50 protein-coding genes and 4 tRNA genes (2 of these 54 running past the window's edge) are annotated in these 56,349 nt (G+C 71.1%); 23 read left to right on the plus strand and 31 right to left on the minus strand.

Annotation, left to right across the window (positions count from 1 at the left end; all coding sequences use genetic code 11):
* Both ACIBKY_RS13580 and ACIBKY_RS13585 read right to left on the minus strand, forming a co-directional pair.
* Window positions 1–901, minus strand: partial view of a hypothetical protein gene (locus ACIBKY_RS13580; RefSeq protein WP_397096965.1) — the 5' portion only. The gene continues 284 nt to the left of window position 1, outside the view; 901 of the gene's 1,185 nt are visible here — the first part of the coding sequence; the start codon lies at window positions 899–901; its stop codon lies off the left edge, out of view.
* Window positions 902–1,054: 153 nt separating this feature from the next.
* On the minus strand, window positions 1,055–3,631 hold the full coding sequence (locus tag ACIBKY_RS13585; RefSeq protein ID WP_397096966.1) for a phosphoenolpyruvate synthase: 2,577 nt from the start codon (window positions 3,629–3,631) through the stop codon (window positions 1,055–1,057).
* 93 nt (window positions 3,632–3,724) lie between these two features.
* Here ACIBKY_RS13585 and ACIBKY_RS13590 point away from each other — a divergent pair, with 93 nt between their 5' ends.
* From ACIBKY_RS13590 to ACIBKY_RS13610, 5 genes are all read left to right on the plus strand, one after another.
* Window positions 3,725–4,306 carry a TetR family transcriptional regulator gene (locus tag ACIBKY_RS13590; RefSeq protein ID WP_397096967.1) on the plus strand — a complete coding sequence of 194 codons (582 nt, stop codon included), beginning with the start codon at window positions 3,725–3,727 and terminating at the stop codon, window positions 4,304–4,306.
* Window positions 4,307–4,785: 479 nt separating this feature from the next.
* Complete coding sequence (locus ACIBKY_RS13595) at window positions 4,786–5,955, plus strand: cytochrome P450 (RefSeq protein ID WP_397096968.1); 1,170 nt, start codon at window positions 4,786–4,788, stop codon at window positions 5,953–5,955.
* A gap of 30 nt (window positions 5,956–5,985) precedes the next feature.
* Window positions 5,986–6,732 (plus strand): HAD family hydrolase, encoded by a 747-nt coding sequence (locus ACIBKY_RS13600; RefSeq protein ID WP_397096969.1) that lies wholly within the window; start codon window positions 5,986–5,988, stop codon window positions 6,730–6,732.
* A gap of 12 nt (window positions 6,733–6,744) precedes the next feature.
* Window positions 6,745–7,011: a DUF4031 domain-containing protein gene (locus tag ACIBKY_RS13605; protein WP_379622405.1), complete on the plus strand. Its 267-nt coding sequence runs from the start codon at window positions 6,745–6,747 to the stop codon at window positions 7,009–7,011.
* Between the two features lie 39 nt (window positions 7,012–7,050).
* Window positions 7,051–7,788, plus strand: a complete 738-nt coding sequence (locus tag ACIBKY_RS13610) for a maleylpyruvate isomerase family mycothiol-dependent enzyme (RefSeq protein WP_397096970.1) — start codon at window positions 7,051–7,053, stop codon at window positions 7,786–7,788.
* Here ACIBKY_RS13610 and ACIBKY_RS13615 read toward each other — a convergent pair.
* The gene (locus tag ACIBKY_RS13615; RefSeq protein ID WP_397096971.1) at window positions 7,785–8,381 is read right to left on the minus strand and encodes a metal-dependent phosphohydrolase; all 597 of its coding nucleotides are present in this window, start codon (window positions 8,379–8,381) and stop codon (window positions 7,785–7,787) included. The two genes, ACIBKY_RS13610 and ACIBKY_RS13615, sit on opposite strands and share 4 nt — an antisense overlap.
* Window positions 8,382–8,428: 47 nt before the next feature.
* Between ACIBKY_RS13615 and ACIBKY_RS13620 the strand changes: the two genes are divergently transcribed.
* Entirely contained in the window at window positions 8,429–9,613 is a 1,185-nt protein-coding gene (locus ACIBKY_RS13620) for an alpha-hydroxy acid oxidase (protein ID WP_397096972.1), read from the plus strand.
* Window positions 9,614–9,661: 48 nt separating this feature from the next.
* Here ACIBKY_RS13620 and ACIBKY_RS13625 read toward each other — a convergent pair whose 3' ends face one another.
* Window positions 9,662–9,904: a DUF6011 domain-containing protein gene (locus ACIBKY_RS13625; protein ID WP_397096973.1), complete on the minus strand. Its 243-nt coding sequence runs from the start codon at window positions 9,902–9,904 to the stop codon at window positions 9,662–9,664.
* A 58-nt stretch (window positions 9,905–9,962) separates the two neighbouring features.
* On the minus strand, window positions 9,963–10,379 hold the full coding sequence (locus tag ACIBKY_RS13630; protein ID WP_020547189.1) for an SsgA family sporulation/cell division regulator: 417 nt from the start codon (window positions 10,377–10,379) through the stop codon (window positions 9,963–9,965).
* Between the two features lie 430 nt (window positions 10,380–10,809).
* Here ACIBKY_RS13630 and ACIBKY_RS13635 point away from each other — a divergent pair.
* Window positions 10,810–10,884 (plus strand) — tRNA-Val (locus ACIBKY_RS13635).
* A gap of 93 nt (window positions 10,885–10,977) precedes the next feature.
* Here ACIBKY_RS13635 and ACIBKY_RS13640 read toward each other — a convergent pair.
* The 11 genes from ACIBKY_RS13640 to ACIBKY_RS13690 all read right to left on the minus strand — a co-directional run bounded on the left by ACIBKY_RS13640 (window position 10,978) and on the right by ACIBKY_RS13690 (window position 26,238).
* A complete protein-coding gene (locus ACIBKY_RS13640; RefSeq protein WP_397096974.1) occupies window positions 10,978–11,151 on the minus strand; it encodes a hypothetical protein in 174 nt (57 codons plus the stop codon).
* Window positions 11,152–11,406: 255 nt separating this feature from the next.
* Window positions 11,407–12,204, minus strand: coding sequence for a polyphosphate kinase 2 (ppk2, locus tag ACIBKY_RS13645; RefSeq protein ID WP_397096975.1), 798 nt, complete (start codon window positions 12,202–12,204; stop codon window positions 11,407–11,409).
* 185 nt (window positions 12,205–12,389) lie between these two features.
* Entirely contained in the window at window positions 12,390–14,498 is a 2,109-nt protein-coding gene (locus ACIBKY_RS13650; protein ID WP_397096976.1) for a hypothetical protein, read from the minus strand.
* Window positions 14,498–16,726, minus strand: a complete 2,229-nt coding sequence (locus tag ACIBKY_RS13655; RefSeq protein WP_397096977.1) for a GTPase-associated protein 1-related protein — start codon at window positions 16,724–16,726, stop codon at window positions 14,498–14,500. Before ACIBKY_RS13655 ends, ACIBKY_RS13650 begins: the two co-directional genes overlap by 1 nt.
* A 4-nt stretch (window positions 16,727–16,730) precedes the next feature.
* Complete coding sequence (locus ACIBKY_RS13660; RefSeq protein WP_397096978.1) at window positions 16,731–17,891, minus strand: hypothetical protein; 1,161 nt, start codon at window positions 17,889–17,891, stop codon at window positions 16,731–16,733.
* Between the two features lie 4 nt (window positions 17,892–17,895).
* Window positions 17,896–20,418, minus strand: coding sequence for a hypothetical protein (locus tag ACIBKY_RS13665; protein ID WP_397096979.1), 2,523 nt, complete (start codon window positions 20,416–20,418; stop codon window positions 17,896–17,898).
* A gap of 3 nt (window positions 20,419–20,421) precedes the next feature.
* On the minus strand, window positions 20,422–22,005 hold the full coding sequence (locus ACIBKY_RS13670) for an Hsp70 family protein (protein WP_397096980.1): 1,584 nt from the start codon (window positions 22,003–22,005) through the stop codon (window positions 20,422–20,424).
* Window positions 22,006–22,503, minus strand: a complete 498-nt coding sequence (gene grpE, locus ACIBKY_RS13675; protein WP_397096981.1) for a nucleotide exchange factor GrpE — start codon at window positions 22,501–22,503, stop codon at window positions 22,006–22,008.
* Window positions 22,504–22,512: 9 nt separating this feature from the next.
* Window positions 22,513–23,277 (minus strand): hypothetical protein, encoded by a 765-nt coding sequence (locus tag ACIBKY_RS13680; RefSeq protein ID WP_397096982.1) that lies wholly within the window; start codon window positions 23,275–23,277, stop codon window positions 22,513–22,515.
* A 130-nt stretch (window positions 23,278–23,407) separates the two neighbouring features.
* The gene (locus ACIBKY_RS13685) at window positions 23,408–25,306 is read right to left on the minus strand and encodes a hypothetical protein (protein ID WP_397096983.1); all 1,899 of its coding nucleotides are present in this window, start codon (window positions 25,304–25,306) and stop codon (window positions 23,408–23,410) included.
* A 245-nt stretch (window positions 25,307–25,551) separates the two neighbouring features.
* Window positions 25,552–26,238, minus strand: coding sequence for an SDR family NAD(P)-dependent oxidoreductase (locus tag ACIBKY_RS13690; RefSeq protein WP_397097672.1), 687 nt, complete (start codon window positions 26,236–26,238; stop codon window positions 25,552–25,554).
* Window positions 26,239–26,338: 100 nt separating this feature from the next.
* Here ACIBKY_RS13690 and ACIBKY_RS13695 point away from each other — a divergent pair, with 100 nt between their 5' ends.
* The 5 genes from ACIBKY_RS13695 to ACIBKY_RS13715 all read left to right on the plus strand — a co-directional run bounded on the left by ACIBKY_RS13695 (window position 26,339) and on the right by ACIBKY_RS13715 (window position 33,758).
* Entirely contained in the window at window positions 26,339–26,938 is a 600-nt protein-coding gene (locus tag ACIBKY_RS13695; RefSeq protein WP_397096984.1) for a TetR/AcrR family transcriptional regulator, read from the plus strand.
* A gap of 353 nt (window positions 26,939–27,291) precedes the next feature.
* Entirely contained in the window at window positions 27,292–30,606 is a 3,315-nt protein-coding gene (locus ACIBKY_RS13700) for a DNRLRE domain-containing protein (RefSeq protein ID WP_397096985.1), read from the plus strand.
* A 15-nt stretch (window positions 30,607–30,621) separates the two neighbouring features.
* On the plus strand, window positions 30,622–31,200 hold the full coding sequence (locus tag ACIBKY_RS13705; protein ID WP_397096986.1) for a hypothetical protein: 579 nt from the start codon (window positions 30,622–30,624) through the stop codon (window positions 31,198–31,200).
* 1,235 nt (window positions 31,201–32,435) lie between these two features.
* Complete coding sequence (locus tag ACIBKY_RS13710) at window positions 32,436–32,984, plus strand: hypothetical protein (RefSeq protein ID WP_397096987.1); 549 nt, start codon at window positions 32,436–32,438, stop codon at window positions 32,982–32,984.
* A gap of 567 nt (window positions 32,985–33,551) precedes the next feature.
* On the plus strand, window positions 33,552–33,758 hold the full coding sequence (locus tag ACIBKY_RS13715) for a hypothetical protein (protein WP_397096988.1): 207 nt from the start codon (window positions 33,552–33,554) through the stop codon (window positions 33,756–33,758).
* Between the two features lie 352 nt (window positions 33,759–34,110).
* Here the strand turns inward: ACIBKY_RS13715 and ACIBKY_RS13720 are convergent, their stop codons facing one another.
* Window positions 34,111–34,332, minus strand: coding sequence for a hypothetical protein (locus tag ACIBKY_RS13720; protein WP_397096989.1), 222 nt, complete (start codon window positions 34,330–34,332; stop codon window positions 34,111–34,113).
* A 351-nt stretch (window positions 34,333–34,683) separates the two neighbouring features.
* Window positions 34,684–35,412 (minus strand): SAM-dependent methyltransferase, encoded by a 729-nt coding sequence (locus ACIBKY_RS13725; protein WP_397096990.1) that lies wholly within the window; start codon window positions 35,410–35,412, stop codon window positions 34,684–34,686.
* Between the two features lie 435 nt (window positions 35,413–35,847).
* On the opposite strand from ACIBKY_RS13725, the gene ACIBKY_RS13730 reads away from it, so the two are divergent.
* Window positions 35,848–36,117: a hypothetical protein gene (locus ACIBKY_RS13730; RefSeq protein WP_397096991.1), complete on the plus strand. Its 270-nt coding sequence runs from the start codon at window positions 35,848–35,850 to the stop codon at window positions 36,115–36,117.
* Window positions 36,118–36,518: 401 nt separating this feature from the next.
* Here the strand turns inward: ACIBKY_RS13730 and ACIBKY_RS13735 are convergent, their stop codons facing one another.
* From ACIBKY_RS13735 to ACIBKY_RS13745, 3 genes are all read right to left on the minus strand, one after another.
* Window positions 36,519–37,013 carry a DUF4352 domain-containing protein gene (locus ACIBKY_RS13735; RefSeq protein WP_397096992.1) on the minus strand — a complete coding sequence of 165 codons (495 nt, stop codon included), beginning with the start codon at window positions 37,011–37,013 and terminating at the stop codon, window positions 36,519–36,521.
* 70 nt (window positions 37,014–37,083) lie between these two features.
* A complete protein-coding gene (locus ACIBKY_RS13740; protein WP_379617260.1) occupies window positions 37,084–37,269 on the minus strand; it encodes a hypothetical protein in 186 nt (61 codons plus the stop codon).
* A 23-nt stretch (window positions 37,270–37,292) separates the two neighbouring features.
* A complete protein-coding gene (locus ACIBKY_RS13745) occupies window positions 37,293–37,952 on the minus strand; it encodes a DUF305 domain-containing protein (protein WP_397096993.1) in 660 nt (219 codons plus the stop codon).
* A 39-nt stretch (window positions 37,953–37,991) separates the two neighbouring features.
* Between ACIBKY_RS13745 and ACIBKY_RS13750 the strand changes: the two genes are divergently transcribed.
* Window positions 37,992–39,392, plus strand: coding sequence for an LVIVD repeat-containing protein (locus tag ACIBKY_RS13750; protein WP_397096994.1), 1,401 nt, complete (start codon window positions 37,992–37,994; stop codon window positions 39,390–39,392).
* On the opposite strand, the gene ACIBKY_RS13755 is transcribed toward ACIBKY_RS13750, so the two are convergent.
* Genes ACIBKY_RS13755 through ACIBKY_RS13770 form a run of 4 tightly spaced genes read right to left on the minus strand, consistent with a single transcriptional unit; the run spans window position 39,389 to window position 43,955 of the window.
* The gene (locus ACIBKY_RS13755; protein WP_397096995.1) at window positions 39,389–41,188 is read right to left on the minus strand and encodes a protein kinase; all 1,800 of its coding nucleotides are present in this window, start codon (window positions 41,186–41,188) and stop codon (window positions 39,389–39,391) included. The two genes, ACIBKY_RS13750 and ACIBKY_RS13755, sit on opposite strands and share 4 nt — an antisense overlap.
* Window positions 41,189–41,227: 39 nt before the next feature.
* Window positions 41,228–42,058 carry an aminotransferase class IV gene (locus ACIBKY_RS13760; protein WP_397096996.1) on the minus strand — a complete coding sequence of 277 codons (831 nt, stop codon included), beginning with the start codon at window positions 42,056–42,058 and terminating at the stop codon, window positions 41,228–41,230.
* A complete protein-coding gene (locus ACIBKY_RS13765; protein ID WP_397096997.1) occupies window positions 42,055–43,059 on the minus strand; it encodes a chorismate-binding protein in 1,005 nt (334 codons plus the stop codon). The genes ACIBKY_RS13760 and ACIBKY_RS13765 overlap by 4 nt, the downstream gene beginning before the upstream one ends.
* The gene (locus tag ACIBKY_RS13770) at window positions 43,002–43,955 is read right to left on the minus strand and encodes a LysR family transcriptional regulator (RefSeq protein WP_397096998.1); all 954 of its coding nucleotides are present in this window, start codon (window positions 43,953–43,955) and stop codon (window positions 43,002–43,004) included. Before ACIBKY_RS13770 ends, ACIBKY_RS13765 begins: the two co-directional genes overlap by 58 nt.
* Window positions 43,956–44,013: 58 nt before the next feature.
* Here ACIBKY_RS13770 and ACIBKY_RS13775 point away from each other — a divergent pair, with 58 nt between their 5' ends.
* Window positions 44,014–45,171, plus strand: coding sequence for a Rid family hydrolase (locus ACIBKY_RS13775; RefSeq protein WP_397096999.1), 1,158 nt, complete (start codon window positions 44,014–44,016; stop codon window positions 45,169–45,171).
* Between the two features lie 138 nt (window positions 45,172–45,309).
* Here the strand turns inward: ACIBKY_RS13775 and hutH are convergent, their stop codons facing one another.
* Genes hutH through ACIBKY_RS13790 form a run of 3 tightly spaced genes read right to left on the minus strand, consistent with a single transcriptional unit; the run spans window position 45,310 to window position 48,391 of the window.
* Entirely contained in the window at window positions 45,310–46,860 is a 1,551-nt protein-coding gene (hutH, locus tag ACIBKY_RS13780) for a histidine ammonia-lyase (protein ID WP_397097000.1), read from the minus strand.
* A 16-nt stretch (window positions 46,861–46,876) separates the two neighbouring features.
* Entirely contained in the window at window positions 46,877–47,590 is a 714-nt protein-coding gene (locus ACIBKY_RS13785) for an ArsR/SmtB family transcription factor (protein ID WP_397097001.1), read from the minus strand.
* Between the two features lie 36 nt (window positions 47,591–47,626).
* Window positions 47,627–48,391 carry a class I SAM-dependent methyltransferase gene (locus ACIBKY_RS13790; RefSeq protein WP_397097002.1) on the minus strand — a complete coding sequence of 255 codons (765 nt, stop codon included), beginning with the start codon at window positions 48,389–48,391 and terminating at the stop codon, window positions 47,627–47,629.
* A 107-nt stretch (window positions 48,392–48,498) separates the two neighbouring features.
* Between ACIBKY_RS13790 and ACIBKY_RS13795 the strand changes: the two genes are divergently transcribed.
* From ACIBKY_RS13795 to ACIBKY_RS13810, 4 genes are all read left to right on the plus strand, one after another.
* Complete coding sequence (locus ACIBKY_RS13795) at window positions 48,499–49,026, plus strand: CGNR zinc finger domain-containing protein (protein WP_397097003.1); 528 nt, start codon at window positions 48,499–48,501, stop codon at window positions 49,024–49,026.
* Between the two features lie 59 nt (window positions 49,027–49,085).
* Window positions 49,086–49,157, plus strand: a tRNA-Gly gene (locus tag ACIBKY_RS13800).
* 15 nt (window positions 49,158–49,172) lie between these two features.
* Window positions 49,173–49,246, plus strand: a tRNA-Cys gene (locus ACIBKY_RS13805).
* A 12-nt stretch (window positions 49,247–49,258) separates the two neighbouring features.
* Window positions 49,259–49,333 (plus strand) — tRNA-Val (locus ACIBKY_RS13810).
* 180 nt (window positions 49,334–49,513) lie between these two features.
* On the opposite strand, the gene ACIBKY_RS13815 is transcribed toward ACIBKY_RS13810, so the two are convergent.
* The 3 genes from ACIBKY_RS13815 to ACIBKY_RS13825 all read right to left on the minus strand — a co-directional run bounded on the left by ACIBKY_RS13815 (window position 49,514) and on the right by ACIBKY_RS13825 (window position 51,572).
* Window positions 49,514–50,530, minus strand: coding sequence for a cation diffusion facilitator family transporter (locus ACIBKY_RS13815; RefSeq protein ID WP_397097004.1), 1,017 nt, complete (start codon window positions 50,528–50,530; stop codon window positions 49,514–49,516).
* 62 nt (window positions 50,531–50,592) lie between these two features.
* Complete coding sequence (locus ACIBKY_RS13820; protein WP_397097005.1) at window positions 50,593–51,078, minus strand: SRPBCC family protein; 486 nt, start codon at window positions 51,076–51,078, stop codon at window positions 50,593–50,595.
* A 59-nt stretch (window positions 51,079–51,137) separates the two neighbouring features.
* Window positions 51,138–51,572, minus strand: coding sequence for a MerR family transcriptional regulator (locus tag ACIBKY_RS13825; protein WP_397097006.1), 435 nt, complete (start codon window positions 51,570–51,572; stop codon window positions 51,138–51,140).
* A 28-nt stretch (window positions 51,573–51,600) separates the two neighbouring features.
* Here ACIBKY_RS13825 and ACIBKY_RS13830 point away from each other — a divergent pair, with 28 nt between their 5' ends.
* The 4 genes from ACIBKY_RS13830 to ACIBKY_RS13845 form a co-directional block, all read left to right on the plus strand.
* On the plus strand, window positions 51,601–52,536 hold the full coding sequence (locus tag ACIBKY_RS13830) for an NAD(P)/FAD-dependent oxidoreductase (protein WP_397097007.1): 936 nt from the start codon (window positions 51,601–51,603) through the stop codon (window positions 52,534–52,536).
* 5 nt (window positions 52,537–52,541) lie between these two features.
* Window positions 52,542–53,876, plus strand: coding sequence for an MFS transporter (locus ACIBKY_RS13835; RefSeq protein WP_397097008.1), 1,335 nt, complete (start codon window positions 52,542–52,544; stop codon window positions 53,874–53,876).
* A 261-nt stretch (window positions 53,877–54,137) separates the two neighbouring features.
* Window positions 54,138–55,022 carry a sulfotransferase family protein gene (locus tag ACIBKY_RS13840; RefSeq protein ID WP_397097009.1) on the plus strand — a complete coding sequence of 295 codons (885 nt, stop codon included), beginning with the start codon at window positions 54,138–54,140 and terminating at the stop codon, window positions 55,020–55,022.
* Between the two features lie 62 nt (window positions 55,023–55,084).
* Window positions 55,085–56,349, plus strand: partial view of an arylsulfatase gene (locus ACIBKY_RS13845; protein WP_397097010.1) — the 5' portion only. Its footprint extends 91 nt past the window's final position; only the first 1,265 of its 1,356 coding nucleotides appear in the window; the start codon lies at window positions 55,085–55,087; its stop codon lies off the right edge, out of view.

Raw genomic sequence — 56,349 nt, forward strand, 5'->3', positions numbered from 1 at the left:
CGTCGAACACGTCGTCGTCCTCGTCGTCATGCAGCTGGGTCAGCGCGGGCGGCAGCGCGCGGGCGGGTACCGGCTGGTGGTCGTGCTCCGGCTCCCACGGCACCCGCGGGTCGGCGTCGACGAGCTTGGAGGTGTTGTACAGGGCGGCGATCTGGGCCAGCAGCGCCTCCTGACGCTGCTGGTCGACGGCCAGGCCGGTGTGCTCGACGGCCTGGTCCATGGCCTTGTCGAGCTTGGCCAGCGCGGCGCGTACCTTCCGCTCGGAACCTCCGCCCTCGCGCAGCGCCTTGGCCCGTTTGGCGGCCAGCGCGACGCGGGTGAGGCGGCGGTGGGCGTCGACCTCGCTGGCGGTACGGTCGCTGACCTCGGCCAGGCCCATGCGGACGAGCAGCCGCTCGGGAGTGAGGCGCCAGTTGATGCGGCCGGTGCCGCGGATGCGGTGCCGTTCGATGGCCATGCCGCGCTCCCACAGCCAGGCCGCGACGAGCGGCGCGGCCAGGCGGAAGATCGCCTCGGGCAGGCTGCGCGCGTCCATGCTGGAAAGCACCGCGGTCAGGCAGGTCAGCGCCCATACGGCGATGCCGTCGATGCCCGCGGAGAAGTTCTCGCGCATGTTGCGCCTGGCCCGCACCGCCGAGGTGATGATCGCGACCTCGATGAAGGCGAACAGCAGAAACCGCAGCGGTCCGTCAAGCCCGAGTACGTCGCCGGAGAAGCGCCACATGCCCTGCGCCGACACGCCCGTGGCGATGCAGGCGGCCACGACCGTGAGGACGTCCTCGATCGGCCGTGGCGAGACGTAGCGGCTGAACAACCACGCTCCCGCCCGCCAGCCGATCTTGATGAGCATGAAGGCCAGCGCGAGCACGATCAGTCCCAGCACGGAGATGATCACGGTCACGACCGGCTTTTCCGCGACAAAAGCGGCGATTTCCTCAAATGGGGGCATCAGTCACTGTCCGTCAGGTTGGATGTCCGACTGTATACAGCGAGATCATCGCAGAATGTCGCCCTCTTGTACGCCAAACCGGTCTCGCCCCATCATTTTCTCCCGTCACAGGAGGTGCACGGTACCCAGGGTGCCGTCCACCCGGATCCGCGCCCCGTCCGGAATCGCCGTCGTCGCCCCATCCACCCCGACGACGGCCGGCAGCCCCAGCTCACGGGCCACGACCGCGCCGTGCGTCATCATCCCGCCCACCTCCAGCACCAGTCCCGTCACCGCCGCGAACAACGGCGTCCACCCCGGATCCGTGTACGGCGCGACCAGAATGTCCCCCGGCTCCAGCCGGGCGTCCCGCGGCCGCAGCACGACCCTGGCACGTCCCTCCGCGCTCCCCGCCGAGACCGCCTGCCCGGCCAGCACACCCTCCCGCCCCGGCGCCGCCCGCGCCACGGCGACGGCCTCGCCGTCGCCGGTCAGCACCCTGGGCGGGCGCAGAAGCACATCCGCCGCGTGCGCCTCCCGCCGCTCCTTCACCGGTACGGCGGGCCCGCCCGCGGCCAGCAGGTCACGCAGTTCCCCGAGCGTCAGGTAGTGCACGTCGTCCACGGCTTCCAGCACCCCGTTCGCCACCAGCCCGGCCGCCGCCTCGTCCACCGCCGTCCGGAACACGTCGAACAACCGCACGGTGAAGTACTTGTCGTGCTCCCGGAGCGCCAGCAACTCCCGGTAGACCCGCACCACCCGGGCCATCACCGCCGCCTTGGCCCACCCACCTCGGGTCGCCCGGAGGCGGGCGCGCAGCCGCCGCGCCGCCTGCGCGGCCTCCCGCTCGCCGTCGCGGAAGCGCCGCCGGTGCTCCCCCGGCCCGGTCGTCCCGACGTTGGCCAGGATCCCGGCGAACAACTGCTCCGGATCCTCCCGCCACCGCGTTCTGGTGAGGTCGATCTCGCCGGGGGCGCGCATGCCGTACCTGCGCAGGAAGTCCTCGAAGGCGCGCGTGAACTCGCCCTCCGGCCACACCAGCGGGTGCGGCGGGTCACGCAGGAACGCGAGCACGCCGGGGTGGTCGCGGGCCAGGTCGGCGAGGTCGCCGACGGCCAGGCCCATCTCGGTGGTGACGTTGCCGGGCAGCGACTTGGCCAGCGCGGGCAGTTCGGCGTCGTCGCCGAGCCAGCGCCTGCTCAGGGCGGCGGCGACGGCCCCGGCCAGCATTCCGGCGACGGGCTTGAGCAGCACCTCGGTGTACATGCGGATCGGCACGTGGCGCATCGTGCGCTGGATGCGGCGCACGCGTTCGGCTCCGGTGCCCGCGCCGATCTCCGCCCCGGCCAGGCGCAGCGTGCGCGCGATGAACGCCTCCGCCTCCACGCGGGCGGCGCCGGGGCGCAGCAGGCTCCTGACGATCTTGCCGAGAGTGCGGGCGGCGAAGCGGGCGACGGCCAGTTCGCCGCGGAGGCCGCTCCGGCGGTACTCCGGCCGCTCCGCCACCCGGGCCAGCGCGGCGGCGGCCTGCTCGTCCATGCCGGCGAGCGCGCGGATCAGCAGCGGCCGCCCGATGCGCGTGGCCAGGACCCGGGTGACGTCGATGTACAGGCGGCCGCCCGCGGGCACCAGGTAGGGGCTCTCCTGCCCGATCGCCGAGCCACCGAAGGGGAAGAACGTGCGCAGGACCGAGCGTCCGAGCGGTTTGATGGCGTCGGTCATCATCTGCTGGTGGCCGAAGGAGAAGTACGCCCTCGGCCCCCGCCCCTCGGGGACGGGGAACAGCGAGGTGATCGGCCGCGCCTGCACGATGTGGAAGCGGCCGCGCGCCCAGGTCCACTCGACGTCCTGGGGCGTGCCGAAGTGGCGCTGGACGCGCGCGCCCAGCTCGGCCAGCGCGCGGATCTGGTCGTCGGGCAGCGCCTGCCCGCGTTCGGTGCTTTCGACGGTACGCGTGCCGCCGCCGGGCAGCGATGCGATCGTCACCTTCTTGCCGCCGAGGACGCGGCCGGTGACGACGCCGTGCCGTACCCGGTAGAGGTCGGCGTCGACCAGCCCGGACACGATCGACTCGCCCAGCCCCCACGAGGCGTTGACCACGATGTCGCGGCGGTCGCCGGAGACCGGGTCGGCGGTGAACATCACGCCCGACACCTCGGGCTCGACCATGTGCTGCACGACGACGGCGAGGCGGACGCCGCGGTGCCCGAAGCCGCCGCGGGCGCGGTAGGCGATGGCGCGGTCGGTGTAGAGCGAGGCCCAGCAGCGGTGTACGGCGTCGAGGAGCTGGTCGCGGCCGACGACGTTGAGGAAGGTGTCCTGCTGTCCGGCGAAGGAGGCGCCGGCCAGGTCTTCGGCGGTCGCCGACGAGCGCACGGCGTAGGCGCGCCCGGCGCCCGCCTCGTTCCAGGCGGCCAGGAGCTGGGCCTCGACGTCCGGGGGCATGGGCAGGTCCATGAGGTGGCCGCGCACCCGGGCGCCGACGTGGGCCAGCGCCGTGAGATCGGTGTGGTCGAGCGCGTCCAGCTCGGCGTAGAGGGCGTCCATGCCGTCCCGGGCGAACACCTCGTAGGCGGCGGCGGTGAGGCAGAAGCCCCCGGGCACCGGCAGACCGGCGCGGGTCAGCTCGCCGAGATTGGCGCCCTTGCCGCCCACCCGCTCACGGTCCGGCTCCTCGAAGGTCGCGATGAAGGGGTACGGCATGCCGGCCTCATTTCTTCGTCGTTGATGAAGAATTTTGCCAGAGTTCACCCAGCTTCTTCAACAGCGATGGAGAAAAGTAGGATCACACTCACCATGAGCGAGTCGGGCGCCGGGCGGCGCGGCAGGTGGCGCAGCGGCGAACAGAGCCGCCGGCGCATCCTCGACGCGGCGCGGGCCCGCTTCATCTCGCACGGGTACGACACCGTCACCGTGCGGTCCATCGCCGCCGACGCCGGGGTGGATCCGGCGATGATCCACTACTTCTTCGGGAGCAAGGACAAGCTGTTCGCGGCAGCGCTGGAGGGGCCGGTGAGCCCGCGCGACCCGCTGGACGACCTGCTCGCTGAGGGCCTCGACGGCGCCGCGGCCCGCATCGTGCGCGGGTTCCTCGCCGCCTTCGACGACGCCGGCGGCATGGGCCCGCTGGCGCTCCTGCGCTCCGGCCAGTCACCCGAAATGGTGCGCGAGTACGTCGAACGCGAGTTCACCACCCGCCTGGCCGGCCACTTGCAGGGCCCCGACACCGCCCTGCGCGCCCAGCTCATCACCGCCCAGCTCCTGGGCCTGGCCCTGGCCCGCTACGGCCTCCGCCTCCCCGGCCCCGCCACCGCCTCCCCCGAAGACCTGGTCACCTGGTACGCCCCCCTCATCCAGCCCCTCCTCGACACCCCCTGACCCCGGCCCGAACCGGCCCAACCCGCCGCCCGAAGCCCACGCCCCTCCCGGCCAACCGTCACCGCCCGACGCCCGGCCAACCCGTGGGCCGAAGGCCGGACCCATGGGCAGGGGTCGGAGCCGGAGGTTAAGCCCGTGGGCCAAGCCAGGTCAGGCCCGACGCCGGGGGGTGGGAGCCGGGAGTCCTCCGGGGGTGGGGGTTGAGAGGTTGCTCACGGTGGTCGATCGGGTGGCCGGGTCGGGGCAAACCCCGGTCGTACCCCCATTTCGGGCCGCCGTTCCCCCCAGATGCCCCGGGCTTACGGCGCACCGGAGGCGCGGGGCGCGTCGCGTGCGTAACGTGGCGTGCGGATGCGCCCTGCCGTACCGAATCTGAGGGTTGTGGATGGGGGTGGACGAAGGCCCGTCAGCAGGTGGGACCATCTATAACGGGATTTATCCCGACAAAATGCGATGACGCCTCCGGCAGGATGGGTTTGATGTCTGAGTCAGAGTTTCCCCTCGTGCAGTTCATGCGCGAAGGCTTCGACCCCGTGGCCGAGCTGGCCCGGATCCGCACAGAACAGCCGGTGTTCCCGATGGAGATCCCCGGCGACCAGACCGTGTACCTGGTGACCCGCTACGACGACGTCCGCGCCGTGCTGAGCGACCACGAGCGGTTCAGCAACGACTTCGCCGGTGTCATCGGCCTGGGGTCCAACCAGGACGACCCGGGCGGCCTCGGCTTCCGCGACCCGCCCGAGCACACGCGGCTGCGCAGGTACTTGACGCCGGAGTTCACCATGCGCCGCCTGCGCAGGCTGGAGCCCCGGATCGAGGCCATGGTCGAGGAGCACCTGGACCGCATGGAGGCGGCGGGCAACTCCGCCGACCTGGTCGAGGCGTTCGCGCTGCCGATCCCGTCGCTGGTGGTGTGTGAGCTGCTCGGCGTGCCGTACGCGGACAGGTCGGACTTCCTCAAGCTGAGCACCGACCGCTTCGACTTCACGGCGGGACCCGAGGCGTCGCTGCAGGCGATCAACGACGCGATGACGTACCTGACCGACCTGGTCGCCCGCGAGCGGCTCAACCCCGGCGACGGCCTGCTCGGCCAGCTGCTGCGCGAGCACGGCGACGAGCTCGACGACCGCACGCTCGCCAGCATGGCCGACGGCCTGCTGACCGGCGGCCACGACACCAGCACCAGCATGCTCGCCCTCGGCTCGCTCTGGCTGATGAACAACCCGGAGGAAGCCGCCAGGGTCCGCGAGGACGACGGCTACATCAACCAGGTCGTCGAGGAACTGCTGCGCTACATGACGGTCGTGCAGGTGGCCTTCCCGCGCTTCGCCCGCGAGGACCTCGACCTGTTCGGCACGCCCATCACGAAGGGCCAGCTCGTGCTGTGCTCGCTGACCGCCGCCAACCGCGACCCCGCGCTCGGCGAGAGCATGGACACGGCCGTGCCCAGCAGGGAGAGCGCCGGTTCCCACCTGGCCTTCGGCCACGGCATCCACCGCTGCATCGGCGCGCCGCTGGCGCAGATGGAGATGCGCATCGCCTATCCGGCGCTGCTGCGCCGTTTCCCGAACCTGCGGGTGAACGGCGAGGTGCCCTTCAGGAAGCTCGCGATCGTGTACGGCGTGGAGAAGCTCCCCGTCGCCTGGTAGACGGCAGATCGGCGGCGTAACGTCACGTATGTGAACGGACACGCCATCGACCTGAGCGCCATCGGCGCCGTCGTGTTCGACAGCGACGGCGTCGTGACCGACACCGCGCGGGTGCACGCGGCCGCGTGGAAGCATGTCTTCGACGGATTCCTGCGCGGCCGCTCGGCGCCGTTCGACATCCGCGCCGACTACGTGCGCCATGTCGACGGACGGCCCCGCCTGGACGGGCTGCGCACCTTCCTGGCCTCGCGCGGCATCACCGTGCCCGCGGGCTCGCCCGACGACGAGCCGGGCACGCCGACCGTGCACGGCCTGGGACGGGCCAAGGATCTGGAGTTCCAGGCCCAGGTCGACAAGTACGGCGTGGCCGCCTTCCCCTCGGCCGTGGCGCTCCTGCACGAGCTGCGCCGCCGGGGCTGCCGCACCGCGGCGGTGACGTCCAGCACCCACGGCCGCAGGCTGATCACCGGGGCGGGCGTCGCCCACCTGTTCGACCTGGTCGTGGACGGCAACGACGCGGCCCTCATGAACCTGCCCGGCAAGCCCGACCCCGCGCTGTTCCTGGAGGCCTGCCGCCGCCTGGACCTGCCGGCCGCCCGCGCCGCCGTGGTGGAAGCCGCGCTGCCGGGCCTGGAAGCGGGCAGGAAGGGCGGTTTCGGGCTGGTCGTGGCCGTGGACCGCAACGGCCGCGCGGCGGAGATGCGCGAACTGGGCGCCGACCTGGTGGTGGGCGACCTCAGCGAGCTGGAGGTACGCGGGCGGGTGCCGGTTTCGTAGACAATGTGAGGGATGACCGTCCTCATTGATCCGCCGAACTGGCCGGGGCCGCGTGGCCTCATGTGGTCCCACCTGGTCAGCGACACCTCTTTGGAGGAGTTGCACGCGTTCGCGGGGCGCCTCGGGGTGCCGGTGCGCGCCTTCGACCGCGACCACTACGACGTCCCCGAGACCGTGCACGCCCAGGCGGTGTCGCTGGGCGCCGAGGCGGTCAGCAGCCGGGAACTGCTGCGGCGGCTGACCGAGGGCGGGCTGCGGCGCCGTAAACGATCGTCGTGACCTGACGCTATCCAGAACATTATTCGGTACGGTGGGCCCATGACGGACATCTTCGGCGACCTGGAAGCCGAGTACCGGCAGCTGGACACCGTCCTCGCCGCCCTCACCCCCGCGCAGTGGTCCCATCCCTCGGCCGCCGAGGGATGGACCGTCTCCGACGTCGTGCTCCACCTCGCCCAGACCGAGGAACTGGTCACCGCCTCCCTGGACGGCCACGACGGCCTGTTCGCCCGCGACCCGGCCGTCAGCGACGTGGACGGCATGGCCGCCGGCCTCGTGGCCGCCGAGCGCGACATCACCCCGGACGCGCTGCTGGCCCGCTGGCGCGCCGCGGCCTTCGCCACTCCGGCCACCCTGGCGGGACACCCGCCGCGGACCCGCCTGATGTGGGTGGCCGGCACCCTGTCGCCGAGCACCCTGGCCACCACCCGCCTGGCCGAGCACTGGGCGCACGCCCACGACGTCACCGCGCCGCTCGGCCTCGCCTACCCCGCCACCGCGCGGCTGCGCCACATCGCCTGGCTCGGCCACCGCACGCTGCCCTATGCCTTCACCCTGGCCGGCCTGGAACCCGAACCCGTCCACTGCGTCCTGACCGCCCCCGACGGCGACCAGTGGCACTACGGCGACCCCGGCTCACCGTCGGTCATCACCGGTCCAGCGGCCGAGTTCTGCATGGTGGGCGCCCGCCGCCTGGCCCCGGCCGACTCCACGCTCCAGGCCACGGGCCCGCACGCCGCCCTAGCCCTGGCCGTCCTGCGCAACTACGCCGCCTAGCCCCTGAGCGCGGCCAGTTCGGCGCTCATGTTGTGGCGGGCGCGGTCCTGCCACAACGCGCGGGCGCGTTCCGTCCGGTAAAGGTTGGGTACGGCCAGCAGCCGCGTCAGCACCGCGCTCCGCCCGGCCGCGAACAGCTCGTCCGGCACATGCGCGTACTCCCGGCGGATGTCGGCCGCGTACACCTCGTATCCGGGCCGGCCCAGGACCGCGAGGTCGGCGTCGCACAGGACCGCGCCGTTGGCGTCGCCGTCCCGCAGGGTGTCGTGGGCGGCGGTCAGGCGGACCAGCCTGGCCACCTCGGCCACCCGCTCCGCCGGTACGCCGCAGGCGGGCAGGCGGCGCTGGGCCAGCTGGGCGCTGCGTTCCTCGTCCCAGCCGGGCCGGCCGTCGTAGACCGCGTCGTGGAACCACGCGGCCAGCCGTACCGCCACGGGATCGCCGGCCAGGTCGGCGAGGTCGTCGACGGCGGCGAGCACCGCGCGCAGGTGCGTGAGCGTGTGGTAGCGGCGGTGCGGCTCCGACCAGCGGGCCACCAGCTCGGCGTGGAGCGCCTGGGCGGCGGGCGTGTCGGCGACGAGCTCCCCGATCATGTCGTCAACGCTATCGCGAGTGACGGCAAATTTCGTGTAATGGTCGGATGGGTGATGGACGGCGGTTTCCCCGGTGGCGCGATCTGCGGGCGGTGCTGCCGCCCCTCGGCAGGCGGGACCGGCTGCTGGCCGCGGCCGACGTCGCCGACATCCGGCTGCTGGCCAGGCGGCGGGCGCCCCGGCTCGTCTTCGACTACGTGGACGGCGCGGCGGAGGGCGAGGTCTCCATGGCGCGGGCGCGCGAGGCGTTCGCGCGGGTGGAGTTCCGGCCGCGGATCCTGCGCGACGTCGGCGAGGTGCCGCTGACGGCGCGGGTGCTGGGCAGGGAGATCAGCATGCCGCTCGTTCTCGGGCCGACCGGGTTCACGCGCATGATGCACCGCGACGGGGAGAAGGCGGTGGCGCGGGCCGCGGCCAGGGCGGGCGTGCCGTACACGCTGTCGACCATGGGGACCACGCCCGCGCCCGAGGTGACGCGCGCCGCGCCCGGCGGGTGGAACTGGTTCCAGCTCTACGTGGCGCGCGATCGCGGACGCAGCCGCGCCGCGCTCGACCTCGCCCGGGACGCGGGCATGGACGTGCTGGTCGTCACCGCGGACGTGCCGGTCGCGGGCGCGCGGCTGCGTGACGTACGGCACGGCCTCACCATGCCGCCGACGTTGCGCTGGCGCAGCGCGCTGCGGGTGGTGCGGCATCCGGCCTGGTGGTTCGACTTCCTGACCAGCGAACCCCTCACCTTCGCCACCATGGGCGGCAGCGATCTGGCCGGGATCACCAACCTCATGTTCGACCCGGGCGTGACCTTCGCCGACCTGGAGTGGATCCGCGGGGCGTGGGGCGGTCCGCTGGTGGTCAAGGGCGTGCAACGCGTGGACGACGCGCTCGCCCTGGCCGAGGCCGGGGTCGACGGGATCGCCGTCTCCAACCACGGCGGCCGCCAGCTCGACCGCGCCGCCACACCCCTGGAGCTCCTGCCCCGGGTGGCCGAGGCGGTGGGCGACCGGGCGGAGGTGTACCTGGACGGCGGCGTGCGCGGCGGGGCCGACGTCGCCGCCGCGCTCGCGCTGGGGGCGCGCGCGTGCTTCATCGGCCGCGCCTACCTCTACGGGCTGATGGCCGCGGGCGGGCCGGGGGTGGACCGGGTGCTGGACCTCTTCCGCGCCGAACTGACCCGCACGATCCAGTTGCTCGGCGGCTCTCTCGACCCTTCCGTGGTACGGCTCCGCCCCTGAACGCCCGGCCTACCTGGAGGCGTTTTCCGGCGTGGACCGGCGCGGCCGTCAGGAACGCGACTCGGTCTCCTGCCTCTGAGCCAGGAGGTCGAGCTGGCCCTCGCACATCCAGTGGGCCGCGGCGGCCCGGATCCGCACCGGTTTACGCCTGGCCAGGCCGAGGCGTTCGGCGCATTCCGGGCCGATCCTGGCCCAGCGCGACTCGGGGGCGCGCAGAACATGCCGGCACGCGCGGCAACGCACCACGTGCTCACGCGCGGCGGGTTCGCTGAGGACTTCGAAGAGGTTCACGGCACCTCTCATCCTGCCATGGGGGTCTGGTACGGCCGGGCAGGCGCGGCCGAGGGGGTCAGGACGGCCAGAGCATGTTGGTGAGCTCGGCGTCGAGGTCCATGAAGTCGGTCTCCCTGCCTGCGGGCACCTTCTCGTAGGTGCGATGCAGGAACTCGGTGAGAGGTGCCAGCGGGACTTCGAAGAGCGCCTGCCCGAACGGTGACGTCAGGCTGATGTGCAGCGTGCGTTCGCCGTCGGCGCGGGCAGGCCAGACCTGCACGTCGCCGTCGCCGACACGCCGCACGATGCCTACGGTCAGTAGTTCGCGGGCGAAGATCCACTCGACCGGTTCGTCGTTCCCTACGTGGAAGGCCATGCGGATGGCATACGGGTCGTCGGCTGTGTAGCTCAGTCCGGCGAGCAGGGGGACGGTCGTACGGTCGGGGACCACAAGCCGAAGGCCAAGCTCGGCAGAGACGGTGGTGCTGTTCATCGTCAGCCAAACCTTTTCGTCGTAGGGTCCCCTCTTCGGGGCTTACTGCTCTGACGGACTTCGTCCTGAGCTATGACGCGGAACGAAGAAACCTGTAGGAAAGATTCCGCTCCTGAGGCCTTCTGTAACGCACATCACAGCAGGACATTTGGGCATCTACCAGGCTAAACGGCATCAATCGGGCCGTGTTTGCAAGGGTTTTGCGAGCTGTAGAGCCCACCCCGGCGAGCCCTCGGCACCTTTCGGGCGAAAGATCCCCTTTCCCAGCGCCTTCCGAACATGACCGATGCTATGCCAACCAGCCACCACGACGACGGGCAACCACCGCGTTTCCCCCCGAATCCTCGCGGGGCCGCTCGTCGCTTCGCCACCTGCTCCGGAAGTGCGGTATGGTTTTCCCCGTCGGGCACCGCAGGGAGCCAGGCAGGGCGGGCGATTAGCTCAGCGGGAGAGCGCTTCGTTCACACCGAAGAGGTCACTGGTTCGATCCCAGTATCGCCCACCAGCTCAGAAGGGGTTTCGGAGCCATCCGAGGCCCCTTTTCGCATGCCTGAGAAGTCAACGGGAGCCAATCGGGGAGCCATCCCACTCGGACTCTCTACCCGTGCCGGCTGTCGCCGAAGATGATGTTCATCGTCTGGGCACCCTTGGTGATCACCGGTCTGAGTTGGTGACGGTAAACCGCGTCGAGCATCGGGACTGGACTGCGCGGGTGGATCTTGAACTGCCCGGCGGTCGCCCCCTCCCACAGCCCGGTCAGCTCGGCAACCATGCCGTCGGCACTACGCTCGGGTGACGCTCGTGTCCGACGGGGAGACGGCGGGCGGGCGACTGCTCTCACTCGCCTCGCATGGGCACCTTGGTGTGGCGTGGAGCATCGGCCTGGGCCCTCCGGCGGTACAGGAGACGGCTCTCCCATACCGTCGAGGCCGAGCACGATCATGGCCTTCTCCCTTGCGTCGGCTCTCGCCCGCGGCCTCCTGGCAACCGCCGGCCGGCCGCGTACCAACCTCTCTGGTCAGAGCAGTTAGCCCAGCGTGGCGGATACGTCGGGGACGGAGGTCTCCAGTCTTCGCGGTGGGCGCTGGTAGCCGGTCGGGGCGGGTCGTTGCGGGATCTTGAGCTTGGCTCGCCGTACCTTCTCGTAGGGGATCGTGGACAGCAGGTGCGCGATCATGTTGATCCGGGCCCGCCGCTTGTCCTGGCTCTCCACGTCGTACCACGGCGCCTCGGGGATGTCGGTGTGCACCAGCATCTCGTCCTTGGCCCGTGAGTAGTCCTCCCAGCGCACGATCGACTCCAGATCCATCGGCGACAGCTTCCACCTCCGCATCGGGTCCTCCAGCCGCGAGCGGAACCGCCGCTCCTGCTCCTCGTCGTTCACCGAGAACCAGTACTTGCGCAGCATGATCCCGTCCTCCACCAGCAGCCGCTCGAAGATCGGGCACTGGTGCAGGAACCGTGTGTACTCCTCGTGCGTGCAGAACCCCATCACCCGCTCGACCCCGGCCCGGTTGTACCAGCTCCGGTCGAACAACACGATCTCCCCCGCGGCCGGCAGATGCTCCACGTACCGCTGGAAGTACCACTGCGACCGCTCTCGCTCGGTCGGCGCCGGCAGCGCGGTGATCCTGGCGATCCGCGGGTTCAGATACTCGGCGACCCGCTTGATCGTGCTTCCCTTGCCCGCCGCGTCGCGCCCCTCGAAGATCACCACCACCCGGCGCCCCTCCACGCGCACCCATTCCTGCAGTTTCACCAGCTCTCCCTGCAGTCGGAAGAGCTCTTTCTCGTACGGCTTGCGGGCCAGGCGACTCGGCTTCATGGATCCTTTGTTCCCCGGGCCACCGAAGTTGCGCAGGGAAACACACGGCGTCCTGCGGCTATCCGTCTCGCAAGGGATGAACAGCGCCGACGAGATCGGCTCCGCGGAGTTCTCCACGAGCGTTTCGGCAGGCGAACCGCGAGAACGGCCTCGTCTGTCACGCTCACGAGCGTGCGGCGGCTCGTCTACTTCTTGAGGGTGGCGGCGGCTACGACCGTCGTCAGGTCGGCGGTGCCGTACCAGCTGTAGTCGAGTGTCCCGTCCGAATGGCGCTCCAGCCTGATCCAGCCGATACGCACGCAGGTGTTCTCCGGGTCGTCGGTGATGTTCTCCCGTACCACGATCCGGCCGGCCACACCCTGGTCGGGTTCGCGGGTGAGGGTGCCGGAGCAGCCGAGCTTGGGGTAGGAGACGGTGCCCGCCCGGCGTCCGGGCAGCGCTCCCCTGGTGAGGGTGAGCCGCACCCGGTACCGGCCCGAACCCTGCTGGACGGTTCCGCCCCATCGTCCCGCCATCGCCTTGGTGATCGGGATCGGTGTACCGGGCTCGATGGCCGACGTGCTGCCCAGCCGTACCGGCCTGTTGCCGGGAAGCCACTGTGTCAGGAGCTGGACGCTGAAGGCGATCACCATGAGCATCGAGGCGACGACCGTGGCGACGGCGAGGGCGCGGCGGAAGACGAGGTAGCTGAGCGGCGGACGGCCCTCCAGGCGCGGTCTGACGTCCCAGGGACGGCGGGCGTCCCCCGTGGTCAGCTCCTGGGCGGAGGCGTCAGCGAGGTCGGAGCCGAGCCGCAGGCCGGTCAGCCAGCCGAGCGTCTCGGCGATCCGGCCCGGCTCCGGCGGAAGCCCCGAGGACAGGTAGCGGACCTGGGCGCCCTGGTGGTCGAGTTCACGGACCAGATTGCCGAGCCCCATGAGCGTGAGCCACGCCCGCACCTCTTCGATCCCGCGGCCGGAGGTGGTCTGCTTCAGCAGGTCGGCCTTGGTGAGGACGACCGCGACCCGGCGCTGCTTGCCGCCGTCGGCGCGACCGGCGAGCTCGTTGCGCAGCCGGTTGAAGGTGTCGGCCGGGTCTTCCCGCGACAACATGACGCCCTTGGCGGTGAGCGCCTGACGTTCGCTCTCCAGGAGGTGGTCCTGGACCTCCGGCAGCGCGAACGGATCGACGATCAGGATGAGCGCCTCGCCGTGCGAGAGGTAGCGCATCTCCTCGATCTTGCTGGCGCCGGTGTAGTGCTCGCCCGAGGGGTCGAACAGGTAGAGAATGCGTTTTCCGCCCGTCCTTCCGGGCAGCGCCACGTCCAGCATCACCGCCTTGGGCAGATCGGGCAGGGTCTTGCTGACGCGGCCCGCCGACAGCTCCCTCCGAAGGTTTCTGAAGGCCTGTTCGTCGCTCTTCTGGGCGAACAGCACGCTGCCTCCGGCGGTGTTCACCGCGCTGTGCATCGCGTCCACGGCCAGCGCCATGAACGTCGTCTTGCCCGCGTCCGGCCCTCCGGCGAAGGGCAGCGGCTCGATCCTGACGCGGCCGACCCTGGTGGGGAGCTGCCGGTCACAGAGCGGGCAGAAGGCCTGGAGGCGGTAGCGGCCGAGCAGGATGGTCGTCGGCAGGCGCGTCCCGCACCGGCACACGTGCCGGGCGGCGCCGTTGGTGCCGGGCGTCAGCCGCGCGTGCCGTGCCCCGCAGGTGGAGCAGGCGTACACCGGCAAGGTGAAGCGCGCGTAGCAGCCCGGATAGGGGCAGGTCTGCAGGATGCGGCGGACCACCATGAAGACCTGTTCGAGGGCGCGCAGGACCGCGACGCAGGCCAGCCAGCCCAGAAGGCCGAGCACGATCGCCAGGAGGTAGATCACGACGATGAACATGGCGATCAGCCCGGCGGGCACGAAGGCCGCCACGATCCCGGCGACGACGCCGATCCAGACCGGGAACAGGAACCAGGCCTGGTCCCCGCCGACCAGCAGGCGGGTGGCGGTGTTCACCGCCTTCTCGGCCCGCGTCATGACCCGTGGCGTGGTCCCGCGCACGATCGCCCGCCAGTCCTTCCACACCTGGCCGACCAGGTAGTGCCGGTAGGCGGGGTCGCGACCGGGCCTGCCGTCGGGCCGCGTCACCGGCGAGGGTCCGCCGGCGTCGTCGGGGAAGAGGGTGGCGTGCACGTACTGCAGGTGGGTGCCGACGGCGGTCACCGTACCGGCCAGCAGGACGACCGGGAAGATCATGACGGCCACGAAGACGGCCAGCATGACGGCCGTCAGCCAGAAGGCGGCCAGGAAGAGGAACCCCCACATCAGCGGCCTCCCCAGGGGAGGAGCCTGCGGCGGCGCGGCTCGATGAGGCGCTGCACCCCCGCCCACAGTTCGCGATCGGCTTTGAACCGGCTCTCCAGCGCCCCGAACCGGGAGCGGCTGTTGACCAGCGCTCGCGCCCACTCCTCCAGGACGCCGATCACCAGCTTGTGCCGGTGCAGGCGGATGGCCATCTCCAGCAGGGCGGCCTGTTCCCCGCGATCGGCCTTGGGGTTGAGCCAGACGGCGAGCAGCCAGTCCCTGGCCCGGTCCGAGCCGCGCCGCAGCACCTCGGTCCGGATCTCGGTCGGGCACCTCGCCAGCTGCTTGGCGGCCCACTTCAGCACCTGCTCCCGCAGCGGCGCGTAAACCGGCAGCTCGCTCAGCCGCTCGACGTCGGCGAGCACGCGGGCCAGCGGCCGTTCCGCGGCCATCCCCAGGGCCAGCAGCACCGCGTGGGCGTCGTCGGCGGTGCTTCCGCGCAGCCCGGCCTGCGAGGTCAAGGTGGCGACCTCCCTGACGTCCTTGTCCTTCAGCCCGGCGCGTACGAAGAAGCGTCCGGGCAGCTCCGCCAGCGTGTAGAAGTCCTCCAGCCGCTTACCCAGGGCCCGCAGCAGCCGGTGCAGTTCGGCGGCGGTGGGCTCGGCACTCCAGATCGCCGCCAGCGACGCCTCCCGCTCCGCCGGCTGTCCGTCACCGCCCAGGGACAGGATCCGCACGCTCGCCTCGGCCCGGTCCAGCTCGCCCGCGCTCACCTGCCAGGCCAGCACGGCCGCCGCGAGCGATGGCGCCGCGCTCAGGTCCCGGCCCGCCAGGTCCCGGCAGAACTCCGGCGTCAGCGCCGCCTCACGTGTGCGGCGGGGAGCCGCCTCCAGCCCCGCCAGCAGTCCGGACAAGACCGCTTCGTGCCAGGCGTACGGCACGCGGTCCAGCAACGCCTGCCCGTCGCGCACCCCCATGCGGGCCAGCCCGGCGACCGCCACCTCCACCTCCGCGCCGGGCAGGGACAGCGCGCACGCTCTGGCCACCCGCAGCACGCCGACCACGTGCGCGAGGTCGCGCGAGCCCGTCAGCTCGGCCCGCGCCACCTCGCTCACCCGAAGCCGGAACGCCTCGGTCAGCGGGCCCGGCGGCGGCAGGCTCGGCTCGCGCAACGCCAGGACGGCGCAACGGGCCGCGCACGGGGCCGCCGCCTCGGCGGGTCCATGGGCGGCGACCGTCCGGGCGAGCGAGTGGTCGAGCAGGTCGGCCCGCCGGCCCAGCAGCGGCCACACCCAGCCGGGGAGACCGTTGGCGGCCAGTGCGGCCACGGCCGACTGCTCCTCGGCGGACAGGGTGGCGCCCGCCAGGCAGAGCGCGACCACGGCCGCCGCCGTTTCCGGGTCGGCCGGGCCGAAGTCCGCGAGCTCGTCGATGCCGCCGAAGTCGGCGGCACGCCACAACTCGCGCATCGTCGTGGAGAAGCGGCCAGCCTCGATCGGCTCGGGCGGCCCGGTCAGCTGGAGCACGGTGGCGTCCAGGTCCGCGGGGATCCACACGTCTGGCGTGGTGCCGACGATGAGCTGGGCGTTGGCGGCCGGATCGCCGCTGTAGGTCACGAACGACAGGCGCAGCACCGTCTCCCAGGGCAGCGAGTAGGAGATCACCGCGATCCATCGGACGATCTCGCCGGCGTCGGGGTGTACCAGGACGATCCGGCCGTGGCCCGTGGCAAGGCTGCGCCGTACCAGCTCCAGCAGGACGCCGAGCCACTCGTAGGCGAACCCGCCGTGCTCGCGCAGCCACTCCCCCAGCGACTCGGGGTCGAGCGCCGTGCCCGGCAGCAGGTCGTCCAGGTGGGGCAGCTCGGCGCCTGACGGCGCGGGACGCCCGGCCCACAGGGGCGCCTGCCAGAACTCGACGGGCCGCACCCCCACCAGCTCGGCCTCGTCGGCCACGACCGCCTGGCCGAGGAAGTTGCCGTAGCGGCCCGAGTAGTCCTGCCCGAGGTAGGCGCAGCGGGTCAGGGTGAGGTGGTCGCCGGCCGGGCCGTAGGACAGGGCGACGGGCATGGCCGCGATCTCCCCGCCGGTGGGCGCGGTCGGGGTGTTGGGCGGAGGGCGATAGGTGAAGTACGGGGTGACCTGGGCGTCGAGCTCGGGAGGAAGACCCGGGCTGCGGGCGACGATCTGGAACCCGGCCCGTCCTGACGGCCCGTTCTCTGCCGAGGTGTAGTGGAGTTGCCAGGCCATGCGGCTACCTCCGGACGCCGTGGAGCATTTTGAAGCGGTACAACAGCCACAGCAACGGGTCCTCGACCCGGTAGGGCCGGATGCCGCTGCGGGCGACGGCCTCGCCCTCCGGCACGGAGCCGAGTGCCGACAGGCCGAACAAGGCGTAGGTGGTGTAGTGCTGCTGCAGGTAGCGGTCGATCATTCCCGCCTCCCACTGGTGCAGCAACGATCGGACCTGCTCGTCGACCGCGTCCCTGTCGTCCAGGTCGAGGGCGCCGATCGGCTCGCGGGCGCGGTGGAGCGCCGACTGGCGTTCCATGGACTCCCGCAGTTCGTCGATCTTGCTGAGGGCGACCGCCGCCGGGATCGTCAGCTTGCCGCTCTTGCCGCGCAGCAGCTCCGTCACCCGGGCCACGACGTCCATCTGGTCGCTCATCAGGTCGCCGGCGAGCGTGCCCGAGCGCGCCCTGGCCGCGCCGGTGAGCGCGGCGTGGGCGCCCGGCAGCTCCAGGGGATCGAGCAGGAAGATGACGGCGTCGGCCGCGCTCAGGTAGCGCAGGTGTAACTCGCTCATCTCGCGCTGGCGCAGGTCCTCGCCCGCGGTGTCGAACAGGACCAGGGTCAGCGAGGCCGTACGCCGCCGCAGCCGCCCCACCGTGCGGGTGAACAGGTAGACCAGCGGGTCACGCGGACTGGCCACCGCGGACTGGGTGCTGAGCAGCAGTTTCCGCTCGCCGTACAGGGGACCGGCGAAGTCCTGTTTATAGCGCTCGATCGTGCGGTCGTCGCAGGGCACGATCGAGGAGTGCAGTTCCTCCCCCACCCTGTTCATCAGCTCGTGGACGAGCACGGCGATGTAGGTGCTCTTGCCCGCGTGCTTGGCGCCCACCAGCGCGACGATCTTGCCCGGGTTCGCACAGTACTCCGCCGGAAGCCGGCTGTGGCAGGACGGGCAGACCCGCCAGGCCGACTCGCGGGAACAGGAGGGGCAGGCGGCGCGCCGGCCGGCGCGCCTGGCGGTGAAGACGGGCGGCAGCACGGGGTCACCGGCGCCGCCGCGGAACGCGCCGAGCACCGTGTCGGGCCGGGGCGCGCACCCTTTCGCCCGCCCGCCGGCGCCCAGGCAGCGGAAGGCGATGCGGCCGGGGGCCACTTTGGTGAAGCAGTAGGGGCACGTGATCACGGGCTCATCCCGCCTTCAGGACACGGACGGGCGGATCGACGAGCTCGACCGGCCCTTCGGCGAAACACCGCAGCCAGTACGGCCGGCGCTGTCGTGGCCAGGGCACCGTCAGCAGTGCCGGGGTGGTGATGGCCGGCCATTCCCCGATCACCCGCCCCTCGGCGGCGGAGGCGGGCTGGATCCGCCCCGCCTTGATGACCAGCACAAGCCGGTCCAGCCGCGCCGGGACGTCGGAGGTCACCTCGACCTGGAGCGCCCGCCGCCACGGCCAGCCCTGTCTGCGCAGGTCGTAGCGGACCGGCGGCGCCGAGGCGAGGGGCGCCGGCACCGCGGGGCCGTGCACGCGCGTCCCCTTCACGACGGTCGTCGGCACGAGTTCGATGGCGGGCGTCTCCTGTTCGGGTATGTCCAGCCGGATGCCGCCCTGGCTGCGGTAGGCCGCGGCGCTCACCAGCAAGCGGCGTGAGCTCCAGCGCACCTCGATCTCCGGGACGTCCGGCGGCCATTCCAGCCCGATGAGAACCGCCGTCCCGCGGCGGACGGCGCTCACCCGCTGGGGCGCGCCCAGGTTGACGTGCTCGCGGCAGGCTCCGACGACGGCGCGCTCACCCGCGACGGTGACGGCCAGCAGAAACTGCGCGCCGTCCCCGGGGCGCACCACGTACCCGCCACGCACGGGCCGGGCGGGCAGCGTCCTGCCCGCCGCCCGGATCTCCTCCAGGCGCAGCTCCGTCTCGTACGGCCAGCGCGGCTCGGCGGCCAGCGCCAGGAACTCCACCACCCCGGCCGCCGGCTCCGCGCAGCGGATCAGCGCCTCGCCCGGAGAGCCGGCCACGGATTCGAGCGTGAAGCGCGCGACCGGCTCGGGGCGGGCCGCCGGGACGACCGAGCGGCGCACGCCGGGCGTGGTGACCTGTGCGGAGCCGTTCTGGTAGACGGCGGCGATCACGTACTCGTAGGTCACGCCGTCGCGCAGCCCGCGCTCGCGGAAGCCCGAGCCCTCGGCGGGAACCGGCCTGCCGTCGCGGGTGACCACCACGCGCACGGCCTCGGCCGGGGAGCGCCAGCTGCCGGTGACGACGCCGTCGGAGCCGGACAGGCGCACCTCGTCCGGCTCCGGGCGGACGGCCAGCGCACGCGCCGCCACGGGGGCGGAGGCGGCCTGCCCGCGTCTGGCCACGACCGCGTACGTCACCGGGGTGTTCACCGGGGGGTTCTCGTCGCGGGCGCTGGCCCGTCCGGTCTCGGCGCAGGTCATGCCGTCGCGCAGCACCTCGTACGAGATCTCCCCCGCGCGGGACGCGGACGGCTGCCAGGTGATCACGACGGCCCGCTCGCTGACGGCCGCCCGCACCTCGCCAGGAGGATGCGGGGGGAGCCCGGCGAGCATGGCCGCCGCCCCGGACAGGTCGGGCACCCGGCCGAGAGCTTCCTCCAGCATGATCCAGGCCTGATCCGGATCGTGCCCGGCACGGGCGGCGTCGCGGAGGCGGATCGCGTTGGCCAGCCGGGCGCGCACGTCCAGGGCCAGCTCGGCCGCCTCGTCGGCCAGCGCCTCCGGAGGCAGCGCCTCGGCGAACTCGGCGGCGGCCTGGATCTGGCCCGCCTCGACCAGCTCGCGCAGCCTGCTCCCCGGCCCGCCCACGACCCCGCTCTCCTGGCGGATGGCGAAGATCAGCGCCTTGGCGTCCGCCTCGTCCAGCCTGAGCTCGCCGGTGGCGTACCGCATGAGCGTGTCGTCGTAGGGATGCTCGCGCACCCGCTCGCGCAGCCGCGTGATCACGTCGAAGCGCACCAGGTCCGCCGCGTCGGTGGCGTGACGCAGCGCGGTCAGCACGGTTTCCGCGCCCACCGTCCACGGTCCGCGCGTCCGGGAGCGCGCCTCCTGCTCCAGGCGTCCGACCCTGCTCATGACCTCCGGCATCGGGCCCAGCACCTTGATGGCGGCGGCCTCCTCGCCGAAGACGTACGCGGCCAGGTTCGGCTGGTTCATCGTGTCGAGCGCCTCGCGCACCTTGGCATAGGCGGCGTACGGCGGGGCCTGCGGCAGCTGATCCGGCTCGCGGATCTCGATGCCCAGCTCCCCTGCCTGACGCCTGGCCTGTTCTTCGCCGAGCCCGACGGACCTGGCGATCCCGGCCACGACGTCCGGAGGCAGCAGGCGCAGCTTCCCCGCGGCGTCGTCCAGGCGCCGCCGCAGGTCGCTCTGGCGCTTTCCGGCCCGCTCCGCGGACTGCTTGATCTCCGCCCGCAACGGGCCGAGGTCGCCCTCCGCGGCCGCCTGGAAGATCGCGCCGAACGTGCTGCCGTGCTCGGCCTCCAGGGCGTCGATCAGCTTGCGGTACTTCAGCTGCCCGCGTGAGCGCCGCCAGCACTGGCGCACCTGCCGTACGGTCGCGGTGACCTCGGCGGCGCTCATGGACTCGTTCAGCTGGTAGCGCTGGCGCAGGTCGGGCGGGGGCACGCCGCCCGCAAGGCGGGCGGGTTCGAGCACCTGCCGGAGATAGACGCTCTCTTCGAAGGGCATGGGTCAGCTCACGTTGATCTCGGCCAGGGCGTCGCGGGAGGCGGCTGCCTCCTCCTCGGACATGCCGCCGATCTGGATGTCCAGGTCGAGCTGACGGCCGAGCTCGTTCTCCCGGGCGGTGACGTGGAGGAGCCCGGAGGCGTCCAGGGAGAAGGTCACCTCGATGGGGAAGCCGGCCGGCTTGCCGGGCGGGATGCGCAGGTCGCCCTCACCGATCTCGTTGTTGTCCTCGACGTTCCTGGACTCGCTGCTGCCCGCCTGCTCCATCACCTGGATGGCCACGGTGTCCTGGTTGTCGTCGAGGGTGGCGAACCCCTTGGTCACCGCGACGGGCAGGGGGTCGTTGGCGTGGACGAGGTGGGCGACGTAGTCCTGGCGGTGGTGCGGGTTCGTGGTGACGATGCCGAAGGAGCGTGAGGCCACGGTCTTGATCGTGCGGTCCTTGATCTGCTGCCGCTGGGTGGTGGACAGGCCCGCCCCCAAGGCCATGGCCTCTGCCTCGGCCTGCTGTCCCGAGCTGATCAGCCGCCGGTAGGTCTCCTCGAAGGCGTACAGCGCCGCGCCTTTGGCCACGGCGAGGTCCGGGTCCTTCGGCTTGGCCTCCATCCCGAACTCCTTCTGGAGGGTCTCGGCGACCACGGGCATCCTGGAGGAGCCGCCGACCAGAACCATGTGGTCGAAGGAGGCCGCCCCCTTGTCCCGCGCGGTCGCGATGGTGCGGTGGGTGATGGAGACGGTGCGGTCGAGCAGGTGCCGGGTCAGCGCCTCGAACGACTCACGGGTCAGCTCCACGGCGGTCACGCGGCCTTCGTGCATCACGCGCGCGGTGTGCTTGAGCTTGCTGGAGAGCGTCTTCTTCGAATCCTCCGCGATCTTGCGCAGGTCTTGCTCCGTGGTGTCGCTCTCCAGCGGATCGCCCACGTCCGGGTGTTCCTGCCGGAACCGCTCGGCCAGGTGCTCCACCAGGACGTCGTCCCAGTCCGCCCCGCCGAGGCTGTGGTCACCGTCCGTGCAGACCACCTCGATGTTCCCGCCGCGCAGGGTGATGACGGTGGTGTCGAAGGTGCCGCCGCCGAGGTCGTAGACGAGGATGTGGCAGTCCTCGGAAGGGTTGAGCACGCCATAGGTGATCGCGGCGGCGATCGGCTCGGAGATGATGTCGATGACGTTGAGCCCGGCGATCTTCCCGGCTTTGCGGGTGGCGTCGCGCTCGGCCGCGCCGAAGTAGGCGGGCACGGTGATGACGACGTCCGAGACCGCCTGACCGATGTCCGCCTGCACGTCCTCGGCCAGCTTGCGCAGCACGAACGCCGAAATCTCCTCGGGGCTGTAGTCACGGCCGTGCATGGGCCGGGGAACGGCCTGCCCCATGTCGCGCTTGATCCGGCTGACCACCAGCTTGGGCTCGATGACGGCGCTGTCCTTGGCGGACTGCCCCACCACGATGTTGCCCGGGGTCTCGAAGTAGACCACGGAGGGCGTGGTGTCCGCTCCATCCTGGTTGCGGTACACCTCGGCCCGTCCGGCCTCGTTGATGCCCGCGATGCACGAGTAGGTGGTGCCGAGATCGATTCCGTAAACCGCCATCTACCTGTCCTCCTCCTGGAGCGGCGCCCTGCCGAGCACCACGTCGGCCTTGCGAACGATGCGCCCGTCCTGCTCGAAACCGGCCGCCGCCACCGCTACCACCAGCCCGTCCGGGCCCTCGGTCACGTCGATCGGGCGATGCCTGGCCCTGTCGTACGGCTGACCGGGCTCGACCTCCATCAGCTCGGCTCCCGTACGGGCCAGTACCTCGGCCACCTCCGCGGCGATGGCCGCCATCAGCGCGCCGAGGTGACCGTCGGCCTGCGGATCGGCGCGCAGCCTCGCCACTTCGCGGCTCACCTGGTCGTGCAGGCGGAATAGGCCGCTGCGGATCGGCAGCAGCGCCTCCTGGAGCAGGCCGTGGCGCAGCCGCCGGTTGTCCTCCTGCAGCCGGTCGATGATCTCTTCGCGGTGGGCGGCGCGGTCGTGCTCGCGCTTGATCTCCTCAGTGAGGCCGGCCAGCGCGGCCGCCATCTCCGAGGTGTTCTCCTGATCCATGGAAGCTCCTCAAGGGGGAGGCGGTGTCTTCCGGATGAGTTTCTGGCCGGTGGCCGCCGCGAGCGCCTTGCCGTACAGCAGGCTCAGGGCGCCGGCGCCGTCGAATCCCTCGGAGGCGACGGAAGCCAGCGCCTCCTCCGAGAATTCGGCCGGCCGGTAATCGGGGGCCTCGTCGGGAATGGCCAAATAGACGCGGTCATAATGCTGAAGCAAAGGCACGAGAGCGGAATTCTCGTCGGCGACCTCGCCATCGGTGACCGCGACCAGGATCCGCCGCTCGCATTTCGCGCGGGCACGGCGATGGCCGCGGTCGAGTGCCTTGATGGCGGGTGCCAGGAAGGTGTAGTCGTTCTGTTCGACGTCGGCATCGGATTCGGCCGCGCCGGCCAGGTCGGCGGCGCGGGTGGGGGCCAGGGTGAGCGCCGCCGTACTGGCGAACCTGGCTGTCGTCAGCAGGTCGTCGGGACGCATCTCACGCGCCATGAACGGCCGCAGCAGCGCCAGCGCCTCATCCCTGGTCTCGACGCTGTCGTTCATCGAGGTGGAGAAGTCACCGGCCACGTCCAGGCAGACGATGCCCGGCGTCTGCCTGGCGCCGGCCAGCGCGGCCTCGGCCAGTGTGTCCTGGCGGCCGTTCAGGTACCAGATCACTCCGGCGGCGGCGAGTGCCAGGAGCAGGACGGCGGCGATCGCCACTCCCGCCAGCCGGCCGGAGCCGCCCGGACGGCCCGAAAGGGACCCGGAGGAATTACCCGGCAGCCTTGGGCGATCCATCCCCTTCGCCTCCTTTGGAACGTGCCAAGGATCAGTAGAATATGCCAGTTATTCGCATGGGCAACCCCGGTTACCGGAATGAGATCCGCATACGGTGTGCGGCGTTTATCGCGTCATATTTTGACCTGATTTATCGTGATATAGGTGGACGATCCAGACCGCCGGTCCGCAGCACGTCGACCACGAACTCGGCGGCATTCCTGGCAGCGATCGGCTGCCACGTGTCCTCCTTGTCCATCCCCCAGTCCGCGATGGCCTTCACGACGATCCAGTCGACCTTGTCCTTGGCCGCCGCCGCGTAGACTCCCAGCCCTTCCATCTCGCCGCCGATCGCCTCCGGGTCGGCCTCGATCATGCGCAGGCGCTCGGTGGGCGAGTCCAGCAGGACGTTGCCCGACAGCAGCGGGCCGAAGTGCACCGCCGGCCCCTCCTGCGTCAGCCGGGCCGTCTGGCACTTGTCCAGCAACGTCACCGACGGCGTGACCCGGTCGCCACGCGCGCGCTCGACCGGCCTGCCCAGCGCCGGCTCGGCGATCTTCTTGTGATCCATGATCCGCAACTGGGTGCAGACCAGGATGTCGCCGAGCTTCTGCTTCTTCGTCATCAGGCCGTAGCAGATGCCGGTGAGGAGCAGGTAATCCGGATCGAGCTGGTCGATGAGGGACTGCGCGGTGAGCGTCGCGGCGCCGGGCTCCGTCGAACCGGGCCGGGTCTGCGCGAGCAGCACCTGGGCGCCGCCCACCACCCCCAGTTCGAACGCGGTGTGCCAGCGCAGGTTACGGCGCCGCGGCGCCTCACCCGTGACCTGGCCGATCGCCTCCAGCATGGCCTGTCTCTCCACCGGAGTGGCCACCATGATGAGAACCGTCGTCGTGCCGAGCACAGGATTCATCCTCTCCACGAATCGCGCCATCCGTTCCTTGTGCGCCGCCGCCATCCGCACGGCCGTGACGAGCAGGATCAGCGGGGCCATCAACGCGGCGATCGTGGTCAGCCAGCCCACCGTCCACGCCTGCGCCGTGACCGGGATCAGATCGGCGGGATTGCCGCCGATCAGCCGCCAGGCCAGCCATCGCACCGCCTCCGGATAGCCGGCCGGCCGGCCCGCGCAGTCCGTCCCGCACGCGTCCCGCTCCGCGTCCGCCACCAGCACCGCCTCGGCCAGCACGATCACGACGAGCCCCACCAGGTACAAGCCGAGAAAGGACCCCGACTCGAACGGCTTGGCCAGCCTGATGGCCGGTCGCGAGCCGGTGGCCATGAACCGCACACCGGTGCCGCCGGGCCCCTCGGCGTTCACGCTCGCCTTGACCACCTCATCTCGCGCCGCGACGCTCGTCGCGCCGGCGGGCAGGCACAACAGCAGTTCGTTGACCTCCACCGTGCGGGTGCGGGCCGCCACATCCTCCGTGGCGTGGACCACCTGCGCCCTGACCAGGTCCCTCAGCCGTTCCTTGGCACGCTCCAGCAGGATCGGCGCCTCCGCGGGGTCCGCGCAGTGGAACAACGGCATGGACCAGTGCAGGAAGCGCAGATCCCCCGCCGCCCGCCACTCACGCTCCCGGCGCGGCGGAAGCCCCGCCGCCCACCTGACGAGCATCGTGGCGACCATGGCGGTCATCAGCACGCACACGTGCAGCATCGCCAGCAGGGCCAGCACAAGGGCCGCCCACAACACCATCGCGGACCACTGACGCAGCGCCACCAGGAGCAAGGACAGCCCCAGAAGGGCCGCCGGGGGGACCATCATCGTCAGCGGTTCCCAGTACCGATCGGCGATCCGGCTCAGGACCGCCGGGCGTCCCCGGGCGCGGGAGGCGTACGGGGGCTCCAGGAGCACGAAGGCCGCGGGCCCCCGCCACACCAGCCGCCCGTCCAGAGCCGCCGCGTAGAGGATCAGCGAGAGCGGCGCGCGCTCCCTGAGCATGCCGTATATCCCCCTGGGCCGCAGCCCGGCCACGGCCTCCCGTCCCAGCTCCGAACGCCGGACCGTCACCGCCACACGCCTGGCGGCCCGCAGCGTCAGCACCCGCGAACGTGCTGTCCACCAGGCCGGCATCAGCGTGCCGCCGGCGGTCGTAAGGGTTGCCCCATGAGGTCACGCCTCTCTCAGGAGGCTTCCCACCGTAACAAAAGGTCACCATGACCTGAAGGGGTATGGCATTTTTTGGTCAAAGTGACCTGAACATGAGGCCGGCTCGTCGCCGTCCCGCAGTCCCGTCCCGCGCCAAGGCGAGCGTCACGGGCCATCGGGAACAGCTCGACGCCCAGCGCCTACCACGGGACGATCTCGCCGTGGCGATCCAGGAACCGCAGGCCCGGGGCGCCCGCCTGTGCTTCGAGGACGTCGGCGACGGCCGGGATGCTCTCCTGGGCGGTCAGTGGCGCGCCGGGTCCGCCCAACCGGGTCCGGTTGTGGCCGGGGTCGATGAGGAGCTTGGTCTGTCCGTCATCGGCATGGCGGGTGGCGTAGCTGCGCATCAGCTGGTTGAGGGCGGCCTTGCTGGCCTTGTAGAGCTCGTAGCCGGGCTCGGTGTTGCGCGAGACGCTGCCCTGCTCGGATGACATGACGGCGACGGTTCCGCCGGGGGCGACGAGGTCGCGCAGGGTCTCAAGGGCGCGCAACGGGCTCAGCGCGTTGGTGATCATCACTTCGGTGAACATGCCGGTCGGGACCTCGCCGATCGGCAGGTCGCCCCGGTCGATGGCGGCGTTGACGAAAAGCAGGTCCAGCCGGCGGCCGGCCAGGCGCTCGCGGAGCGCGGCCAGCTGGCCGGGACTGGTCATCTCCAAGGACTCGACGGTCAGCCGGCCGTTCGAGGCATCGGCACTCGCGCGCAGTTCGGCGGCGTCCTGGCGCATCGTGGCGATGACGCGCCAGCCGCGCCGGGTGAGTTCGCGGGCAAGGACGAGTCCCAATCCCCTGGACGCTCCGAGGATGAGGGCTTGGCGGTTGGGCATGGCGGACACATGGGCTCCTTCGTAGTAGAGGCGTTCACCATAGACGCAACGTTGCGTCCAGACAAATGCGTGTCGCCGCAGGACGGGTATCGTGTCTCGCATGCCCGTCGCGAACTCCCAGCCCCGCAGGACGCGCTCAGGCAGCCGACGCGACGAGGCCGCCCGCCTGGCAGTGCTGCACGCCGCGGACGATCTGCTCGCCGAGCACGGCTTCGGCGCCCTGACCGTCGAGGCGATCGCGCGTCGTGCCGGCGTCGCCAAGCAGACGATCTACCGCTGGTGGCCATCGAAGGTCGAGGTTCTCCTGGACACGCTCATCGAGGACAGCGGCAAGCGCCTGCCCATCCCCACGGACCCGCCCACGGCGGAAGGCATCCGGGGCTACCTGCGCGCCTTCGCGCGGTTCGTCACCCGCGATCCGGCCGGCAAGGTCCTGCTCGCGCTCATCGCCGAGGCGCAGCACGATCCCGCCACGGCCAAGCTCCTGGACGAGCGGTATCTGGGCCCACGCCGTGAACGGGAACGTGACATGCTCACGCGCGCGATCGACGCCGGAACGGTCTCGCCCAGCCTCGGTCCCGACGCGACGATCGACGCGCTGATCGGGCCGATCGTCTATCGGGCCCTGACCGGGTCGAGCGTCCCCGGCCGTCTGGTGGACACCCTTTGCGAGGACCTGCTCAGGCCGCGATCCGGCTGAGCGCGCGCCGGCCGCCGCGGCCGCGTGCCCGGCGGGGCAGGGCAGGGGTTCGGCGCCGCACACCCGAACCACCCGTCGCGCCCGCCCGAGCCGTGTGCACCGGCAAGGCCCCGGGCCGGCGCATTTCGCGAAAAGCGACTTCTACATTTTCTCTACATTCTGAATATTTGGTGCTGTGATATAAGTCACACAATGCTTCGACAAAGTGTGCCGACTGGCCAGCGGAGATACCTTCATAACTCACTCTGGGTATCGGGAGGGCGACCTTTCCAGCATTGACCGCCCATCGCCTTCGGCAGATAGTGCGATGGGTCATCAGCGAAGTCGCACCGTATAGCCGGAGGTTCAAGCGCATGAGCTTACCCTTCTTATCCAGCAAACGCCGCGCACCCACACTGGCCGCCGTGCTCATCGCGGGATTCCTGGTCAACGGCGGCCCGGTCACCGCGGAGCCCAGCCCGCCACCAGCGCGGAGCGACCTGGCCGCCACCGTCGCGGCCGCCAAGGCGAAGGGCACCCGGGTCGAGGTGGTCTCGGCCAGACGTGAGGACTCCACGCTTTACGCGATGCCGGACGGCACATTCGGAGTCGAGTTGCACGCCGGCCCGATCCGCGTCAAAAAGGGACGGGACTATCTGCCGATCGACACTAATCTCATTGCCGGGAACGGGCGGCTGACTCCCAAGTCCGTCAAAAACGCGACGACTTTCTCCGGGGGCGGAACCGGGAATCTCGTTGAATTCGCCGACGGCACGGGAAACCGTACGGTCAGATGGCCGCGGGCCCTTTCCGCTCCGGTGGTCAGCGGCAATACGGCCACCTATCGCGACGCCGTTCCCGGCGGCGATCTGGTCCTGACCGCCACGCCCACTGGCTTCACCCAGGCGCTGGTACTACGTGAGAGACCGGCCAAGGCTCTGGAGATCTCGATCCCGGTCGATCTCCCCCATGGCCAGAAGTATCGTCAGGCCAACGGCGGGCGGCTCGACCTGGTCGGCGCCGATGGGAAAGTCCTCGCCACGTCCGCGCCCTTGCGCCTGGGGGACGCCAGGTCCCTCGACTCACCGGATTCCGGTGTGACCTCCGAGGTCCCCGTGGAGATCCGGCAGACGGGTGCGGGAAGCACGCTGATCCTGCGGCCCGATCAGCGCTTTCTCACCGATTCCACGGTGAGCTACCCCGTGACGCTCGCCGTGTCCGACTGGGTGGGCGCCGGCCTCAAGGTCGACACCATGATCAGTTCGGACTACCCGAACTCGCAGACCTCGGCCACCTGGCTCCACGCGGGGAAGTTCGGCAGCGGCTCGAAGAGCGCCAGGAGTTACATCCGGTTCAACGCCGGACTGCCGCTGCGCGGGGCGACGATTCTGAACGCCGATCTGCGGCTGTGGAACTACCGGTCCAACACCTGCGGTTCCTCGGTGGGGTCGGGCATTCAGGTGCGCCGCGTCACGAGTTCGTGGACACCGAGCACGTTGACCATGTCGAACCAGCCCTCGACCACCACGAGCGGCGCGATCGTGCAAGGCGCGGCAGCCGGTGAGCCCGGCTGTTCCGAGGCCGAGCTCTACTACTCCGTGGAGAACATCGTCCAATCGTGGGCCGACGGCGCCGCCGACTACGGCTTCCAGCTGCGTGCGGCCAATGAGTCGGACACGACCAACTGGCGTATGTACCGCTCCTCGGAAAGCGGCGCCATCGGACCGGTGCTCTTCATCCTGTTCACCCATCCCGGGCCCGAGCAGGTCGAGCTCACGACCTATCAAGGCGGGGCTTCGGTTCCCGTCGACGGCACGCCGTACGAGTTCCATTCCCTGATGAACCTGCCGGGCATGCGCGAGGACGATCTCTCCGAGTTCGCGCAGACCGGAAAGGCGACACGGTCGCCGGTGGTGGCGGAACCGGCGACCGAATGGCCGCTCACCGGTGACTGGGAGGCGCCACCCAGGTACTACGAGGTGCAGCACGGAGAGCGCCCGGAAGTGACCCCGACCCCGTCGCCCACTCCGACGCCCTCCCCTTCCCCGACGTCCGGCGGCCAGACGATCACCCTGCCGCTTCAGGCCGACACCTGGATCGACGACTCGGGCTCGTCCGGCCACGACGACACGACGCTGTGGGCGGGCAAGTACGACACCGGTGACATCTCCCTCACCGAGCGGACGTACCTGAAGTTCGACACCGCCGCGCTCGCCGGCCGGACCGTCACCGACGCGCGGCTCGAACTCTGGAACAACGAATCCTACGGATGCGGCGGGGCGATCAAGGCCCAGCGCGTCACCGGCGCCTGGCAGGCCGAGACCCTCGACTGGGGCGATCAGCCGGCCGCGACGACCGCCGGGGAGAGCAGCGCCACCGACCCCGGCGCCTGCCCCGAGCAGTCGGTGCCCTGGACCTGGCGGCTGACCGACATCGCCGCGGCGTGGGCATCGGGCCAGCCCAACCACGGCGTACTCCTTCGGGCGGCGGACGAGTCGGTGACCGCCGGAATGTACGACCGCGGGTTCGACGCCTCGGAAGGGACCCGTCCCCCGGTTCTCAAGGTGACCGTGGCCGGCGGGCCGGACCCGTCACCGTCCGGCCCCGGTGACACGACGCCGCCCGCCGTCACCGCGGTGCACCCGCCCGCGGGGGCCACAGGGGTACCGGCGGACTCCACCGTCACGGTGACGTTCAGCGAGCCGGTGACCGATGCGCAGATCAGCGTTCTGGACGAGTGGTACGAGGACCAGGTGCCCGGCACCACACAGCTGAATCCGGGGCGTACGGTGCTGACGTTCACCCCGTCGGAACCGTGGATGGATTCCCTCATGGCCGTCACGGTCTCCGGGGCGAGGGACGCGGGCGGCAACACGATGAGCCCCTACACGTGGAGGTTCGGGCAGGAGCCTCCGGAGAAGGCCGCCGGGAAGGCCGCCGCTCCCGCGGTCGAACGTGCCTGGACCCGTCCGGACGGGCGCACCTTGATGGTCAAGGTGGGTGGTGAGGCGCGCCGGCCGTACCGTGTGACGGTCGAGGTGAGGTCCGCCGCCAAGGGCGGCGCGACGCTCCTGTGGTCCGGTACGGCGGACGACGTGCGGGCGGGCGCGGTCGCGCGGCTGAGGATCCCGACCGGCAAGGTCAGCGGTGCGACGGCGCATTGGCGGGCTCGGGTCGCGACCGGCGCGTGGTCGGCATGGCAGCGGGCCGGCGCGCCCGCGAGCGACGTCGTGACGGCCGCGGCGCCGCCGGCCGACGCGTTCAACCTGCTCGGCCACTGGCAGAGCAGGGACGGCAAGCGGATCAACTACCGCAAGGGGTACTGGGACCGGTCCCGGGACGAGGGCTTCGGCAACGTCAAGATCGTGCAGAAGCACGACCTGGACTACCTGTCCGCTCATCAGATGACGAAGCACCCGCATCGCGGCATCGTCCCCGACCCTCTCATCATGACGCGCTACCACTATCAGGCCACGGCCTTCCGGCACACGTGCAACGGTTTCCTCTGGTGGCGGACCTGCAGGGTGACCGAGAGCCGCGACACCAGGACGATCGTGGACTTCAACACGGAGTCGAACAAGTACCAGGGCACCCTGGGAGTTCTCACCGCGTACTGCGAGGGGATTACGGTGTGCCCCGCGTGGATGAAACGATCGTTCGGAGCGGTACTCCTGCCCGTGCCCGGATAACCGAGGAACCTCCCCATGCGGATCGACGCCCGGACCGACGACCAGCCTGAGCTGATCGCACACTTGCGGCTGTCGTACGACCTGGCGGCGACACAGCGGGCCAACGCCGAGGACGGCCTGCGGTTCGCTTCGATCCGGCTCGACGGCGACACCGGCCGGTGCACGGTGATACCGGCCGGTGGCGCCGCCGTCGAGTGTCACATCGGCTACTCGATCCCTTCACGGGACGCCCTGCGCGACGCGCTCGCCGCACAGGGCGTCCCGCTCCGCGCGGCCGCTCCGGACGATGGTTCCCTGGGCATGCCCGCGGACGACGATCCACCCCTGATCCAGCACGCCTGGATCATCAAGATGATCGCCTACGGACTGGATCCCTGGACCGTGTACGCCCGTTCGTGGGCAGGCGACCTGCTGGAGATCAGGCTGTCCCCGCGGTCGACGCAGGCGCGTTTCCGGATCGATGGGATCGCGCCCGTGGTCACCGTCGACGTCAGCCACACCGGGCCGTCTCGGCGGCTCGGGCTGAACTACACCATCGTGGATCGCATCAGCCGCCTCGTGCACGAGGGGGGCGAGCCGGCGATCGTCTTGTGAGGCGGCTGATGCGATCCACGCCCGGCCGCCGGGCCGCCCCAGCTCCGGCAGCACGCGGCGCATGACCGGCGATCTGGGGCACCTTGGCACACACCCTCTACTACCAGCATCACCCCGTGGACGCCCGCGCTGGCCCTTCATCAGTGCCTCACGATCGCCAGCCGGCAGGAAGACGTCCCCGGCGGGCCACCCGCCTCGGCCTTCCGCCCGCATCCGGCCATCGCCTACAACAATCGTGCCAGGCCCGCCGCCCCGGTCATCGACGTCGTGGCCGGCCTGCGCGCTCTGCCGCCAGTAGCTCTGCCCATCCACACCGTCGAACTCGTCGGGCTCTACCGGCATGGGCGCAGCTACCGATGGAAGGTCATACACCAGGTGCCGCTCCAACGCTGACGCCGACACCGCAAATCGCGACCTCCTCGTCGGTCACCCTTCGGCGCCGCGGCTTCCACCCCGGACGCCGCGCTGAGGCGCACACCCGATGCCGGGCCTACCCCTTTGATGAAGTGAGGTTCGGTATCGCCCGTTTAGCCGGGTGGTGACGGTTCAGCGAGTTTGGTAACGCATGGGGTGGTGTGGTGGGACGTTGGGTGTGCCTCGGTCATGAGGGGGCACCGGTGACGCGGTTGACCCAGGTAGGGAAGTTCGCGGCGATCAGGCGGGACTCCCGGGTGGAGGGTCTGTCGCAGCGAGAGTTGGCACGCAAGTATTCGGTGTCTCGGCGGGCGGTGGCTGAGGCGCTGCGGTCGGCGTGGCCGGCGCCACCCAAGCCGATGGCGCCGCGGCGGTCTCGTCTGGATCCATCAGAGCCGATGATTGATGCGATGTTGCGCGCGGATCTGGGGGGCGCCGCGCAAGCAGCGACACACGGTCCGGCGGATCTTCGGCCGACTGGTCGCTGAACATGAGGTGGAAGGCATCTCCTATTCGACCGTGGTGGAACATCGTCAGCAGGCCGTGCGCCTCCGGCTCCTGCGGCGCGGGGACGGCCAGCGCCCGCCCCAGCCGGATCGCCTCGGCGCCCGGGTCGACACGGCCGCCGCAGCCCTCGTACCCGAGTCCGCGCAGCCAGGCCGCGACCCGCGTGCGGAAACAGAAACAGGTACGCCCGGCCATCGGCTTAGGGGGTTGAATCGTGTCACCAATTCTCGGGGAAAAGGGCCTCTGGCATCCCTACGCTTCCGCTGTCACGATGAATTCGCCCCAGACAAGCAGAAGATCCAAAGCGAGGGCAGATGGCAGGCATCGGAAAATTACCAGCAAGAATCGCGACGGCGCTGACGGTTAGCCTGACGTGCCTCTTGGCGACGCCGCCAGCGCCCGCCTCCGCGAGGGCGGAAGACCTTTCGTACACGTACGAGATCGAAACGGAGATGCCCGCGTCGCGCGTCAACAGCTACTCGTCGTACGTGATCATGAGCGAAGTGCGCGCGAATTTCACCCGATACTTCCCGTTCAGATCAAACTGCCTGTCCCTGCCCTGGCCGCAGACCGGCAACGTCTGCAATCTCTACCACCCCGATCCCTACCCGAACCCGGTCCTGCTCCTCTACATCAACGGGAGCAACTTCGCCTTCAAGTCCCTTCCCGGACATTTCGAAGGCGCGGACCGGTTCATCAGATTCACGCTCTTCAAGGGGCAATTCTACCCCAACCGCCTGTACCTGCGCGTCGAGGCGTGGGGGCCGTACACACCGCAGGCGCACGCCACGATCACTTCCGGTCTCGCTTATCAGTACTGGAGCCAGTTCGCCCTCAACATCGGTTCCAGGGCATTCGCCTGACACTGCGAAAGCTGAGCTCGGCCCTCGACTACCATCCGCCGCCGAAGGCCCGTCGACGCAGCGAACCGGCCAGCTGGTACTTCACTTGGGCGGTGAGGCCGCCAACGTGGCCAGGATCTGCCCAACGTGGAGACCACGGCGGCGAAGCGCTCGTCGACCACAGCTGTGAGCCGTTGCTCGAACTGGTCCAGGTCCTGCTTGACGGCGAGCGTGGCGTGACCTGCCATGATCTCCCGGAGACAGGCTCGGGGTCAGATCGTCGGCATGCCACTCAACTTCCGCCACCAGGCAGCCGGAGCGGCTCAAGACAGGCGGCAGGGTGGAGACGATCCGGATCGTCCCAGGAGCTCGCACCTTCGGGTAGGGCTGGAGGGCGAGGCCGTACTGCCGCGAGCGCGGCGCGGTCAGGCGCAGGCCGGTGCTGCCGACGCGGTGGGATTCCCGCACGGCGGGAAGGGGTAGGAATCCGAGTGTTGTCAGAATGCGGCAGGGGCCTCGGGTCGGAGCGCACGCCCACGCTCAAGCGCAATTACCAAGAGTAACTTAGCTCGCACATTCGGTGTCGGCGTGACGGGGGTCGGCGGACCTGCGCTCGGCTGGCTGACGCATCCAGGCCTGGGAATCGTGCTTACGGCGCTGGAGGCGATCATCGTGGTGGCGGTGCTGGGAGCCGCGCTGTTCGGCTCTGCGGTCATCTCCGAGAGGGCGTTCAGGCTGTTGCGGTGGGTGGCGAACCGGCCTGAGCCGAAGGGACCGCCCCGTGCCGCGCGGTGAGCCTCGTTCTCCACAGCCTCGCTCGTGAGTTGATCTTGCCTTCCACCGGTAGATGGACGGCGGGAACCCGAGGTTGTCCCAGGGAAGGCCTTGTAGGGACGGGCCGGCTCGGGCGGCCATTCGAGCGAGTGGAGTTGCTCGCTCGGGCGTCAGAACCTGGTGGTGGCGCCAACGTAGGCCACCCTTTCTTCCTGGGACGTAGGCGAACTTCAGCGGCGCATCGAAGACCTTCTCGTGGCGGTACGGCAGGCAGTTGATCTCAGAATGGCCGGAGAACAAGGGCGCAGGATCCGCAAGGTCTATTTCCTCGTCACCGCCTTGACCGCGTTGCCGGCAGTGGCGACAGTCGAAGCTACTGGAACTCGGGCACACACGAGACCTGAAGCGGGACCTGCACGTCATGGCGGGCATGGTGGGCATGGTGGGCTGCATCACCGGCCGCTTCACCGACCGGGAATGAGCGGTTCAACGTCTCGGCCTTGTCGTAGTGCTCGGTGTCGGAATCGGCGTTGCGATCCAGCGGCGCCAGGGCGTCCATCACCTGCCGGAACACATCGTTGGAGCGGAACTCCACTGCGGGCCGACACTTGGGATGACGGCAGGAGATGCGTCATCGTCCCACACGAGCACCTTTGGCCTGAGCGGTCGGTTCACGATCACGACCGTTGGCACATCTCCGCACGGGCCCCATCTTGTCGACCCACGACTGTTCACCCACTGGCAGCAGGTCCGGCAATGGCACACCTGTATCTGGCCGGCCGAACGCGATGATGGCCGAATGGCCGGCTGGGGCCGGGCAGCACCGCCTGCTGCGCGGCATCGCAGTGGCCGCACGAAGGGACGGCTCCACCGTGCCGGCCTTCGGCTGCCGCTCCCCGTCCCAGCTGACCGGAGCCATCCACCTCATCCGGATCCGGGCGTCTTGTCAGGCGCGCTGGAGGAGCAGGGAGACGAAGCCCAGGGTGTTGCGGTAGCCGTTCAGCCACAGGTCGCGGTGTTCTCTCGCGGCGGCCAGGGCCTGGCCGGCGTCGGGGCCGGTGGCCGCGGCGGCCCAGCGGGTCAGGGTGCCGGTCCATGACCACTCGTACTCGTCCCACTCGGCCGGCTCGCTCACGTGGGCGTAGACGGTCAGCCAGCCGTCGGATTCGGCCGTTTCCACGGTGCCTGCCAGGTCGGGGTACTGGCCGATGGCTTCGACGATCTCCGGGGCGGGAGGTCGTTCCCAGAAGGCTTCGCCCACCAGGGCCAGGCCGCCGGGGCGGACGAATCGTCCGATCGCTTCCATCGTCTGCTTCAGGTCGCCGAAGGCGTGCGTCGAGCCCACACAGAGCACCAGGTCGTACGGCTCGGCGGCGCTGAAGTCCGCGGCGGGCATCGTGTGCAGCGACATGCGGCCGGACAGGTCTCGCCGGGCGGCCGCATTCTCGGCGGCCGCCACGGCGTGCGGTGAGATGTCCACGCCGTCGGCCACGGCGGTGGGGGCGAGTTCGAGTGCCCGTAGCGACCACTCGCCCTCGCCACAGCCCAGGTCGAGGATTCTGGCCCGGTCCGGCAGCGCCGCCCGGCGCAGCAACCTGTCGAGATTGGACTCCGAGATCGGTGCGGCGATCGGGTGGTCACGGTGTGCGATGGCGCTCAGCAGTTGTCGATCCATGCCTGCCATCCTTCCAGGGGCCGCTCTTGTGACCGATCCGCTCGGAACTGGTGAGCGCGGGAAAGAGCCGAGCCCCGGCTTTTCCGAATGGCCGTTGTGCTTTCCCACCATTTGTTGAACTTGATGTGGTTGCTTTTGTTACATCGGGGTACATGGGCGCGCCGACGTGCTTGGACACCCGGCCACGCGGCGGTGAAGCGCCTGCTCAGACAACGCGCCGACAGGCCCCAAGCCCCGCATAAGAGGGCTTTTTCGACTAAATAGTGAAATGTCGGAAATAAGGCTTTGCTTCCTAGCGGGTGACCGTGCGGGGTGCTGGCGGTTAGCGTCGAATACGTTCCGTTAGCGCCGTTCTCGCGTGTCCTGTTGACCGGAATTCGGCGCCATCCACCTGCCCAGACATCTGCTGGGCCTCAAATCAGGGATGGATCTCTGATGCTCAAGCGCATTCTCGTCGGCGCCGCGATCGCGGCGTCCGTGTTCGCGGTCACCGGAACTGTCACGTCGCAGGCCGCAAGCGCGTCGACCCAGACAAGCTGCTCGGTGGCGTCCACCACGCAGCTCTCGGCGTCGGCGGCGAAGCCCAAGTGCAAGTGGCGGTGGGACAAGTACGACCGCAAGTGCTGGTACTGCTGGAAGCACCACCGCTGGGTCAAGCAGTGGTGCAAGGGCAAGCACCACAACAACCACCACAACCACCACTAGGCCGCCCGCCGGCGAACACCGTCCGCGTAAACCGCCCCGCGAGGGACTCCTCGCGGGGCCGATCCACGCGCCGGGGATGCCCACCGGCCCGGCGTCCGGGCTGGGGACCGCCCAAAGGCCCGGGGCAGGCACGCCCGACGGTGGCGGGGGCGGGGAGACGAGGGGCCGGCCTCCGACGGCCGTCAAGCCCTGGGCGACGACCGGGCCCAGGGCGAGACCGCCGCCCAGGACGGCGCCGGCGTAGCCGTACACGCGACGGCGCTCTTCCGGCGGGTCGACGGCGAGGATCATCGAGGACCCGCCCGCGGCGCACATGGCCACAACGACGGCGTGAACGGGGGTTGTGCGGCGTCGCTCTCAGCGACGGCGCACCTCGTCCGCTTTCGACACCGTGGCAGTGACTACTCGGCCCGGAGGTTCACCTCGGCGCCGCCGGACGACGCCCGCTCGTGCAGTTCGACGCTCTCGGGCCGGACGCCCTTGGGGACGTCGAAGACGAGCGCGCCGGCGATCGTGTCACCGGGTTTGATCTTCTCGTAGAGGAGTTTCGAGTCCACTCCGTCCACGTAGACGGCGGCGCCAGGGTCGGCCTGGTACTCGGCGCCGCCGGCCAGCAGCCTCTGGGAGTCGCTGATGAACGCCTGCGCCCGGGTGCCGGTGTTCTTCACCGACAGGTGGACGACGGCGAAGCGCCCCCGTGCGGTCTTGCCGAGGCTTTCGCCGCCGATCCGGTCGAGCTGCTCCACTTTGGTCACGGTCATCGTGAAGCCGCCGTCCGTCACGGGCTGGCCGATGCCCGCGGACGTCCCGGAACGCAGGAAGAACACCACGGCGACGGTGCCCAGCAGGAGCGCGGCGGCGGCGATGGCGACCCGCGTGCGCGGAACCTGGGACATCGGGGGGCCTCCTGGCGATCGGACGCGCGGCCAACCACTTAACCAGCAAGGGCCCGCGCTCCGCCAGAGGTCAGGCGGCGGGGTGTTCGGTGAGGTCGGCCAGGTCCACGCCGTGTTTGTGGAGTTCGTCCACACTGGCCACGTAGCCGCGGAAGTACAGCTTGTCCTCGACGCGCCGCGACACGCGCAGGACGGGCTGATCGTCGACGACGACCGCCTCCACCTGCATCCCGTCGGAAGTGCGCCAGATTGCCATGGTTGAAGCCTAAGGGCATAAACCTAAAGAGCAGGTAATGACCTCAAGGCCTCGCGCATCCGGGCGATCTCGATGCTCTGGCCCGCGGCCACGTCTCTGGCCAGCATGCGCATACGCTGGTCGGTGCCCTCGCGCAGGGCGGCGTCGGCCATCGTCAGGGCGCCCTCGTGGTGCCTGATCATGAGGAGCAGGAACATACGGTCGAACCGGCCGTCGCGCGCCGCGCGCAGGGCGTTCATCTCGGTGAGGGTGGCCATGCCGTTCGCGGGCTGTCCCGTGGGGTGGCCGTGAGTCTGGGGTACGGCCCGGCCCAGCGCCGACAGCCAGCCGGACATGATGCGGATCTCGGGTTCCTGCGTCAGCGTGATCTGATCGGCGATGCGGCGGATGGAGGGGGTGCGGGTGCGTTCGGCGACCAGACCGGCCATCTCAAGAGCCTGGCGGTGGTGCGGGATCATGCCTTCGGCGAATCGCACGTCGGCCGCGGACGGCTGCCGCTCGGGCTGCGGAAGGCGTTCGCCGGGCGTGGCCGTACGGGCGGGAGATCCCGGGGCGTGCGGGACCAGGACGGGCGCGTCGGTGCCGATGGGAGAGGGTCCGGCGTTCTCCGTCGCGCAGGCGGCCAGGGCGAATGTCAGCAGAACTGTGATGAAGAGAAGACGCGGCCGGAACTGTACTGACATAGCTTCCATACTGGGCCACGACATTGAAGGAGTGCACGCGTGATCCCTGCGAAGCTACGAGCGGCGGTGGTCGGCGCGGCTGTCATGCTGGTGGCGGCCTGCGCCGGGACACCGGCCGCCGGGCCCGACCCGAGTCCGGCGAGCAAGGCGCCGACGAGCGCGTCGCCCTCGGCGAAGACCATGGCCGACGTGACGACCAGCGACAACGTGAAGCTGGTCGCCAACATGCCGCGGACGGCGCCGCTCGACGGCCCGATGAGCTGGAACTCCGACCTGGCCTTCCAGGGGAACTACGCGTTCGTGGGCAACTTCGGCGGGTTCTCGATCTTCGACATCAGCGACCCCGCACGGCCGAAGCCGGTCAGCCAGGTCTCCTGCCCGGCGCAGCAGAACGACGTCTCCGTCTACGGCGACCTGCTGATCCTGTCGATCGACGAGCCGCGCGGCGGCGAGAAGTGCGACTCGGGGCAGGGCACGGGACCGGCCTCGGGCGGCTGGGAGGGCCTGCGCATCTTCGACATCAGCGACAAGAAGAACCCCACGTACGTCTCCGCGGTGCGCACCGACTGCGGCTCGCACACCCACACGATGGTCCCGGGCAAGAACCCCGACACCCTGTACGTGTACGTCTCCTCCCCCGGCCCCGAGCCGGACTCGAAGACCTGCCCGCCACCCCACGAACTCATCCAGATCGTAGAAATCCCAGTAAAGAATCCCAAGTCCGCAAAAATCGTGGCAAAGCCGAACATCTTCCCTGATGGCCAGGGCGAAGGCATGTTCGCCGCCGGCTGCCACGACATCACCGCCTACCCCGAGAAGAACCTCGCCGCCGCGGCCTGCTTCGGCGACGGCGTCCTCCTGGACATCGCCGACCCGGTCAAGCCCAAGGTCCTGCAGCAGGTACGCGACACCGAGAACTTCCAGATCTGGCACTCGGCCACGTTCAACAACGACGCCACGAAGGTCGTCTTCAGCGACGAGCTCGGCGGCGGCGGGATGGCGACCTGCGACAGCAAGACGCCCAGGACTAAGGGCGCCAACGCCATCTACGACATCGTGGACGGCAAGCTCGAACGACGCGGCTACTTCAAGATGCCGCGCGAGCAGACGTCGAACGAGAACTGCGTCGCCCACAACGGCTCGCTGCTGCCGATCAAGGGCAAGGACGTGATGGTCCAGGCGTGGTACCAGGGCGGCGTCTCGGTCTGGGACTTCACCGACTCCAACAACCCCCGCGAGGTCGGTTTCTTCGACCGCGGCCCGGCCGGCGGCGACCACTCGATCGCCGGCTCCTGGTCGGCGTACTACTACAACGGCTACATCTACTCCAGTGACATCCTCAAGGGCCTGGACGTCATCCAGATCGACGACCCGCTGACCGACCCGGCCAAGCAGGTCAAGATGGACGACTTCAACGTCCAGACGCAGAAGTCGTACTAGCCGGGCGCGCTGATCTCCCCGTCACGCCACCCCTTGTAGGTGACGTCGAACGGGGAGGTCAGCCGGGCGCCCTGGTCGAGCAGCATGTGCCAGGACAGCCGCAACGAGCGCGGCCGGTTGCGCTCGTCCAGCCTGAGCACCCAGGAGAGCGTGGTCTTGGCGAGCCGCGCCTCGGGGATCTCGTCGTTGTTGATGGCGCTGATCTGCCGCCAGAGCGACTCCGGGCCCTTGGTGGTGGGCAGCGAGCCGGTGTAGGTCCGGCCCTCCGACTGCACGCCTGAGGTGAGCCTGGCCAGGTCGGCCACGTTGGCGATCGAGGCGACCGCGTGCACGAACCGGGCGTACAGCATGATCGGGGTCTTGGCCTGGTCGGTGACCAGCCTGCCGCCGACGTAGTCCTGCTCGGCCATCAGCACGCGCCCGGTCAGCGCGGGCTCGACGTGCTGGGCGGTGACCCTGGCGTCCATGCGGACGTCGGAGAACTGCGGGTCGTAGGCCAGGCGGCCCGTGGCGGTGGTGTGCCAGGTGCCCTGGGTGATGCGGGCGTCGAGGGTGAAGTCGGCCAGCGGCGCCAGCCCGACCGCGCTCTCCATGACGTCGGCGAGCTGCCCGGCCGCGGGCGGGGCGGCCGCGCTGGGTGTGCCGCCCGGGGTGCCGCTCGGGGTGCTGCTCGGGCTGGGCGAGGTGGTGGGAGTGGCGGTCGGCGTGCTCCCGGCGGTGGGGTTCGCGCGTGTGCCGGTGCCCCGGCCGGGCCCGCCGCGCCACAGCACCACACCGGTGGTCGCCGCGGCCAGCACCGCCACACCCCCCGCGAGCGCCGCCCGCCGCGACACCCCTCCCGCGCGGGCCCGCCCTGACATCCCGTCAGTGGGTACGGCCCCGCCCCCGGAACCCGGCGCCGTGGACACCCCCGGCACAGCACCCGGAGCGCCCGGAATCCCCGCCATGGCACCCGGAGCGCCAGGCGTGGGCCGGGCTTCGGGGCCCGGGTGGCCCGCGGGCTGGGCGGCGGCCACGCCCTGGCGCAGGGCGGCGTCCGGCTGCGCGGGCGCGCGCTCGCCCAGCAGGTTCAGCAGCAGGTCGCGGGCGGTGGGCCGGGCGGCGGGGTTCTTGGCGAGGCAGCGGGCGACGATCGTCCGCAGCGGCTCGGGCAGCTCGCCCAGGTCGGGGTCGGCGTGGATGATGCGGTAGGCGACGGCGGCGAGGGTGTCGGAGCCGAACGGCGGCCGTCCTGAAGCGGCGAACACCATGGTCGCGCCCCACGCGAACACGTCCGCGGCGGGCCCGACCTGCCCACCGGCGAACTGCTCCGGCGCCATGTACGGCGGCGTCCCCGCGGCGCCCTGCGACTGGGACAGGTCCACCAGCCGCGCGATGCCGAAGTCGATCACCCGCGGGCCGTCCTGGCCCATGAGGACGTTGCCCGGCTTGAAGTCCCGGTGCACGACTCCGGCCCGGTGGATGGCGGTCAGCGCGGTGGCGGTGCCGATGGCCAGCCGGGTCAGCGCCGCCCCGCGCAGCGGCGCCACCTGGTGCAGCGCGGGCCCGTCGATGAACTCACTGGCCACGTAGGGCGGGTTGTGGTCCAGGTCGGCACGCAGGACGCGGGCCGTACAGAACTCGGCCACCTGGCGGGCGGCGGCGAGCTCGCGGTCGAAGGCCCCCTTGGTGGAGCGGTCGAACCCGTGGACGACCTTGACCGCGGCGAGTTCGCCGCGGTCGTCCCGGCCCAGGTAGACGGTGCCCTGACCGCCTCGTCCGAGTTCGCGGAGGATGCGGTACGGGCCGATGTCCACGATGCCTCACATGATCGGTATGCGGGGCACGAGACTAACTCACGGGTCGAGATCGGCGGCAGAGCGCTCGGCGAAGACCCGCATCGCCTTGGCGGTGATCGGTCCCGGCGCGACCGGCAGCGTGGTCTGGTCGACCAGCTTGATGGGCTGCACGTCGCGCGTGGTGGAGGTGAGGAACGCCTCCTCGGCCTCGTAGAGTGCCCGCAGCGGCACGTCGGCCTCCTCGGCGCCGCACCATTCGACGACCAGCGCCCGCGTGACTCCGGCCAGCGGCCCGGCCTCCAGCGTGGGAGTGATCAGGCGGCCGCCGGTGACGATGAAGACGTTGGAGCCGGTGCCCTCGCACAGGTTCCCGGCGAGGTTGCCGAAGATCGCCTCGCCACCGCCGCGCGCCTTGGCGTAGGCCAGGGCCTTGGCGTTGTCGCCGTAGGAGGTGGACTTGACGCCGGACAGCGCGCCGCGCTCGTTGCGCGGCCAGGGCACGACGGTGACGGCGGCGGTTCCGGGGAAGGGCTTCTGCTCGTCCACGATCACGACGGAGGTGCCACCCTGGTCGCCGCGGTCGGAGCCGAGCGGGCCGGGGCCGCTGGTGTAGGTGACGCGGATGCGGCCGAGCGGCCACGCGGGGGCGACGGCCAGGAGCTTGCCGATGCCGTCGGCGATGGCGTCGGTGTCGGGCTCGGGCAGGTCCATGCGCCGTGCCGAGAGCCGGAGCCGGTCGAGGTGGCGGGTGAGCGCGAACGACGCGCCGTTGACGATCTTGATGGTCTCGAACACGCCGTCGCCGACCATGAGACCGTGGTCGAAGACCGAGACGCTCGCTCGGGCGGGGTCGAGGATCTCCCCGTTGACCCAGACAGGGACTGTCATCTATCTCCTCCAAAGCGAGATGCGAGTGCGATGAGCCTGGATGCTTTCAGCTCGGTCTCCTGCCATTCACGCCGGGGGTCGCTGCCCCAGGTGATGCCCGCGCCGGTGCCGAACCGGATCTCCCGGCCGGAGATCCAGAAGGTGCGGATGCCCACGGCCAGCGCGGCCGTGCCGCGGTCGGCGTCGACCCAGCCCACGGCCCCACAGTACGGCCCGCGGGGCTCGGGTTCGAGTTCATTGATGATGCGCAGGGCCGAGGACTTGGGCGCGCCGGTGATCGAGCCGGGCGGGAACGTGGCCGAGAACAGCTCGGGCCATCCCGTGCCGGGCTCCAGCCGGGCGCGGACGGTCGAGACCAGGTGTACCGAGCCCGGGTAGGCCTCGGGCACGCACAGCGCGGGAACCTGAACCGAGCCGACCGCCGCCACCCGGCCGAGGTCGTTGCGGACCAGGTCGACGATCATGACGTTCTCGGAGTAGTCCTTGTCGAGCAGGTCGGCCTCGGTGGCTCCGGTGCCCTTGATGGGGCGGGACTCGACGACGGCGCCGTCGCGCGAGAGGTACAGCTCGGGTGAGGCGGAGACCACGGCGCGGCCGGGCAGGCTGATCACCGCGGCGTACGCGGCGGGGTTGCGCTCGGCCAGGCGGTGGGCCAGGGCAAGCGGGTCGGCCTCCGGCGGCAGGGGCGCGGTCAGGACCCGGGTGAGGTTGGCCTGGTAGACCTCGCCCCGGCGGATGTGCTCGCGGATGGCCTGCACGCCGCGCTCGTAGGCGGCCTGGTCGAGGGAACTGCGCCACTGGCGGGCGCCGGGGCCGTGCCAGGGTCCGGCCGGGGGCAGCGGGGCGTGGCGTACCTGGTCGAAGCGGGCGCAGCTGACCTTGCCCTCGTAGTCGGCCACCACGGCCCACCAGCCCTCGCCGTCGAGGGCGGCCAGGTCCGTGGTCAGGTCGCGCAGGCCGGTGGCGAGCCGCCCGCCGACATGGGCGAAGCTGTCGTACACGCGGCCATTGTCCCAGTCCGGGATGCCACCTCGCACAGCAAGTCCACGAAGGCCAGGGCGGCGGGCAGCGGGACGCCGGGGAGCGCCGCGTAATAACGCCTGGTCGGGGCGGCCGCGCCGAGCGGGCGGAGCACGACTCCCCTCGGTACGGCCCGCGCCGCCAGCTCCGGCACGAGCGTGACGCCGAGCCCGGCGGCGACGAAGCCGAACTTGCCCGACCATTCGGCCACGCGCAGCCCGCCGCGCGGTACGAACCCGGCCGCGGCGCAGGCGGTCACGAGCAGCGTCGGCTGGCCGCTCGGCGCGGCCTCGATCCAGGTCTCCTCGCGCAGGTCGGCCAGGTCGACGGTGGCGCGGGCGGCGAGGGCGTGGCCGGCGGGGAGCGCCACCAGCAGCCGGTCCTCCCCCAGCGGCACCGTGTGACCGCCCGAGGGCAGCCCGGCCGGGTAGTCGCTGATCACGGCGACGTCGAGCTCTCCGGCTTCCAGGCGATCGACCAGGCGGGGGCTGAGCCCCTCCGCGAGCCGTACCTCGACGGCCGGATGCCGCTCGGCGAAGCGGCTGAGCGCGGCGGGCACCAGTTCGACGTTGGCGGTCGCGAACGCCCCCACGCGCAGCCTGCCGCCGCCCCCGGCGTGGATGGCGGCCAGTTCCTCCCCCGCCTGGTCCAGGCGTTCCAGGACGGCGCGGGTGTGACGGTGCAGGGCGTGGCCGGCGGGCGTCAGCCGTACACCCCGGGCGCGGCGTTCGAACAGCGCGCCGCCCGCCTCGCGCTCCAGCGCGGCGATGCGGCGCGAGACCGCGGACTGGGTGTATCCGAGCAGTTCGGCGGCGGCGGTGAACGAGCCGGAGCGGGCCACCTCGTCGAACAGCCGCAAGTCATTCGTCTCAAGCATGGCTGGTATGCAATGTAGTCGGTGGTGGAATGGCTCGCATCTCTCTATAAAGGGCAACATGATTGCTTTTCTTGGACAGGGGCGCATGGGCGTCCCCATGGCCCGGCGGCTTGAGGCGGCCGGGCACAAGGTGACCACGTGGCGGCGCGGGACCGGGACGCCGGTGGAGCGGGCCGTCGAGGGCGCCTCGGTCGTCATCACGATGCTGCGTGACGGACCCGCCGTGCTCGACGTGCTGACCTCGGCGCTGCCGGGGCTGCGGCCGGACGCGACCGTGATCGAGATGTCCACGATCGGGCCGCCGGCCGTCACGCGGGTGCGCGAGCTGCTGCCGTCCTCTGTGGGGCTGGTGGACGCGCCCGTGCTCGGCAGCGTGGGGCCCGCCACCGACGGGACGCTGACGGTGCTGGCGGGCGGCGCGGTGGAGCCGGTGCGCGAGGTGCTGACCGTCTTCGGGACCGTGCGCGAGTGCGGGCCGCTGGGGTCGGGGGCGGCGCTGAAGCTCGCCGTCATGAGCGCGTTCCTGCCCGCTCAGGTGCTGCTCGCCGAGTCCCTCGCGTACGGCGAGGCGCACGGCGTCCCCCGTGAGGCGGTGCTGGACGTCCTGGCGGGCACCCCGCTCGGCGGCCTGTCGGAACGCCTGCGCGATCCCGGGACGCAGACGCGCTTCGCGCTGGGACTGGCGGCCAAGGACCTGGAGCTGGCCGCGTGGGAGGGCGGGACGCTGGCCACCGCCGCCCGCCTGCGCCTGCGCGCGGCCGAGGCGGCCGGTCTCGGCGATCACGACGTGACCGCGATCGCGCGGCACGTCGGCGCGGGCCGTCCGTCCCGGGTCACGCCGGTCAACCCGCCGGCCGTGCCCGCCACCAACGGCATGTACTCGCACGCGGTGCGGACCGGGGACACGCTGTACATCTCCGGGCAGGCCGCGTTCGACGACGACGGGAACGTGGTGGCACCCGGGGACATGGGGGCGCAGGCGGAGCACATCTTCGCGTGCCTGGAGCGGATTCTGGCCGATCAGGGGGCGGGGTTCGGGGACATCGCCTTCATCCGGTCCTACCTGACGGACATGTCGCAGGCTCCGGCCTACCGGGAGGTGCGCAAGCGCCACATCACGGGCACGCCTCCGGCCAGCACGACGGTGGAGGTGTCGCGGCTGTTCATGCCGGGGCTGGTGCTGGAGGTGGACGCGATCGTGGCGCTGCCCGGCTGAGCCCCCCAGCGCCGGGCGGCCGGCGGGGCGCTCGTCACGGCGGCCCGCCACCCCCGCCGGACGGGCGTCTCCCTGGACAGAGGGATCCACGTGCGGCGGGTGGGGGTGGCTGCGGCTTCGCCGTAACGTATGGGGGTCTTAGGAGAGAGGACCCGTGACGGCCTCCGCGGCGGACAGGAGGGCGCCGTCGGCGACGAGGCGGACGGTCGACTCGATCTCCGGGGCGAGGAAGCGGTCAGGGCCGGGGCCGGGAACCGCCTCGCGCAGAGCGGACACCACGGCGCCGGTCGCGGGGGCGGGCGTCAGCGGGGCGCGCAGGTCGAGGGCGCGGGCGGCGGTGAGGATCTCGATGGCCAGGACCCGCGTCAGGCCGTCCACCGACTTGCGCAGCTTGCGCGCGGCCGACCAGCCCATGGAGACGTGGTCCTCCTGCATGGCCGAGCTCGGGATCGAGTCGACGCTGGCCGGGACGGCCAGGCGCTTCATCTCGGAGACGATGGCGGCCTGCGTGTACTGGGCGATCATGTGGCCGGAGTCCACGCCGGGGTCGTCGGCGAGGAAGGCGGGCAGGCCGTGGTTGCGGGCAACGTCGAGGAAGCGGTCGGTGCGGCGCTCGGACATGGAGGCCACGTCGGCGGCGACGATGGCGAGGAAGTCGAGCGCGTAGGCGACGGGGGCGCCGTGGAAGTTGCCGTTGGACTCCACGCGGCCGTCGTCGAGCACGGCGGGGTTGTCGACGGCGCTGGCCAGCTCCCAGGTGGCGACGTTGGCGGCGTGCGCGACGGTGTCGCGGGCGGCGCCGGCGACCTGCGGAGCGCAGCGCAGGGAGTAGGCGTCCTGGACGCGGGCGCAGTTCTCGGGGTCGCGGTGGCTGGCCATGACGCCGGAGCCGGCCAGGATCCTGACCATGTTGGCCGCGGCGAGCGCCTGGCCGGGCTGCGGGCGCAGGGCCTGCAGCTCGGGGGCGAAGACGCGGTCGGTGCCGAGCAGCGCCTCCACGCTCATGGACGCGCTCAGGTCGGCGGTCTTCAGCAGCCTGGACAGGTCGTCGATGGCCAGGACGAGCATGCCGAGCATGCCGTCGGTGCCGTTGATGAGGGCCAGGCCCTCCTTGGCGGCCAGTTCGACCGGCTCGATGCCGGCCTGCTTGAGCGCCTCGGCCGCCTGGGTGACATTTCCGGATTTATCCCGTACGACGCCTTCGCCCATCAGCGTCAGCGCCACGTGGGCCAGCGGCGCCAGGTCGCCCGAGCACCCCAGCGAGCCGAACTCGTGCACCACCGGCGTGATCCCCGCGCTCAGCAGCGCGGCGAGCGTCTTGGCCGTCATCGGGCGGATGCCGGTGTGGCCGGTGGCCAGCGTGTGCAGGCGCAGCAACATGAGCGCCCGCACGACCTCCGTCTCGACCTCGGGGCCGCTGCCCGCGGCGTGCGAGCGCACGAGCGAGCGCTGCAGCTGCGCGCGCAGCGCGGGGTCGATGTGCCGCGTGGCCAGCGCGCCGAACCCGGTCGACACACCGTAGGCGGGCGTCGGGCTCTCGGCGAGCTCGTCCACGCGCTGGCGGGCCGCGGAGATCGCCGCGATCGCGTCGTCGGTCAGGCGTACGGCGGCGCCGTCACGGGCCACACGGATGACGTCCTCGAAGCTCAGCGGTTCGGGACCGACGTTCACGACTACGTTGTCGCGCATGCTGCCACTCTCTCGTTCAAGGGTGTTGGGTAACCGGCGTATGTGATGTTAGCTCCTTACCATCGAACAACTCCCTTCTGCCCTCTTCTGTCACGATCACCGCGCGGGGGATGCTCCCGCGGGCGATCCAGCCCCGCTCGAACAACACATCGGTCAGCGCGGCGCCGAGCGCTCCGCCCAGGTGGGCCCGCCGTTCCGTCCAGTCGAGGCAGTCGGGCGCGAACCTCCTGCGCGTCCCGCGCACGGCGTCCACGTCCACGCCGAGCAGCTTGAGCGCCCGCTCCCCCGCCGCGGTGAGCTCGCCGCCGTCGAGGTGCCCGTCCGCGCGCAGCCGGTCCAGCAGCGCCACGCCCGCCCGTCCGGCCAGGTGGTCGTAGCACGTGCGGGCCTCCTCCAGCAGCCGCGCCTGGCGCGACTGCCGCAGCGACCGTACGGCGGGCCGCGCGCTGACCCGGGCCAGCACCTCCAGGACCTCGGCCACGTCGTGCCCGGCCAGGCGGTAATAGCGGTGGCGGCCCTGGCTGACCACCTCCACGAGGCGGCCCTCCAGCAGCTTGGCCAGATGGGAACTGGCGGTGGCGGCGCTCACTCCGGCCAGCCTGGCCAGTTCCCCGGCCGCCAGGGCTCGTCCGTCGAGCAGCGCGTTGAGCATGGCGGCCCTGGTCGGGTCGGCGATGAGCGCGGCGACCGGTGCGATGTCGGCGTCGCGGGTGAGATGTTCTGCGGCCATGATGCGACGCTAACCCACCGACGTTTCGGCCGCGGTCTAAGCATCGCGGCCCTTCACGGCGCACAGGAGCCGGTTGTTGCCGCGCTGCCACAGCGTGCCGACCTCGGCGAACCCGGCCGTGCGCAGAGCCCCCGCATGGGTGGACAAAAGTTCGGACTCCTCGCCGTTGTGCGTGGCGCCCTGGTCGTGGCGGGCGTTGTTGAGCTCGGCCAGATCGGGGTCGGCGACGACGGCCCGCCACCACTCCTGCCAGTCCTCCGGCCGGTTCTCGCGGAAACGGCGCTCGGTCTCCTTCTCGTGGATCGCGCGCTCAAGCCCGGCCAGGGCGGGGGTGGCGTCGTCGGAGTTGAGGTGGTCGCCGTTGAGGAACAGGCCACCCGGCCGCAGGACCCGGTGCACCTCGGCGTAGACGCCGGTCAGCTCGGAGCCGGTGATCCAGTGCAGCGCGGTCGTGCTGACCGCGGCGTCCACGGGGCGGTCCAGGCCGAGTCCGTCGCTCCAGCCCCGGGCCCGCAGGTCCCGGGAGACGAAAGTCAGCCGCGGGTACGCGGCGCGGCCCAGGCCCAGCAGGAGCGGGTCGGCGTCGATGGAGATCACCGTGGCCTTGGGCAGGCGCTCAAGCAGGCGGGCGGAGAGCGAGCCGGGGCCGCAGCCGAGGTCCAGCACAAGGGGGTCGGGACGGCCCAGGGACTCAACGGCGTCGATCAGCGCGGTGAAGCGCTCCTCACGGTCGGGCAGGTATCCGGCCTGCTGCAGGTCCCAGCGGTCGATCCATCGGCGGGCAGCGTCATAGGTCAGCACAACCGGCTCCTTGTAACTGTCGTCTACACTTTGGATAGTCACAAGCTAACCGAGAGGTTGTAACCGGTCAAGTGAACTTCAACAGTCACACGGACAGTGTCACGCGAGTGACGGTGAGCTTCGTCAACGCGCTGACGCCCGGCATGCGGCGCGGGCGTCCCTTCACGCCCGCCGTCCTGGACGAGGCGGCCACGGCCGGCGCCCGCGAGATCTACCCGGCACACCGGCCGTTCACCGCTCCGGAGGCGGAGGAGCTGGCGGGCGTGGCCGTACGGCTGCGCGCGGTCTTCGAAGCGGTGGCCGCCGAGGACAACGACACCGCCGCCGCCCGGCTCAACCGCCTGCTCGACGACCACAACGCCCGCCCCCGCCTCGACCGCCACGACGGCGAACCCTGGCACCTGCACTTCCACGGCCCCGGCGGCACCGTGGCCGGCGACTGGGGCGCCAGTTGCTCGACGGCGCTGGCGATCGTGCTGGGCAGCGAGTTCGCCGACCGGCTCGGCGTGTGCACGGCGCCCGCCTGCGACCGCGTCTACGTGGACGTCTCCCGCAACGGCACCAAGCGCTTCTGCTCGACCGCGTGCCAGAACCGGGTGAAGACGGCCGCTTTCCGGGCCAGGGCGAAGAACTGAGTTGGGGGAGAGGGGGAAGATTCGCTACAGTTCTCTCGTCGCCGCTGATCGCGGCGGACGCGGAAGTGGCTCAGTGGTAGAGCATCACCTTGCCAAGGTGAGGGTCGCGGGTTCAAATCCCGTCTTCCGCTCGAGGCTTCCGGCTCGGTGGAGTGGCCGAGAGGCGAGGCAGCGGCCTGCAAAGCCGTCCACACGGGTTCAAATCCCGTCTCCACCTCCAATGAAATACCCGGGACGATTAGCTCAGCGGGAGAGCGCTTCCCTGACACGGAAGAGGTCACTGGTTCAATCCCAGTATCGTCCACCAGCACCATCCAGCCTCCCGGCCGAACCTTCCTCCGGCGAGGCCGTCATGCACTGGTCCATGGACCTTATGGAGCCCACCACAGCCGAACGGCTCTCGCCGCGCTCAGGCGCGAAAGCACCGTGATCGTTGAGGTGCCACCGCGGCACGGCCGGGCCCACTCCCCGCAGGAAGGCAGCGCTGTCAGCGGTGGGTGAGCAGGGGGGCGTGGTGGTCGGTGTCCGGGGGGCCGTCGGGGTCGGCGTGGACGGTCGCGGCTCTCAGGCGGGGCAGGTCGTGGATGAGACGGTGTTCGGCCTCCACCGCCACCGCGTGCGCTTCGATCAACGTCAGTTCGTGGCTGACGGTGATGTCCACTTCGGCGCGTAGCGTGTGGCCGATCCAGCGCATGCGGACCGCGCCCACGCCCTTCACGCCGGGGACCGCGGTCAGGATCCGCTCGGCCCGGGTGATGAGGGCGGGGTCCACGGCGTCCATCAGGCGGTGGTAGATCTCCCTGGCGGCGTCGCGCAGGACGAAGCAGATCGCGACCGTGATGAGCAGGCCGACGATCGGGTCGGCCAGGGGGAAGCCCAGGGCGGCGCCTCCCGCGCCCAGCAGGACGGCCAGGGAGGTGAAGCCGTCGGTACGGGCGTGCAGGCCGTCGGCCACCAGCGCGGCCGAGCCGATTTCGCGGCCCACCCTGATGCGGTAGCGGGCCACCCACTCGTTGCCCGCGAAGCCCACGACGCCCGCGGCGGCCACCAGGCCCAGGGCGCGGATGTCTTCGGGGGTGATCAGGCGTTTGACGGCCTCGTAGGCGGCCAGTGCGGCCGAGGCGGCGATCAGGACGACGATGATGATGCCGGCCAGGTCCTCGGCGCGGCCGTACCCGTAGGTGAAGCGGCGGGTGGCGGCGCGGCGGCCCACGGAGAAGGCGATCGCCAGCGGGACGGCGGTCAGGGCGTCGGCGAAGTTGTGCAGGGTGTCGCCGAGCAGGGCCACCGAACCGGACAGGGCGACGATGACGGCCTGGATGAGGGCGGTGACCATGAGGACCGCGAAGGAGATCGCCAGCACCCGCAGGCCACGGCTGCTGGACTCCAGGGCCGCGTCGGTCTTGCCGGCGGTGTCGTGGCTGTGCGGTTTGAGGAGGCGGCCCAGCTTCGACGGGGCGTGCCCATGTCCGTGGCCGTGTGGCGGGGGGCCGGGGTGCGTCATCGTGTCCCCTCTCGATGGCCCTCGCATTATATATTCATGTACGCATATGACAATGAATCGCGTCACCGATCGTCTTCGCGGGGCGCCGGGTGGTGGTCGGAGACGGCGTTGAGTTCGATGCCGTGCTCGAGCAGGGCCTTCAGCGCGCACAACACCGTGGTGAAGCCGCCGACGGTGTCGTTGACCCACTGGACGGTGTCGTCGCCGGAGCCCTGGTAGCCGGTCTCGGTGACCTCGACGAACGTCGCGTCCCCGGTGACGGGGGTGAAGCGCATCTCGACCGTGGTCGGCTGCGCGTAGTTGCCCCACGCGAACCGGATCAGGCTCCCCTCCTGCACCGCCTTGACCCAGACCTGGACGCTCGCGCCGTACGTCTCCCACTCCCAGCGCAACTCGGCCCCAGGAAGCATGGGGCCGCTGCTCTTGCCGTACCAGAACCGCGTGGTGACGGCGGGGTCGGCGAAGGCCTGGAACGCCGTCTCGGCGGGCGTGCGGACGATCATGCACGCGTACGCGGCGGGGGCGTGGGTGAGCTGGAGAGTCTGCATGGCCAGGAGTGTGCCCCCCGTGGGCCCCGTCACCGCTCCATCCGCGTTCCCCGGCACGTTCAAGAATTCGTGAAGGGCCGGACGACGCAGGTGCCCGGGAGGTCTGCCGCGGTTTCCACCATGCGCCGGTAGTCCGGGCATTGGGTGAAGTCTTCCGCGCCGCACTCCATGAGGTGTTCGATCAGCCGCTTGGACGTCGTGATCTCCGCGAGCCGCCGCTCCAGCTCCGCGTGGTGCCGCCGGAGCAGGGTCCGGCGTTCGGCTCTGCCGGTGGCCGACAGGACCTCGCCGATCTGGTCGAGGCTCATGCCGCCGCCCTTGGCGCGGATGATCGTCATGACGCGGATGACGTGGTCGCGGGTGTAGCGGCGGCGGCCGTTCACGCGGGCGGCCGGGGTCAGCAGGCCCATCGCCTCCCAGTGCCGCAGGACGTGCGTCCCGAGACCGAACCGGTCGGCCAGTTCTCCGATGCGCATGTCCTCGCTTGACTTCATGTTGACATTAACTTGCAGACTTTCCCGCATGTCAACCAACGACGTCGTCATCATCGGGGGCGGGCCGGCCGGGCTGGCCGCCGCCCTCATCCTCGGGCGGGCACACCGCCGGGTGCTCCTGCTCGACGCGGGGCACGGCCGCAACGCCCCGGCCGAGGCCGTACACAACTTCCTGACCAGGGACGGCACGCCGCCGGCCGCGTTGCGCGAGCTGGCCCGCGAGGAGCTGTCGGCCTACCCGTCGGTCGAGATCCGGGAGGAGACGGTCACCGACGTCCATCCCGGCTTTCGCGTGGACCTGTCCGGCGGGGGAACGGCGGCCGCGCGCCGGATCCTGCTGGCGACCGGTCTGTCCGACGACCTTCCGGGCCCGCCCGGCGCCGGGGCGCTGTGGGGGCGATCGGCCTTCCACTGCCCGTACTGCCACGGGTGGGAGGTCACGGGCAGGCCGGTCGCGGTGATCGGGGCCTCCCCCGCCCGGGTACGGCTGGCGCTGCACCTGAGCCGCTTCGCCGACGTGGCCCTGTGCGCCGGCGGGGAACCGCTCGACCCGGCCTCGCGGGCGAAGCTCCTGGCCCAGGGCGTCATCGTGCGCGACGAGCGCATCGCCCGCCTGGAGGCGACGGAAGGCCGGCTGGAGCGGATCGTGTTCGAGGACGGCCCGCCGCTGCCCCGGCAGGCGGTGTTCATCGTCAACGTGCCGCGACGGCACGAGCCGGACCTGGCCGCCCGGCTGGGCTGCGCCACGTTCGCCGACGGCTGCGTGGAGGTGAACGAGTTCGGCCAGACCGGAGTCCTGGGCGTCTACGCGGCGGGCGACACGGCGCGCAGGGCGAGCGTCCCGGTCCCGCTGGCCGCGGTCATCGCCGCGGCGGCGAGCGGAACCGTCGCCGGCGCGGCCATCGACCAGGACCTGCTGAGCGCCGACTTCGGCCTGCCCGCGTTCGCGGCCCCGAAGGGCTGAGCGCGATGTCCGTACACCTGACCCGGACGGCGAGCAACGTCCCGCTGGCCACCGCCGGCCTGTTGCTGGGCATGTTGCTCTCGGTCCTGGACCAGACCGTGGTGGCCATGGCGCTGCCCGCCATCGCGGCGGACCTGGGCGGCATGGACGCGATCGGCTGGATCGTCACCTCCTACGTCCTGGCCTCGACCGCGACCGGCGCGCTCTACGGCCGCGTCAGCGACCGCTTCGGCCGGCGCACGGTGTTCCTGGTCGCGCTGGCCGTCTTCGCCGCCGGCTCCGCGCTGTCCGGCCTGGCCCAGACGACACCCCAGCTGATCGCGGCCAGGACGCTCCAGGGCATCGGGGCGGGCGCGTTGTTCGTGATCCCGGCGGTGGCCCTGTCCGAGCTGTATCCGCGGCGCCTGCGCGGCCGCGTCCAGGGCTTCACCGGCGGCGTCTTCGCCCTGGCCGGCGTGGGCGGCCCGCCGGTGGGCGGCCTGATCACCGACGCCGCCGGCTGGCGCTGGATCTTCTACGTCAACCTGCCGCTCGCCGTGATCGGCATGGCTCTGACCGGGTACGCGCTGCGCCTGCCCAAGCCGGATGCCGCGGGCCGGCTCGACCTCGCCGGAGCGCTGCTGATCGCGGGCACCGCCGTCAGCCTGCTGCTGGTGACCGAGTCGCCCGCGGGCGCGGGGGTGGCCTTCGCGGTCCTGCTGACGCTGTCGGTGTGGTGGCAGCGCCGCGCGCCCGACCCGATGCTGCCTCCCCGGCTGTTCGCCGTCCCGGCGCTGCGCGTGGTCCTGCCGGCCACCGCCCTGCTCGGCGCGCTGCTCGGCGGCTCGCTCGTCTACCTGCCCACGTTCGTGCAGACCGCCTACGGGATGAGCGCGAGCGCGGCGGGGCTGGCGCTCACGCCGTATGTCCTGACGTTCACGGCGGTGTCGTTCGTGGCGGGCGCGAGGGTCGGGACCCGGTTCAAGCCGTTCCTGCTGTCCGGGGCGTCGATCGTGGTCCTGGGGTTCGTCCTGCTGAGCCGGCTGGAACCCGGCACGCCCTACACGCTTCTGGCCGTCACGCTCGGCGTGCTCGGCGCCGGGTTCGGGCTGCTGATGCAGAACCTGGTGGTCGTCGCGCAGAACGCCGCGGCCCCGGCAGACCTGGCCGCCACCACCTCGGCCACGATGACCGCGCGCGGCCTCGGCCTTTCCCTCGGCGTGGCCGCCTTCGGCGACCTGCTCACCCGCGAGTTGGAGGCAGCCGCTCAGGCGACGGCCGCGGCCATCCCCGAGGTCCTGGCCTGGGGGATACCCGCCGCCGTCGTCCTGGTCGCGCTCCTCGTGTTCCTGCCCCGCTAGATGCGCACGAGGAACTCCGCCGTGTCCAGCAACCAGATCAGCCCCCACATCGCCACGACCCACAGATGACCGGATCCCCGCCCGGACCCACTCCAGGTCCGCATGTCCACCAGCCCCCTCGACGGTGCTATGCCTCCCAGTCTGTCGCGCCCCTCCCCCAAAAACACGGCATGTCGGGAAAAGTAGTGAATGGCGGGAAGCCGAACACGTTCTCAGCCGGGGTTAACGCGTGGTTAACCGGCTCCCTCTACGGTGCCGGGCATGAACTGGAAGTACCGAGCGAACGCCACGCTCGAAGGACTCACCGGGTACACGCTCTCGCGGGCCACCCGCGTGCCCCGTCCGGTACCCCCGCCGAAGCCGCACCCCGCGCTGGTGCGACTGCCGGACGACGAGGTCAGGGGCCCCGCCGACCCGGTGCACGACCGGCTGCTGCGGGCCCCGGTCTTCCTGTTCTCGTCGGTGCGCTCGGGCTCGACGCTGCTGCGGGTCCTGCTCAACAGCCACTCGCTGATCCACTCCCCGATCGAGACGCACTTCCGCCGCGTGACGGCCGGCTTCCCCACCGATCCGGTACGGCAGGCCGTGGCCGCCCTCGGCCACACCCACAGCGACGTGGAGCACCTGATCTGGGACCGCCTCCTGCACCGCGAGCTGGCCCGCAGCGGCAAGCGGATCATGGTGGAGAAGACGCCGAGCAACGTCTTCGCCTGGCGGCGCATCGCCACATGCTGGCCGGATGCCCGCTTCCTGTTCCTGCTGCGCCACCCGATGTCGATCGCGCAGTCCTGGCACGAGGCGGATCCGGACAACCGGCCGATGGAGGAGGCGGTCAGCCGTACCCTCAACTACATGGTCTACCTGCAGGAGGCCCGCGAGCACCTGCCCGGTCTGACCGTCACCTACGAGGACCTGGTCGCAGCACCGGGCCCGGTGCTGCGCAAAGTCTGCGACTTCCTGGAGGTCGCGTGGGAGCCGGCCATGCTGGAGTACGGCTCGCGCGACCACGGCGGTTTCGTCAAGGGCATCGGCGACTGGCGTGACAAGATCCGCACGGGCAGTGTGGTGGAGGGGCGGCCGCTGCCGGCGCCGGACGAGGTTCCGGAGAAGCTCTGGGAGATCTGCCGCCGGTGGCGCTACCTGTGAGTTCGCCCGTGGTTCACGGGTCGTTGGCCCGGCGTTCCGCCACGGCCTCCAAGGTGTCCGACATGATCTCCGGGCCCTCTCGCCGCACCCTGCTCACCGGCGCCATGGCCGCCCCCTTCCTGGGCGGCCCGGCCACTCACGCGGGCGACGGGCCGCCCGCGCGGCCGAACGTGGTGGTGGTCCTCGCCGACGACCTGGGCTGGGCGGAGGTCGGCTTCCAGGGTCAGCGCACGATCGCGACGCCGAACCTGGACCGGCTGGCGGCCGAGGGCGTGCGCTTCGAGGCGGCCTACTCGGGTGCGCCCCTGTGCGCGCCCTCGCGCTGCGCGCTGCTCACCGGGTTGCACGCCGGGCACGGAACGGTCAGGGAGAACCCGGAGGGCGGGCCCCAGCGCTCGCTCACCGACGCCGACCTGACCTTCGGCGGGCTGATGCGGCTGGCCGGGTACGACACCGCGTGCATCGGCAAGTGGGGTTTCGGCCCCGACCTGCCCGGCCAGCCGTCGCACCCCAACGAGCGGGGCTTCGGGGAGTTCTTCGGCTTCATCGGGCACAGGGCCGCGCACCGGTACTACCCGCAGCGGCTCTGGCACAACGACCGCACGGTGCCCCTGGACGGACGGTCCTACGCACCCGACCTGTTCAGGGAGCGGGCCGTGCGCTTCATCAAGAAGGAGCGCGAGCGGCCGTTCCTGCTCTACTACCCGACCACGCTGCCGCACTCGCCGAGCGTGGTGCCCGGCGGCGACGCGGGGCCGTACGAGGACCGGCCGTGGACCGGCCCGAACCGGCGGCACGCGGCGCAGGTCGGCCGGCTGGACGCGGACGTGGCCGCCCTGGTGCGGGCGCTGCGCGACAGCGGGCAGGCCGAGCGCACGGTGGTGCTGTTCACCAGCGACAACGGGCCGCACAGCGAGAAGGGCGTGACGCCCGGACTGTTCGACTCCAACGGTCCCTTCCGCGGCGACAAGCGCGACCTGTACGAAGGCGGCATCCGGGTGCCGATGATCGCCTGGTCGCCGGGGGTGAAGGCGCGGGTGGAGCGGCGGCCGGTGGCGTTCTGGGATGTTCTGCCGACGCTGGCCGACCTCGCCGGGATGCCGGTGCCCGAGGGGCTGGACGGGGTGTCGCTGCGGGGCGCGCTGACCGGGGCGGGGGCGCCGAAAAGGCGGCACCTGATCTGGAACCGGCCGCGCAAGATCCAGGCGATCCGGCGCGGGCGGTGGAAGGTGGTCAGGTTCGCGCCGGGCATCGCGGGGGCGGGGCCGCGCGGGCGGGTGGAGCTGTACGACCTGCGGGAGGATCCCGGCGAGCGGCTCGACCTCGC

This window comes from Nonomuraea sp. NPDC050394 (assembly GCF_044459065.1).
Classification (GTDB): domain Bacteria; phylum Actinomycetota; class Actinomycetes; order Streptosporangiales; family Streptosporangiaceae; genus Nonomuraea.

Coding starts and splice junctions, on each gene's coding strand:
- ACIBKY_RS13585 (WP_397096966.1), bottom strand. CDS start 3,631: ATGCCGTACCCCTTCATCGCGACCTTCGAGGAGCCGGACCGTGAGCGG.
- ACIBKY_RS13590 (WP_397096967.1), top strand. CDS start 3,725: ATGAGCGAGTCGGGCGCCGGGCGGCGCGGCAGGTGGCGCAGCGGCGAA.
- ACIBKY_RS13595 (WP_397096968.1), top strand. CDS start 4,786: ATGTCTGAGTCAGAGTTTCCCCTCGTGCAGTTCATGCGCGAAGGCTTC.
- ACIBKY_RS13605 (WP_379622405.1), top strand. CDS start 6,745: ATGACCGTCCTCATTGATCCGCCGAACTGGCCGGGGCCGCGTGGCCTC.
- ACIBKY_RS13610 (WP_397096970.1), top strand. CDS start 7,051: ATGACGGACATCTTCGGCGACCTGGAAGCCGAGTACCGGCAGCTGGAC.
- ACIBKY_RS13615 (WP_397096971.1), bottom strand. CDS start 8,381: ATGATCGGGGAGCTCGTCGCCGACACGCCCGCCGCCCAGGCGCTCCAC.
- ACIBKY_RS13620 (WP_397096972.1), top strand. CDS start 8,429: ATGGGTGATGGACGGCGGTTTCCCCGGTGGCGCGATCTGCGGGCGGTG.
- ACIBKY_RS13630 (WP_020547189.1), bottom strand. CDS start 10,379: ATGAACAGCACCACCGTCTCTGCCGAGCTTGGCCTTCGGCTTGTGGTC.
- ACIBKY_RS13640 (WP_397096974.1), bottom strand. CDS start 11,151: ATGGTTGCCGAGCTGACCGGGCTGTGGGAGGGGGCGACCGCCGGGCAG.
- ppk2 (WP_397096975.1), bottom strand. CDS start 12,204: ATGAAGCCGAGTCGCCTGGCCCGCAAGCCGTACGAGAAAGAGCTCTTC.
- ACIBKY_RS13650 (WP_397096976.1), bottom strand. CDS start 14,498: ATGTGGGGGTTCCTCTTCCTGGCCGCCTTCTGGCTGACGGCCGTCATG.
- ACIBKY_RS13655 (WP_397096977.1), bottom strand. CDS start 16,726: ATGGCCTGGCAACTCCACTACACCTCGGCAGAGAACGGGCCGTCAGGA.
- ACIBKY_RS13665 (WP_397096979.1), bottom strand. CDS start 20,418: ATGCCCTTCGAAGAGAGCGTCTATCTCCGGCAGGTGCTCGAACCCGCC.
- ACIBKY_RS13670 (WP_397096980.1), bottom strand. CDS start 22,005: ATGGCGGTTTACGGAATCGATCTCGGCACCACCTACTCGTGCATCGCG.
- grpE (WP_397096981.1), bottom strand. CDS start 22,503: ATGGATCAGGAGAACACCTCGGAGATGGCGGCCGCGCTGGCCGGCCTC.
- ACIBKY_RS13680 (WP_397096982.1), bottom strand. CDS start 23,277: ATGGATCGCCCAAGGCTGCCGGGTAATTCCTCCGGGTCCCTTTCGGGC.
- ACIBKY_RS13690 (WP_397097672.1), bottom strand. CDS start 26,238: ATGCCCAACCGCCAAGCCCTCATCCTCGGAGCGTCCAGGGGATTGGGA.
- ACIBKY_RS13695 (WP_397096984.1), top strand. CDS start 26,339: ATGCCCGTCGCGAACTCCCAGCCCCGCAGGACGCGCTCAGGCAGCCGA.
- ACIBKY_RS13700 (WP_397096985.1), top strand. CDS start 27,292: ATGAGCTTACCCTTCTTATCCAGCAAACGCCGCGCACCCACACTGGCC.
- ACIBKY_RS13705 (WP_397096986.1), top strand. CDS start 30,622: ATGCGGATCGACGCCCGGACCGACGACCAGCCTGAGCTGATCGCACAC.
- ACIBKY_RS13710 (WP_397096987.1), top strand. CDS start 32,436: ATGGCAGGCATCGGAAAATTACCAGCAAGAATCGCGACGGCGCTGACG.
- ACIBKY_RS13725 (WP_397096990.1), bottom strand. CDS start 35,412: ATGGATCGACAACTGCTGAGCGCCATCGCACACCGTGACCACCCGATC.
- ACIBKY_RS13730 (WP_397096991.1), top strand. CDS start 35,848: ATGCTCAAGCGCATTCTCGTCGGCGCCGCGATCGCGGCGTCCGTGTTC.
- ACIBKY_RS13735 (WP_397096992.1), bottom strand. CDS start 37,013: ATGTCCCAGGTTCCGCGCACGCGGGTCGCCATCGCCGCCGCCGCGCTC.
- ACIBKY_RS13740 (WP_379617260.1), bottom strand. CDS start 37,269: ATGGCAATCTGGCGCACTTCCGACGGGATGCAGGTGGAGGCGGTCGTC.
- ACIBKY_RS13745 (WP_397096993.1), bottom strand. CDS start 37,952: ATGTCAGTACAGTTCCGGCCGCGTCTTCTCTTCATCACAGTTCTGCTG.
- ACIBKY_RS13760 (WP_397096996.1), bottom strand. CDS start 42,058: ATGACAGTCCCTGTCTGGGTCAACGGGGAGATCCTCGACCCCGCCCGA.
- ACIBKY_RS13770 (WP_397096998.1), bottom strand. CDS start 43,955: ATGCTTGAGACGAATGACTTGCGGCTGTTCGACGAGGTGGCCCGCTCC.
- ACIBKY_RS13775 (WP_397096999.1), top strand. CDS start 44,014: ATGATTGCTTTTCTTGGACAGGGGCGCATGGGCGTCCCCATGGCCCGG.
- hutH (WP_397097000.1), bottom strand. CDS start 46,860: ATGCGCGACAACGTAGTCGTGAACGTCGGTCCCGAACCGCTGAGCTTC.
- ACIBKY_RS13785 (WP_397097001.1), bottom strand. CDS start 47,590: ATGGCCGCAGAACATCTCACCCGCGACGCCGACATCGCACCGGTCGCC.
- ACIBKY_RS13815 (WP_397097004.1), bottom strand. CDS start 50,530: ATGACGCACCCCGGCCCCCCGCCACACGGCCACGGACATGGGCACGCC.
- ACIBKY_RS13820 (WP_397097005.1), bottom strand. CDS start 51,078: ATGCAGACTCTCCAGCTCACCCACGCCCCCGCCGCGTACGCGTGCATG.
- ACIBKY_RS13825 (WP_397097006.1), bottom strand. CDS start 51,572: ATGAAGTCAAGCGAGGACATGCGCATCGGAGAACTGGCCGACCGGTTC.
- ACIBKY_RS13830 (WP_397097007.1), top strand. CDS start 51,601: ATGTCAACCAACGACGTCGTCATCATCGGGGGCGGGCCGGCCGGGCTG.
- ACIBKY_RS13835 (WP_397097008.1), top strand. CDS start 52,542: ATGTCCGTACACCTGACCCGGACGGCGAGCAACGTCCCGCTGGCCACC.
- ACIBKY_RS13840 (WP_397097009.1), top strand. CDS start 54,138: ATGAACTGGAAGTACCGAGCGAACGCCACGCTCGAAGGACTCACCGGG.